We start from the raw sequence: 57,221 nt of genomic DNA, 5'->3' as shown, positions 1-57,221 counted from the left end.
ACACGACCGCGCCCCCTCCGTCCGGGTCGCGGCTTTAGGCCACCGGCTCCTCGACGCGGACCACCTTGGTGATCACGGCCACCAGATCGGCTGGTGTCTTCAACTTGGCGTAGTCAAGGCCCTTCAGGCTGATGCTGAGAGCCTTCTCAATCTCCACGATAATCCCGATCAGTTCCGTGGAATCGACGCCCAGGTCATCCTCCAACTGGGTGTCGGCGTTGATCGTCGCGGGATCGGCACTCAGGGACGTGGCGATGGCGTCGATCACGACGGTTTCGATGCGCTCCTGCGAGGTGGTCATGTCAGCTCTCCTTCGTGAGCAAGAGACTGCCGGCGCCGCCGCCCATGGCGCAGGCGTTGATAAGGATCCGCTCGATCGCCTGACGGGCATCCCGAGCGGTCCCGCTCCGGGCGGAGGAAAGGTCGGCGCCGTCGTCCCCGGACGGCACCGTGGGAAGGCGTTGCTGGCGGTGCAGCATGAGGCTGGCGAACACGACGTCGAGCGCCCCCTCGGCGCCGAAGGCATGGCCATACGCCCCCTTGGGCCGCAACGCCGGGACCCCCGGGCAGACCGTGTCCAGGGCCGCCTGCTCGCAGGCGTCCACGCGGGCGAGGCCGCTGGCGTCCGGCAGCACGATGTCGGCCTTCAGGTTGCCCAGCACCCGCCGCATGGTGCCCTCCAGCACTCGCGGATCGACGGCGTACTGGTCGGGGCGGCTGGGCGCGTTGCGCATGGCGAAGGACCGCAGGCCGGCATAGACGCGAGCGCCCCGCGCCCGGGCATGGCCGGCGTCCTCCAGCACCAGGAAGACGGCGCCCTCCGAAACCTGGAAGCCGCTTTCGGCGGGATCGGGCTCGCCGTTGGCGGCGGCGATCCGTTCCAGGGCCGCGCGGACGAAGTCCGTGTTGGTGCTTTCCGCGCCCCCGGCGATGGCCACGTCGAGTTGCCCCCGCCGGATGAGGCTGGCGGCGGAGGCGACACTCACCAGGCTGCTCATGCGGTCGGCCATGTAGGTTTTGCTGAACCCCTTGAGGCCGTGCACGATGGTGATCTGGCCTTGCGGCGCGGCCGGGAACCAGCTCGTCGCCTGAAACGGGCTCACGGCGCGCGGACCGATCCCATGCAGATGGCGCAGTTCACGTTCCGTGAACCGCCAGCCGCCGAAGCAGTTGCCGACGAAGGCACCGCAGCGCTCGCGGTCGATGCCGTCCAGGGCCAGCGCCGCGTCCTCGATCGCCGACTGCGTGGCGATCAGGGCATACCGGGTGAACGCGTCGAGCTTCCTCGACAGCCGCGGCGGCAGGGCCTCGGCGATGGCGCTCTCGTCGATCCGGCTGCCGGCGATGCGCGACGACAGGCGCTCGACATGGGGGCCGGGAGTGCCGACGTGGTGCCACAGCGCGTCGAGGGACCGGGTCTTCGGCAGGACCACGCCCATGCCGGTGATGACGACGTCTCGGGTCATGCCAGTCGAGCCTCCTCGGAGTGAGACGCGGTCGGATCGTAGCGGGCGACGATCAACGCGCTGTGGATGCCGGAAAACCCGCTGGCGTCCTTCATGGCGAAATCGATGCGGGTCTTGCGCGGGCCGTCGGCGACGTAGTCCAGGTCGCAGGCCGGATCCGGGGTCACCAGGTTGGCGGTGGGCGGTGTCTCCTGATGCAGGATGGTCTGCACCAGCGAGACCAGCTCCACCGTGTTGGCGCCCGCCAGGGCGTGCCCGACGATGGACTTCAGCGAGCACACCGGGATTTCGTGGGCGCGCGCGCCCAGCGTGCGCTTGACGGCATTGGTTTCGTTGACGTCGTTCTGGGGCGTCGAGCTGCCATGCGCGTTGACGTAGTCGATGCGCCCGGGGTCGAGCCCGGCGTCGGCCAGTGCCAGCACCATGGCCCGGTGCAGGTCGATTCCCTCGGGCTGGAGATCGGTCATGTGGTAGGCGTTGCAGGTGGAGCCGAAGCCCCGCAACTCGGCCAGGATGGGCGCGCCGCGCCGCCGCGCGTGGTCGAGGTCCTCCAGCACGAGGATGCCGCAGCCCTCCGCCAGCACGAACCCGGATCGCGACACGTCATAGGGCCGCGACGCGGTGTCGGGCCTGTGGTTGCGGTCGTCGGGAAGCGCGCCGATGATGTCGAAGGCCCCCAGGGCGATCGGCGTGAGCGGCGCCTCGGCGGCCCCGGCGATGACGATGTCCGCCTCGCCGGCGCGGATCATCTCCATGGCCTCGCCGACCGCATCCAGGCCGGCCGTGCATCCGGTCGCCAGCGTATGCACCGGGCCACGGGCCCCGTACTTGCGGGCGATCTCCGACGAGGCGATGTGAAAGCACGTGTTGGGCAGCAGGTCCGGGCTGGCCAGCGCGGCATCCAGCGGCGCGGACCCGCCCTGGGTGAGGCGAAGGAACTCCTCCTCCATGTACTTGGTGCCGGCGATGGCCGTGGCGATGCTGACGGCGAGCCGGTCGGGGTCGTAGTCCCCCTCCCGCAGGCCCGCGTTGCGCATGGCTTCCTCGGCGGCGGCGAGGGCGAACAGGGCGAACCGGTCAAGGCCGTGCTTCTGGTCGTCGTCGATGTCGTAGTCGTCGGGCGAGAAGTCCTGGACGATTCCGGCGATCCGGGACTGGAACGCGTCCACGTCGAAGGTCTCGATCCGGGCGATGCCGCTCTTTCCGACCCTCATGTTTTTCCAGAATTCATCCACATTCGTGCCGTTGGGCGCGATCACGCCGAGCCCCGTGACGGCGACTCTCTTCTTGTCCATGCCTGCAAACTCCCGATACGGGCCGGCGATGCCGAGGAAAGGGGGCGCGGGTCAGTAGTTGCCCAGCCCGCCGCAGACGTTCATGGCCTGGGCGGTGACGCCGCGGGCCTGGGTGGACGCCAGGTACGAGACCATGGCGGCCACCTCGATCGGCTCGATGTACCGGCCGATCGGCACCCGCGCCTCGATGCGCGACTTGGCGACCTCGGGCGTGACCTCCCAGATTTTCGCGTAGTTCCTGCGGACCTGCGCGGCCATCTCGGTCTCCACGAAGCCCGGGCAGACGGCGTTGACCGTGATGTCCGAGCCGTCGCGGGCCAGTTCCAGGCCCAGGGCCTTGGTGAAGCCGACCACGCCATGCTTGGAGGCGCTGTACGGAGCGCCATGGATGACCCCCTGCTTGCCGCCGGTGCTGGCGATGTTGATGACCGCGCCGCCGGCGCCCATGGCCTGCGAGCGCAGCACCTCCTTGGTGACGTAGAACACCGAGTTGAGGTTGGTGTTGATGACATCGCGCCAGAGTTCGTCGGCCAGGTCCTTCGTGACCCCGCCGCCGCTGCGCCCGGCGCAGTTCACCAGCACGTCGATGGAGCCGAGCGCGGCGCGCGCGCTCTCGATCATCGCCGTGACCTGCTCGGGCTGGGTCACGTCGCAGGCGATGCCCACGACCGTCACGGCCGGCGACGACAGGTCGTCGACGGCGGCGTCGAGCGTGGCCTGATCCCGCCCCACCAGCACGCAGTTCAGGCCATCGGCCACCAGCCGGGCGGCGATCGCCTTGCCGATGCCCCGGGTTCCCCCCGTGATGAGCGCGTTACGCATGGTTCGATCCCTCCAGTTTGGCGACGATCGCCTGCATGGTGCCGAGGCTGTTGCGGTTGATGGCCGCCTCGACGTGCTGCTTGGCGGCCTCGCGCTCTTTCTTGTCGGCCCAGAAGGCGGGGTTGAGCACCACGTCGTGCCAGGACACGACCTCCACGCCGTCCGGACCCTCGGTCAGGGTCCAGCGGCCCCGGTGTTCGCGCAGCGCGGGCGGCGGGGCGGGCTGGAAGTACTCGATGCGGTCGGGGGCCAGCACGCGCACGCTGCGGATCCGCTCTTCGACATCGCCGACCTGGACGACCATGACGAACTCCTGATAGCGCCCGTCGTCGTAGATCACCTGCACATCGGTGCAGTGGGGCAGCAGCCAGGGCCAGCTCGCGGCATCGCGCAGCAGGCGGGAGATCAGCGCGATCGGCTGGCGGATGACCAGGGACTCCTCGAAGACGTGACGCCACCGCTCACGCTCCAGGCGCTCGGCGACCGCCGACAGCTCCTTGCGGCTGTTGGTCTCGATGGAGTCCAGCATGAACTTGGCCGCGTCCTCGCGCGTGCTCACCCCGTCCACGACACCGGAGACCCGGTCGGCGACCTCGAAATCGTGCGTGAGGGTGATGACGCAGCCGGCATCCTTGGGCTCGAAGCGCCAGGTCCCGTTCATGAACCGCACCAGCGGCGAGGGCTTGCTCTGCGAGAAGGAGATCTGACGGCGCTCGCGGTCGATGGCCCGTTCCGATTCCCAGCTGAAGATCGTGTCGTTGGCGCGGGCCGTCAGGGCGATCTTCTGGCGGTCCTCGGTCTCTTCCAGAACCTTGGCGGCGAGGCAGGGCGGGAAGATCTCCGGCCAGTGGGCCACCTCAAGACCGACACGGAACGCCGGATCGGCGGGGCACGCGACTTCGATGGAATGGTCTGTCTTCATGGCTGCCTCTTTGACGAGTGTGGTCCTCGAACCCAGGTCGGACACCGCGCGGCGCGGTCGGGCGGGCACGCCCCGCGTCTGGGCAGCGGGACCTTGACAGGGGCCGGACGCATGGACCGCGTCCGGTGGCAACGATCGCGCCGGACCACCTGCGGCCGCGCCGGATCGTGGAACCCTCTCGGTTGATGGACGGACCGGACCCGTCACTTTCCGAGGGACCGCGTGTTCCCGGGACCGTCGCGACGCCCCGCGACACCGGGACCACACCTAAACCCTATAGCGTGCGATACATATTAAACAATTAAAGATCTATGTCGCTGTCAACAAGAAATATTTCCGGACCTGATTCAAGAAATCAATTTGCATATTATTAAAATGCATTTTATTTTTTAGTTTTTCTGAAATATCATGAGTCACACTAACTGGAGAACGCATCTCTGTTTGCTCCATTTTTTTTGCCTTTTTGCGGAAATTGGAAATTTTTTCATCAATCCGGTAATCGATTACCGATTAATGACAACTCTTTTCCGTTACGACAACGAATTACCATAAGGGAGTTGCGCGTGCAACTAGAAACTATGTCGCTTCTAAATCCAAGAGAGCGCCCAAAATGCGCCAACGCCGGACGTTCGGAGCATCGAATGAGGTCATTTCGGCCCCGGTCGACGCCGTGCATGCACACGCGTAAAAGTGTGCATCCCGTATATCGAAGGGAGCCGACCGCCCCCATACCCCCGCGTGAGGCGCATGGCGCCGGTGTCCTGAAACGCACGTGAACGGACCTGAAACCGCGCCTGGCGCGAGCCTCCACACCTTGATTAAGGACACTCTGCCGCCCTCGACCCGCCCTGGACGGCTCGGAGTTTGCGCCTTTATCGAGCAGATTAGTTATATTGCTCCCATTGGATATAGCGCCGCTCGATTCAATCAAAAGGTTTAACACCGCACAAATGGATATCTATGAGTACCGCAGGTCGTCCCTGCCATCGCGCCCGCATGCGGCGCCCGCCGGACAGGCGTGGCCAGTGGTCGATCGCCGGGGCCATCCGCGCACCGTCAGGGGACCAAGGCGACGTTATGGGCCCCGCGACCCAGATCGAGGCGCCGGACTCGAGGCCACGCGCCCCCGACTCGACCGCGACTCGGGCAGGCGATCACCGGGGCCGGGCCAACACCACGGGGGAGGCGGAGCGCCGCCGCCGGCCTCAGCGCAGCACGAAGCGGATCGTCACCCGTGCCGTTCCCGACACCGGCACCCCGGCGCGGGTCGCCGGCTGGAAGCGCCAGCCCCGCACCGCCCGGCGCGCCGCACGGTCGAGGCTGCCATGTCCGCTGGACCGCGCGACCGAGACACCGAGCACCCGGCCCTCGGCACTGACCCGCGCGGTCAGGAGCACGGTGCCCTCGTGACCCCGTCGACGGGCCTGCTCCGGGTAGGGCGGCGCCGGGTTGCGCGCGCTGCCAAGCACATAACCGGGCGCCCGAGTCGACCCGCTCCCGCTCCCGCCCCGGGCGCCCGCCACCGCATCGCCGATGGCCCCATGGGTGCGCCCGCCAGGGGATGCCGCCGTCCTCACGGGATGCGCCGGGTCGGGGGTGGCGACGCGTGCCGGTCGAACCGGACGGGGGCGGACCGGGCGCGCAGGCGCACGCGGCTTGACCGCCGGCGGCATCACGGCAACCACCGAGGAGGCGACCGCGTCAGGTTCCGGTTCGGGGACCCGCGCGGTCACCGGCTCAGGCTCAGGGAGCGACTCGGGAACCGCCTCGGCCGTCTTGACATCACGCCCCGCGCGGGACGCCGGCGGGGCCGCGTCCGCCTGGACTCCGGCGGGCGCCAGCATGACGGCGATCACGGTCGGGCTGACGTCCAGCGGCTGAGGCGGCACGGTGTCCTGGGCGACCGCCAGGGCCAGGACCAGGACGCCGTGCAGGGCGACGGAGGCCAGCAGCGGGATCGCATGGCCAAGCCCGCGCGCGACGGGTGCCGGCGAGCCCGGGCGCGACTCAGGCGCCGCCCGCATCGCGGTCGATCCAGCCGCCACCACCACCGCCGGACGGCGGACGGATCACCGGCGTCACCACCGGCATGGCGTCGACATGCCCCCGGCTGAAGGCGACGCCATACACCCGCTCCAGGTCGGTGGCCCCCAGGACGGTCTCCGCCGCCCCGGCGCGAATCACCCGCCCGGCCTCCATCAGCACCAGCCGGTCACAGACGCGCGCGGCCAGCGACAGGTCGTGGAGCACCACCACGATAACCCGCTGGTTGGTGTCCGCCTCCTCCCGCAGCACGGTCATCACCCCCACCTGATGGGCGGGATCCAGCGCGGCGGCGGGCTCGTCGGCGAGCAGGACGGGCGTTCGGGTGGCCAGGACCCGGGCCAGCATGGCCCGCGCGCGCTCGCCGCCGGACAGGGTGGGCACCGCCGCGTCGGCCAGGCCGGCGCTATCGGTGCGGGCCAGGGCGGCCTCGACGATCTCGGTGTCCGCCCCCGACAACGACCGCCAGGGACCGAGATGCGGCAGCCGCCCCAGTTCCACCATGCGGCGCACCGACACCGGCCAGTGCACGCCGTGATCCTGGGGCAGGTAGCCGATCAGGCGGGCGCGGGCGCGGCCCCCCGGGCGCGGCAGGGGCACGCCGTCCAGGCGGAGGGTGCCGGTGTGCGGCACCACCCCCGCGACCGCGCGCAGGAGAGTCGATTTGCCGGCGCCGTTGGGACCGATCACGCCGGTGATCATGCCCCGGCGCGCCTCCAGGCTGGCCGCGTCCACCAGGCGGCGCGCGCCGATCCGGACGCTCAGGGAGGTGATCTCCAGTCCGCTCATGGTGTCATCCTCCGCGATCGCAGCACCAGGCCCAGGAAGAACGGCGCGCCCAGCAGCGCCGTGACCACCCCGACCATGACCTCCTGGTTGGTGGGCAGCACCCGCGCCACGGTGTCGGCCACCACCACCAGCGCCGCCCCGGCCAGCGCGCTCGGCAGCAGCAGGCGGCTCGGCTGATGGCCGACGAACGGCCGCAGCATGTGCGGCACCACCAGCCCGACGAAGCCGATGGCGCCGGACACCGACACCGCCGCCCCCACCACCAAGGCGATGCCGGTAACCACGCCGACGCGCTGACGAAGCAGGTGCACGCCCAGGCTCTGCGCCGTCTCCTCGCCCAGGGTGAGGGCGTCCAGCCCGCGCGCCATGGCCAACAGGATGCCGCCGCCGACCAGCAGGAAGGGCAGCGCCAGGACCACATGGTCCATGGACCGGTCCTTCAGCGACCCCATCAGCCACAGCACCATCTCGTTCAGGGCGAAGGGGTTGGGCGCCAGGTTGAGCGCCAGGGAGGTGAGGGCTCCGGCCAGGCTGGACACGGCGATGCCGGTGAGGATCAAGGGCAGCGTCCCGGGCAGGCGCCGCCCGATCAGCAGCAGGATCAACGTCGTCACGGCCGCACCAGCGATGGCCGTCGCCGGCAGGGCCCAGTCCGCCCAGGCCATGAGGCCGAAGTGAAAGGCGACCACCGCCCCCAGCGCGGCGCTGGACGACACGCCGATCAGGCCCGGCTCGGCCAGTGGGTTGCGCAGCAGTCCCTGAAGGGCCGCCCCGGCGATCCCCAGCGCGGCGCCCACCTCCAGCGCCAGCAGGGTGCGCGGCAGGCGCACCTCGCGCACGATCGCGGTCACCACCGGGTCACCGATCCCCAAGAGCCCGGACACCACCGCGCCCGGGCCGTACGGGACATAGCCGATCATCAGGCCCGACAAGGCGCCGGCCAGCGCCAGGCCGGCCAGGATCAGCGGCAGGACGACAAAGGGGCGGGTCATGGATGGGCCTCGCGGGCGTTCAGCGCCTCAAGCCCCTCGGTCAGGGCCTCGACGGCCTCGGCCAGGATCCAGCCGCCGCAGACCCAGGCCGCGCCGGGGACCTCGATCCGGTCGATGGTCGCGGCCCGCGTCGTGAACGCCGGATGATCGCCGAATGCCTGGCCCATGCCAGCGTGCGGGCTGTCGAAAAAGCTGGTCACCAGCAGGTCCGGCGGATCGGCGATGACCTGCTCCAGCGACCACGACGACCAGCCGGACAGGCCGGCCTCGGTGGCCTGGTTGCGCAGCCCGACGGCGTCCATCAGGGTGGCGACATAGGCGCCCTCGGCCGCCGTCCCGCCCCCCGGCCGCAGATAGAGCGCCACGCGATCGCGCCCGGGCGCGGCGGCCCGCGCGGCCGCGATGCGCGCCAGCAGGGTGTCGGCCAGGGCGTCGCCGCGCGCCGGGTGGCCGAGGGCGCGGCCGATGTCACGGGTCAGGGCGGCGATCCGGTCGATGTCGTCCTCCAGGGGAATGCGCGCCACGGTCACGCCGAAGCGCTCCAGCAGCGCGGCCGTCGCGTGGTCCGTCCAGGCGTTGGTGATCACCATGTCCACGCCTGCGTGAAGGTAGCCCTCGGCGCTGGGGCGCAGGCGCGGATAGGTCGCCGCCTGGTCGGCCAGCAGGGACAGCCAGGGCTTGGTGGCGTGCGGCGACAGCGCGACGATCTGCTCCGGGTCGGCCAGGGCGAGGACGTACTGGTCCCCGCACAGGGTGGCGGAGGCCACGCGCGGCAACGGACGTCCGTCCGCCGCCCCCACCCCCGCCCCCGCCACGGCGGCGGTCCAGGGGGTCACCAACCCGGCCACCAGTCCGCCCGCCAGCATGGTCGCGTGGATGGGCCGGCGACGGCGCGTGATCATCCGCCCGCGCATGGGCTGCCGTGGGCGGTCCGGTCCAGGGGATCGGGATCGAGCCCCAGGTACCGCTTGCGAATGGCGTCCCACATCTCCAGGCGCGACCAGTCGGGCGTGTCGGTCACCACCTCGCCCCGCTCCAGGAACGGATGCGGCAGAAACACCGTGAGCTGGTTCTCGCCCTTGCCGTTGAACAGGCGCAGTTGCCAGCTTCGCGGCGTGCCGTCCGGACGGATCATGCGCGCCAGCTCGGCCCGGCCGGGGCGCCGGATGGCGGCCAGATCCGGGTTGGTGGGCAGGTGCGGCAGCCCCTTGTTCTCGCCGATGCAGATGTGAAAGTGCCAGGTGTCGAACTCGACGGTCAGGTAGCCGTCGAGCCGGTTGATCCGCTTGGGCGGGGCCTGCACCTGGATCTCGTAGGCGGCGCCCTGGATCAGGGTGCCGAACACGATCTGGTCCCACCAGGTCTCGAACACGTCCCGCAACAGCGTGTCCAGCGCGGCTTCGTCGGTGGGCAGGGGGAAGATTTCCACCCGGCCCGCGCCCAGTTCATCCACGATATACGAGGGTGCGGGCGCGGCGGTCTGGTCCATCATGGGCACGGCCTCCTTTTCCGAATGATATGAAGGGAGCGTCGGCATCCGGCGCGGCGCCGTCAGAACCGCACCGTGACGCCGCCATGGAACGACTGGCCCGGCGTGCCGTATCCGGGAATCTCCTCATAGTCGGCGTCGAACAGGTTCTCGACGCGGCCGTGCAGGGTGACGCGCTCGGTGACGTCGTAGGCAAGCCGCAGATCGGCGGTCCAGAACGCGTCGCTCTCGCCGCCGAAGTCGGTGGTGCGGTCACGGTACCGCAGGCCGACGTTGGCCAGGGCGGCGGGCAGGAACCGCCAGGTGACCGAGGCGGTGCCCTGGTTGACCGGACGCTTGTCGAGACGCTTGCCGGTCTGGTCGTCGATGGCGTTCTGCCACGTGTAGGACACCACCACGTCCACGTCGTCGTGCGGGCGCACGGTCAGCGCCATCTCGACGCCCTGGGCGAAGGTCTTGTTGATGTTCTGGTAGCCGCCCCCCAGGCACAGGGAATTGGTGGGCGGGGACCACACCCAGTCGATCTCGTCCTTGGTGGTGGTCTCGAAGTAGGTCACGCTGCCGACGAGGCGCTCGTCCCACAGCCGCTGATCGACGCCGACGTCCCACCCCCAGCTGCTTTCCGGGTCCAGATCGGCGTTGCCCGCGCAGGGGTCGTATTGCTCGTAAAGAGAGGGGGTCTGCCAGGCGGTCGCATAACTGCCACGCAGCGTGGTTCCGGTCGGATCGATGGTGTAGGCGCCGGACAGGCGATAGGTCACCTCGTCGCCGAAGGTCTCGTGCGTGTCCACGCGCACGCTGCCGGCCAGATCCAGATTGTCCACCGGCGTGACGCCCAGGGTCAGGAAAGCGCCGCCGCGCCACAGGTCGGCGTCCATGTCGGGCGTCAGCGGGGCGAAGCCGGGGGTGTGCTGCTCCATGCTTTCGTTGATGACGTCGCCGCCGGCCTCCAGCGAGATCCGGTCGCTGGCCGCCCAGGCCGCCACGTAGTCAAGGCGTGTCTTGCCGCCGTCGAAGGTATCGCCCTTGGTGCCCTCGCCCCAGTACTGCCGGGTGGTCCAGGTATCGGACAGGCCAAGCGTATGCACCAGGGTGTCGTTCAGGGTTTCCAGGGTCACTTGCCCCCGGATGAAGCGCTCGGACTCGTCGCGGTTCCACGAGGTGTCGCGGTCGTTGGCGTCGTAGTTCAACTCCTCGCGCAGGTAACGCCCCGTGACGTCCACGCGCAGATCGTCGGTCAGCGCCAGGCCCAGGGTTCCCCCAACGGTCCAGGACCAGAACGGATCCTCCGGCCGGCCGCCCCGTTCGTCGCTGAAGTCGGAGAACCCGTCGCTGGTGGTGCCGGCGGCGGACAGCCGGAAATCGACCGGTCCCTGGAGGCCATGCACCAAGCCGCGCAGGCGCGTGGTGTTGTAGCTGCCGTACTCGACGCTGGCCTCGCCGCCGAAGGGTTCGGTGGGGCGCCTGGTGATGATGTTGACGACACCGCCCGCCGTGTCCGCGCCGAAGCGGCCGGGCCGGGCGCCGCGCAGGACCTCGACACGCTCGACATCGGACAGGTTGTGGTCGCTGATCTCGTACTTAGACTGGGCGCTGCTGGGGTCGCTGACCTCGATGCCGTCGATGAACACGCGGGTGTTGCGCGGTCCCAGCCCACGAAGGCCGATGCTCTGCGGCTGCCCCAGGCCCCGTTGGCCGCTGAGCGTCAGGCCGGGAACCAGGTCCAGCGCATCCTCCAGGCGGCGGATCTGCTGGTCCTCGATGTCCTGGGCGGTGACGGTGGTCTCCGCCCCGGCGACCCGCGCCTGGGGCACGCCCTGCGGACGCGGCGCGGACACGGTCATGTCGGTGGCGGGCAGGCTTTCGGATTCGGATTCGGTTTCGGTTCCCGTCTCGGCGTCCGGCGCGGTGGCCTCGGCGGCCAGGACGGCGCCCGGGGCGGCCAGCGACAGGGCCAGAGCCAGGGCCAGCGCGAGACCGCGGTGGGGCGGGGGTGACAGGGAGAACACGGACATGGGGCACACACTCCATCGCCGAGGCGGCCCATGGACGCACGCGGGGCGCCTTCCGGCACCACCCCCCTTCCGCGCCACGCCGCCCCCCATTGGGTTGACGACGGACGTCCCCATGACGAACGACCCGACCGGCCGCGCATCAACGCGACCAGAATCGTTCTGTAACTCGGCTTGCGTGCATGAGAAGGTGCGACAAGGCGCCTGTCACGGATCAAGCCACGGCGACGTCCAGACGGCGCGTCACCGCAACGGCTTGCCCGCACCCCCGGCACACCCCGACCGTGGGTAGAGTGACGCTGTCAGCGGCAGGTCTCCTGGCTCGCGGGTCTCGGATCCGTGCCACCTTCCCCGCGCCCCAGGGGGCCCGAGTGGTCTGTCGGCACGAGTCTCGTCGCTCACAGTTGCGGGGACAGCCACGGCTTGAGGTCCTGCTGGAGTCGGCCTCTTCCGTCGTTCCCTTTTCATCCTCCGGCATGATGCCGTCCGAGGAACCGCTGACGGACGCAGGGTAGGAAGGCGGAGCCTGGGTTGTCAAGGGACACGCGATAAACGCGAACGGATATGTCCCGCGTGAACACTGGGGACAATGCCCGGCCTCGGGCGATCCACGCGGCGCCCACGGCTCACGGACTGGATGTCGGCGCGGGGCGCGTGCCGGGGGAGAATCCCTTGCCGGGGAACGGGCGAACGACGGCGGCTTCCCGCAAGACGTCGTTTTCGGTATAGCATGCGCGGACAAGGCGGACGCCGCCCCCCCGCGTGGGGATGCCGGATCCCGGGGGACAAGCCTGGTGATAGGGAAGGCGATGAAAATCCTGATCGTCGATGACGACGAAATCATCAGAAAAATCGTGCAACTTCGTGTCAAGAAACTGGGGCACGACGTCTGGGTGGCCGAGAATGGGGATCAGGCTCTCAGTACGATTCAGGAGACGCCATCGATCGACTTGGTGATCAGCGACTGGATGATGCCCCACATGTCAGGAGTCCAGCTGTGCCGCGCCATTCGCGCGTCACCCGAGACTCAGCATATGTTTGTTCTTCTGCTGACCGCCAAGGAAACCCGGGAAGACTACCTGGAGGCCATGGACGCCGGCGCCGACGACTTCCTTGTCAAACCGTTTGATCCGGAGTTGATCGCCGCCAAACTGCGGGCCGCCGACCGCATTCTGACTCTTCAGGCCGAACTGAGAAAGAACAACGACCTATTGAGGCGCGTCAACAAGAAGCTCGAAGTCGCGTACGACCGACTCAAAAGGGATGTTCAGGCCGCCGGGAAAATGCAGGAAAGCCTGCTCCCGAAGAAGACCATGGACATGGGACGGTATCATATCGCGACGGCGCTCATTCCATCGTCGTCCGTCTCCGGAGATATATACAACTACTTCGATCTGGGAGACGGCAACCTCGCGCTCTATGCCGTTGACGTCGCGGGGCATGGCGCGCGGGCGGCGATGATGTCGTTCACCTTGTCGCGTGTGATCACGGCGGACCGCTTCCGCGCCAAGGACGGCGGCATGCGCGGCCCTCGGGACCTGGTGTCGGACCTGAACGCCGAGTTCCAGGTCAGTCCGCCGAACCTCGACTATTTCACGCTTCTGGTGGCGACCGTGGACGCCGCCGGGACCATGCGGCTGTGTCAGGCGGGGCATCCCCATCCGGTGGCGATCCCGCGCAATGGCGCGTCGCCCACCGTCCTCGGGGGCGGGGGGTTCCCCGTGGGGCTGATGGCACGCACGCACTTCGAGGAGACGGTCGTGGACCTGACGCCGATCCAGCGCGTGGCCTTCTACTCCGACGGCGTGATCGAGTGCGCCAGCCCCACCGGTGAACTGTTCGGCATGGATCGCTTCCAGGCCCTGTTGCACAACCTGCGCGACCTGCCGCTGCCACGGGTTCCGGCGGAAATCCGCCGGCGGCTGGCCGAGTGGCGGGGTTCGGACTCCTTCGACGATGATGTGTCCCTCATTCTGCTGGAAACACGGAACGGGATCGGCGTCGCTGGATGACGCGGGAGGCGAACCAAACCCCGGGCCCCCACCCCGCGTACACCAGGCGTCAGGCCCCAGGCCGGACCCACCAGGGAGGCAACCGATGATCCAGGTGGAGCAGGACGACACCGTGCTTGTCGTGACGGTGCACGAGACCCGCCTGGACGCGGAGTCGGCCATGGCCTTCCTTCAGGACGCGACCGACGCGGTGAAGACCCGGCCCCGGGTCGTCTTCGACCTCTCGGCGGTGGGCTTCATGGACTCCACGGGCATCGGCGCCCTGGTGGGGGTGACCCAGAGCATGGAGACCGGGGGCGGCGTCGCCGTCTTCGGTCTGACCCCGGCGGTGGAGATGGTGTTCACGCTGCTCCGGATGGACATGCTGTTCGCCATCGCGCCCGACCGGACCAGCGCCCTTGCCCAGGTGCGAGACGCATGAGGCGCACGCCCCAGCGGCGGTGCGTCAACGGCCCGCTGCCTCGGTCACGGCGCGCATGCTCCGCAGCAGCGCGTCGATGGCATCGTCGAGCGCCGTGGTGTCCTCGGGTGGGGCCTGCCGGGCGGATTCCGCCATCCGTTCCACCACGCGGGCGCGGTTGGTGATCTCGTCGTGCCCCAGAGTGGTCCCAAGCCCCGTCAGGCGGTGACTGAGAAACGCGAGGTCCGTATACACCTGCCGCGGGACGCCCGCCGGCTGGCGGATCCGCGTCCGCGTCTCCTCGATCACGCGCCCGTCGGTCACCAGGCGATCCACGAAGGCACGCCGAATCTCGGCAAAGACATCGACATCGTCCGCGTCGTCGATCATGCGCCGTCCCCCTCCGCCCAGAGAGTCCGGAGCTGATTGCCGAGGTCCTGCGGCTCGTAGGGCTTGGTCAGCACCCCCATGACCCCCAGGGCCTTGAACCGCGCCACCTCGTCGGGGTGCGCCTTGGCGGTGATGAACACGATGGGAATCTGGCAGACCTCGGGCATGGCCCGGAGCCGTTCGACCGTGCTGGGGCCGTCCATGCCGGGCATCATGACGTCGAGCAGGATCAGATCGGGATTGTAGACCGGCGCCCGCTGGAGGGCTTCCTCTCCCGAGCCAACGACCTCGACCTCGAAGCCGCCGAACTTCTCCAACGCCACGCGACCGACCTTTTGAAGCATGACCTCATCGTCCACGTAGAGGACCCGTTTCAGTTCGCGTGACATGCGGCGCTTCCTTCCTCGGCGGGAACGACCGGGAACAACCGGTCAATGATCGCGCAGATCTTGTCAACGGTGGCTCGCTCGCTTTCCCGCGTCTTGACGAGAACCGCCGCGACCGAGGGCGCGTCGGGGGGAAGCTCCTCATGACCGGACAGGATGATCAGCGCCGGCCGGTCGCCCTGGTCGTTCTTCAGGTAGTCCACGACCTCCAGCCCGTTCCCGTCCGGAAGCCCCATGTCGAGGATGGCGAGGTCAAAGGCGTGCTTCTCGGCCAGACTGATCCCCGCCGCCACGCTCTCGGCGCCGGTGATCCGGGCCCGCTCCGACAGCATGTGCGAAATGATCAGGCGGACGCCCTCATCATCCTCCAGATGCAGGATGTGGAGGCTCCGCCGGTCGGCGGACGGTTCCTCGCTTTTGCGCATGATGGGCAGATCCACATAGAAGGTCGTGCCCTCGCCCGGCTGGCTTTCGAAGCCGACGCTGCCGCCCATCTGTTCGGCGAGCCCCTTGGTGATGCTCAACCCGAGGCCGGTGCCCCCCTTGGCCCGTTTGTCCGAGGCGTCGGCCTGCGCGAACTTCTCGAAAATCTGGTCGTGGAACTCCACCGCGATGCCCGGCCCCTTGTCCACCACCAGCAGGCGCACCCACCCGTCCGCGGAGCACTCGGCCACGAGCCGGACGGTCTCCCCTTTCGGCGAGAACTTCACGGCATTGGACAGCAGATTGAGGATGATCTGTTGCAGCCGATCAAAATCGGCCCAGACCGTGTAATCCTCGGTCATCTCGGTCACGACCGAAACGCCGTACTGTTCGGCGTAGGACTCAATATCCTGCAAGGATCGGTCCATGGATTGCCGGATGGAGACCGCCTCGTACTTGAGGGTCAGCTTGCCGGAGCCGATTTTCTCCACGTCCAGGATATCGTTGATGAGGCGGATCAGGCGCTCCGTGCTCTGCTCGGCGATCTGCGTCAGTTCCTTGATCTCGGCGTCCAGGGGGCCGAGGACCTCGCTGTTGACGATGTTCAGGGCGCCGCGCATCGCCGTCAGCGGCGTCCGCAGTTCGTGGCTGACGATCGACACGAACTCGGACTTCAGGCGCTCGACCTTCTTGGTCTCGCTAAGATCGCGGACGACCCCCACGAACATGGTGCGCCCGGCGAAGTCCACACGCGACACGGCCAGATCCAGCGGAAACACGCTGCCGTCCTTGCGCCGCCCGGGCACCTCCCGGCCCCGGCCGATGATGCGCGGGTCGCCCATCTGCATGTAGCGGCGGACGTAGCCGTCGTGGCGGCCGCGATGGGCGTCGTCCATGAGGACGCTGATGTTGCGCCCCAGGATCTCCTGCCCTTCGTACCCGAAGATCCGCTCCGCCGCCGGGTTCATCGACGACACGATGCCGTTGATGTTGATCGTGAAAATGCCGTCGACGATGTTGTCCAGGATGGCGCGCTGCCTCTGTTCGCTGAAGCGCAGGGCGCGTTCGGCGCTCTTCTGGGCCGACTGGTCCCGCGCGATGACCACATAGCCGACGCTGACGTCCGCATCCGTGCGCAGCTTCGACACCGACAGGGCCACCGGGATAATGGAGCCGTCCTTGCGTCTGTAGATGCTGTCGATGTCGCCCTGACGGCTGCTCAGGTCGTCCAGGTCGAGGGTCCGGCACGGGGTGTTCGCGTCGGCGTCGTCGCCGTGCTTGTCGTCCTCGCAGAAAACAGGCGTGATCGGATCGGCGATCTCGGACAGGTTGAGGGTGTCGACAGCCTCATCCGAGGTGTATCCAAGGGAAACCTCGGCGGCCCGGTTGAAGAAGACAACATCGCCGTTGGTGTCGCAGACAATGATGGGTAACCGCGCGTTTTCCAGGATGGTTTCCCGGAAATAGGAAAGCTTCTGATACTCTTGCTTCAGTTTTTCTTCTCTGGAGAGCCCACGAAAGACAACGTATCCAAACCCACCAATGACGCCGAGCAGAATCACCAGAATGGCGGTGGCGACAATAAGAGAGGGAAAGACCTCCTCCTGGATCACGCTCATGGGGATCGATGCCGATATCAGAATGGCGTATTCCTCGCTCATGCGCAGAGCGAAAACCCCGTCCTCGCTCCCGAAGACGGATCCCCTCATGATCTTCCGCTGTTGAGTTCCATAATTGTCCCGAAAGGCGATGCTCTTCGATAGATTCATGCCCACCGAGGAGTCGACCCCGCTTTTGACCAGGACGTCGCCACTACGCGAAATAAGGGCTATGGACTCCAGATCACTCGTGGATTCCCGCAGGAAGAAGTCTCTAAAGTAATCGCTGCGCAAGCCCATGACAGCGACCCCCAGGAAGCGCCCGGTGTTGTCGATGATGGACCGGCTGATCGTGAACAGTTCTACATTGTCGATGCGGGAACGGATGGCCGCGCCAATATGGAATTGCTCGCCCCTGATCTTGTGGGCCGCGAAATACGGACGATCCGATATATCCAGGTTCATGTTCTTGAGTCCCGTGGAGTTGTAGCGAATCACTCCATCGGAATCGGCGACCACGAATATATAGACCTGCGGCAGCGAGACATCCATCGTCTCTATTTGTCTCCAGTCGGCCGGCCGCATGAGGGCGACGTCAATTCCGCCACTCTCGATCACCAACTCGGACACTTGCTTCAGGATAAGCGCGGGACCGTCGAGGGAGCGTTCCAGATGCTCCTCAACAAAAGAAACAGCGATACGAAGTTCCTGTTCCCGCTTCTCAACGGCATTGGTGTACATCAGCCAGCATAATGTGGCCCAGGTAATGATCGCGAGCCCTGCCATCCCCCCGACGGCGGACAGGAATATGAAACGGTTTGACGAGAGGCCGAAGACTGTATTTTTAGATTTTACAGCCATGGCAAGGTCCTTCCGGCATATACGGCCCTATCGCGGAATAGGCTTGTCCCCTTGTTTCCGGTTGGCACATTACGGAGCGCGGCCCGCGCCCAGGGGACACCATCATCATGTGGTCGCCGGAACCAGGGGCATAAGACGGTCGCGGACGCCTCCCCGCGGGCGCGAACCGTCCGACCCGCGCGGCGACACGACCGTCGCAACACTCGCACAGCCAACCTTAGCCGGTTGGAAGATGTTATGGGAGCATAAAAAGTATTGCCCGGGGCTTGGCGCCAGAAAAGCGAGCACAGAACACCGAGGTCGCGCCTGGCGACAGACGACCGTCTCCCCCCGGCGCGATCGACGTCGCCTCGGCCACGATGCGGGCGTCGGCATCCGTCTCCAGGTCCGTGACAAGCGACTGATCCAGCTTCAGCTCCGACAGCGGCATCTGTGTGGATCTCGACCATCGACGAATAGCCGGCGCCGACATCGTCCAGCGAGACGGCGATGTCCTTGAGCCGCAACCGGGTCGTTGGACGCCGTCGCCCCAGGGCGCCATCGCGGCCGGGGGGCCCCAAGGCCATTAACCGTATGTTAGACCGAACAGGGGCACACTCTAACTGTGTACAACCCCATCGTGACGTCTTATGGGGGGATACCCTGTGTCACCGGACTTCGGTCTCCCGCGACCATCATGGATGGAGCGCGCGCCGTGGATGTCGCGACAGGTCATCGTCGCCACTCCTCGAACGCGGATCGTCCACGGCGTGCCAGGTGAACCATGGTTTCTCTGAACGCTCGGAGTCTCGGTCTGGCGGGCGCGGTCGTGGCGATCGCGATCGGAGTCGCGGTCATCCTCGCACGCGGGGTGTTCGACGCCGGCGTGACACCTCCCCCCACCTTGGCCCCGCTGACCATCGGCGCCACCCAGGGTGAGACGGCCTCTCTGATCTTGGTGGCGGAGCAGCGGGGCTACTTCTCCGACGCCAGCCTTGACGTCACCATCATGCCCCAGCCGTACGGACGGATCGCGGCGGAGAACCTGTTCTCGGGCACCGTCGATCTCGCCACCTTCACGGATTTCGTTTTCGCGCGGAACAGCCGCCATCATGCCGATCTGAGACTCCTGGCGTCGCTGGTTCAGGCGTACACCACGCACGTCGTAGCGCGCCGCGATCACGGCATCACCCAGCCGGACGACCTTCGGGGACGCCGGGTCGGCGTCACGGCTGGCACCTCGGGTGAGTTCTTCCTGGCGCGCTTCCTGCTGTTCCATCGTCTGCCGGCGGACGCCATCAACACGGTCAACCTGACCCCCGCGGCCATCATCAAGGCCCTGGCGGCCGGCACGATCGATGCGGCGGTCACCTGGCAGCCTCACGTCCACGCCGTCCGCCAACGCCTTGGGGACGAGATGGTCACGCTGACCGAAAGCTTCGAGACCCCCTACTACATGCTGCTCGTCACCACCGAGCCCTGGTTGACCGGCCATCGGGAGGAGGCCACGCGCTTCATGCGGGCCCTGGCGCGCGCCCAGTCTTACATCCGGGACAATCCGGACGAGTTGAAGCGCCTGTTCAAGGACCACATGAACCGCGACCCGGCATACATCGCGGCCACATGGGATGGCTGGCGGATTCGCCTGTCTCTCAGCCAGGATGTGTTGACCGCGCTCGAGGACCAGGGAGACTGGATGGTCGAAAACAGCCTGATGTCGCCGGCAGAGGTACCGCGCTACCTGGACATGATCGACAGCGATGCGCTGTCGGCGGTCTATCCAGATGCCATCACGCTCATCCAATGATAGGATCTGTCGGAAACTTCGTTATCGACAGGCGCACCGCGACCCGACGCCCCTGGCGGAGCGGGCATCTCCCAGGCATGGCATGGCCCCGCCCCCCCGAACCCGATGCTAGCCGCGCCGACCACTCCGCCCCGCCCCTCAGGCGACACTACTCACGAGCCGTTGCATGCGCATCCGCACCCTTCTCGTCGTCAGCACCGTCGTCCTGGTCGTGTCGGGCTCGGCAGCCCTGCTCGCCTTGTCCTGGGCGGCCGATCAGGTCGCCCAGGCTCGCGTCGGCAGTCGCATCGCGGGCGAGATCGTCACGGCGGTCTTTGAACTGAACGCCCTGGCCAGCGAGTATCTTGAAACGGAGGACGAGCGCCCGCGTCGTCAATGGCGGACGAGACATGAGTCCCTGCTCGCCCTGCTGGACTCGCTGCCGGAGGCCATTCGACGGGAGCGGCCCGAGCCACGGCAGGTGCGGGACGATGTGGAGCAGGTGGGACACACGTTCGCCCAACTCTCGCAAGCCATCGGAGAAGACGGCACCACAGTGCCCCACGTGCAAATCGAAACCATGTGGCGCAAACGGCAGATCGCGGAAATTCGGAGGCTTTCACAAACCATTGTCGAGACGTCTGCCGCAATGGACCAAGACTTAACAAATAAAACAGAAAAAATAGAAAAAATATATTTAATAACAACATTTTCCTTTATAACTGGCGCGGTGATTCTTTTTTTGTCTATATGGCTCTTGATATCCAGGCGAGTCCTGGGGCAAATGCGCGTGTTGCAGAAAGGGATTCTGGCGCTGGAGGCTGGTCGACTGGACTATCGCATCCGCCTGGACGGCACCGACGAGATTAGCGAGGTCGCCACCGCCTTCGACGGCATGGCCGCCGAACTGGAACGGTCCCACAAGGAACTGGCGCAGTTCGCCTACGTGGCGTCCCATGACCTTCAGGAACCGCTGCGCATGGTGGCGAGCTACACGGCGCTGCTTTCCAAACGCTACGGCGGCCAGCTCGACGCGCGGGCCGACAAGTACATCGGTTATGCCGTGGCCGGGGCCAAGCGGATGCAGGACTTGCTCAACGACCTGCTGGCCTTCTCCCGAGTCGGCACGCGTGGCCGGCCGTTCGAACCCACGGACTGCGGGGCGGTCGTCACCGAGGCCATGGAAAACCTGCGGCAAGCGATCGACGAGTCCGGGGCACGGGTCACGCGCGGCCCCTTGCCGACCGTGTCCGCCGATGGCCGCCAACTGGTCCAGGTTTTCCAGAACCTGATCGCCAACGCCATTCGCTACCGCCGGGAGGACGCGCCCAAGATCGACATCGCCGCCGAGCGGCACGATGACCTTTGGACGTTTTCGGTTCGCGACAACGGCATTGGCATTGAACCCGAGTTCGTGGATCGCATATTTATGATATTTCAAAGGTTGCACCCACGCTCGGAGAGCGATGGCAACGGGATAGGTCTGGCCATCGTCAAGAAAGTGATCGAGCGTCACGGGGGAAGCATCTGGGTCGAGTCCCAACCAGGCCAAGGGAGCACCTTTTTCTTTACACTGGGCGGCGGTTCGCAGAACAGGGAACAAAACTCATGAAAGCTATCGATATTCTTTTGGTAGAGGACAATCCCGCCGACGCGGACCTGACTCGCGAGTACTTCGAGGACGCGCGGATCCTGAACCGCCTGCACGTCGTCGCCGATGGCATCGAGGCCATGGACTTTCTGAAGCGGCGTGGCCGGTTCGCGGATGCCCCGGTCCCGGACTTGATGCTGCTCGACCTCAACCTGCCGAAAATGGATGGCCGCCAGGTTCTCGCCGAGATCAAGCAGGATCCGGCGTTGATGAAGATTCCCGTCGTCGTCCTCAGCGCCTCGAAAGCCGAGGCCGACATCATCCGAACCTACGAACTGCACGCCAACGCCTACGTCACCAAGCCCGTCGACCTGGAGCAGTTCGCCGAGATCGTCCAGTCGATCGAGGGGTTCTGGCTGTCCATTGTCAAACTGCCGTCACGGAATGACTGATCTCACCAAACGCATCCTGGTCGTCGAGGACAATCCCGGCGACGTCGACCTGATCCGGGAATACCTGGACGAGGCCGACTTCGATCACGTCGTCGACCATGCGCCGCGCCTCGCCGACGCCATCATCGAACTCAGGAGCGACGTGCCGCCCGGGGCGGTGCTCCTGGACCTGGGCCTGCCCGACGGCATGGGCATCGACACCCTGCGCCGCATCCTGGACGCGGCGGGCGACGTGCCGATCCTGGTGCTGACCGGCCGGGACGACCGCGAACTGGCGGTCAGAACCATGCAGGAAGGCGCGCAGGACTACCTGGTGAAGGACGGCCTGACACCGGACGGGCTGACCCGCGCCCTCAGGCGAGCCATGGAGCGGGTCGCGCAGGACCGCTTGCACCGCCAGACGGAAGAGGCGCTGCGCCAGAGCGAGGATCGTTTCCGGTCCGCCTTCCTGACGGCGCCCTATGGCATGGCCCTGGTGGCGCCCGACGGCCGGTTCATGCGGGTCAATCACGCGCTCTGCGACCTGTTGGGCTACACCGAGCCCGAGGTGCTGGCCGGCGATGTCCAGACGTTCACCCACCCCGAGGATTGCGACGCCGACGGCGCGCACATCGCGGGCATCCTGGCGGGGGACGCCGTGTCCTATGCGCTGGAAAAGCGTTTTGTCCGCAAGGGCGGCCAAGTGGTGTGGGTGCATGTCTCGGTGTCCCTGGTCCGGTCCTGGGATGGGAGCCCGGTCCACTTCGTCATGCAGGTCCTCGACCTGTCCCAGCGCAAGGACCTGGAGCAACGCCTGTTACAGGCGCAGAAGATGGAGGCGGTCGGCCAACTCACCGGCGGCCTGGCGCACGACTTCAACAATCTGCTGGGGGTGATCACCGGCAATCTGGAGCTGCTGCTGCGGTCGGTGCGCAAGGACGATCGCGCGTTCCGGCGCGCCCAGGCCGCCTATCACGCCGCGTTGCGCGGCGCCGATCTGACCCGGCAGATGCTGGCGTTCTCGCGGCGTCAGATCCTCGAGGTCAAGGACATCGATGCCCGCGCCCTGCTGGAGGGCCTCGTCGGCCTGCTGCGGCGCACCCTGGGCGAGGCCGTCGAACTGCGCCTGAAACAGGCGAACAGCCTGTGGAGCATCCGCACCGACGGCAGCCAGTTGGAGTCGGCCATCCTGAACCTCGCGCTCAACGCGCGCGACGCCATGCCCCAGGGCGGCCACCTGACGATCGAAACCATGAACGTGCATCTGGACGCGGAGTATGCCGCGCGCGACCACGACGTCGTGCCGGGCGATTACGTGCTGGTCGCCGTGTCCGACACCGGAACGGGCATCCCGGCCGAGATCATCGATCGTGTGTTCGAGCCGTTCTTCACCACCAAGGAGGTCGGCAAGGGCACGGGGCTCGGCCTCAGCATGGTGTTCGGCTTCGCCAAGCAGTCCGGCGGCCACATCAAGGTCTACAGCGAGGGTGGACGCGGCACGGTGGTCAAGCTGTTCCTGCCCCGCAGCAAGGGCACCGTCGGCGACGCGGCCGCCACGGCCGACGAGCCGGACGATGACGGGGCGCCCTTCCCGGCGACCGTCCTGGTCGTCGACGATCGGGAAGACCTGCGCATGGTCGCGGCGGAAATGCTGGAGGATCTGGGCTACACCGTCATGGTGGCCGAGAGCGGCCCCGCGGCCCTGCTGATGCTCGCCAGGAACCGCGCCATCGACCTGCTGCTCACCGACATCGTCATGCCCGGCGGCATGTCGGGGCCGCAACTGGCCCAGGCGGCGCGGGACCGCTGGCCCCGCCTGCCCATCCTGTTCATGTCCGGCTATGCCGAGGGGGCGATCCTGCGCGAAGGCCAGATCGGCACCGAACACGACCTGATCAGCAAGCCGTTCCGGCGCGCGGATCTCGCCCGCAAGGTCCGCGCCGCCCTCCTCAACGGCCCGGGCGCCGGCACGTCGTAGTCGTGCGCGGACATCATGGACGGGGACCGCCCTCCCGGGAGGCCGGGCCGTCCATCCGCGCCAGGGTGTCGGCGAACGCCTCCGCCGTGGCGTACGACGTCTGGGTTCCCGGCCGGGTGATGGAATCGGCGGCATAGCGCACCGCCATCCGCAGCGCCTGATCAAGATCGCCGGACTCCACCAGATAGCGCGCGAAACTACCGATGAAGGCATCGCCCGCGCCGGTGGTGTCCACCGGCGTGACCGCCACCGCGTCGATCAGCCGGACCTCCGATCCGGTGACCAGCAAGGCCCCCTTGGCCCCCAGCGTCACGATGACCGTCTGGATCCCCTTGGCGATGAGCACGCGCGCGGCGGCCTCGGCCTCGTCGGCGGTGGTCACCGGCAGGCCGGTCAACAGCGCCAGTTCGCTCTCGTTCGGCACCAGATAGGTGGCCTCGGTGATGCGATCCAGGGCCAGATCGGGTTGCGCGGGCGCCGTGTTCAGCAGGGTCGGGATGCCGTGCCGGGCGCCGAAGGCGATGGTGTGATAGACCGTCTCCAGCGGCACTTCCAGTTGCAGGACGATCAGGGCGCAGCGCTTCAGATCCTCGGCCGCCCGGTTCACGTCGGCGGGCTTCAGGTCCGCGTTGGCGCCCTTGATGATGAGGATGCTGTTCTCGCCCGATGGCTCCACGAAGATCGGCGCGACGCCGCTGGGCATGCCGGGCACCGTCGCCACATGGCGGGTGTCGATGCCCGCGTCGGCGAAGTTGCGCAGGGTGTTGTCGGCGAAGATGTCGTCGCCGACCTTGGTGACCATCATGACGTCGGCACCCAGCCGGGCCGCCGCCACGGCCTGATTGGCGCCCTTGCCGCCACAGCCGATGCGGAAAGTCGGGGCCTCGATGGTCTCGCCCTTGTCGGGCATGCGGGTGACGTAGGTGATCAGATCGACCATGTTGCTGCCGACGACGGCGATTTTTCCGGGCATGGCGGGGTCCCTCGAAGTCCGTGTTGGTCTTGACCGCGCGGCGCCGGTCACAGGGCGCGGATGTGGGTCGCGGCGGCCTCGGCGGCCTGGGCATCCAGATAGCCCAGCCGCACCGCGAAGGCGGCGGTTCCGCCGGCGGGCAGCGTCCGCACATACCCCTTCTCGCGCTCCGCCAGATAGCCCTCGGGCTCACAGGTGGAGGGCAGCGCGAAGGCACAGACCTTCTGATCCCGGTTGACCAGGACCCAGCGCACGGTGTGCGGGAAGGTGGCGGTGTCGTAGGCGATGTGGAAGGCGTCGCCCTCGCGGCGGCGCATCATCAGGGCCGTGCGGCCGTCGGCGCCGGTGCCCGGGTCGCGGATGTAGAACACCTGTTCCGGGGTGTAGCGCGCGGGCTCGTCCAGGACCTCCATGGCGCCGGGGTCCCGGGCCAGGCGATCGATGAACGACAGGTACTCGGGCGTGGTCCGCACATGGCCCGGCACGGCGGTGCGCACCACCGTGTGACGCGCGTCGAAGGGCGCCGGCTGGATGATCCGCGCCCCCTCGCAGAAGGCGAAGTTCACATGACACATGTACATCAGGTCCATGGGATCGCCCGACAGGTTCTCCACGGACATCATGATGTCGAACAGGGTGCTCCCGGGGCGCAGGACCACGCGCGGGCGGGCCATGTAGTGGGCGCCGAAGCCCATCACGTATTCCCGGTGCCCGGTCACCGCCATGTACGGCCCCTCGGCGTCCTCGCCGCAGGCCAGGCCGGCCGCGTCCAGGGGCGCGCAGGGCATCTCGCCGTGCAGGGGGTGGTCGTCCTCGGGAGACGGGCAGCCGTTGCGCAGCAGGCCGGAGTGGAAGGCGAAGCACCCGTAGGTGCCGACGATCACGTCGGCCGGCCGGGGCATGGAGAACATGTTGTCCATGGTCAGGTCGACGCCGTCGAACACCGCGTCCCAGATCATCTGACCGAAGAACGGCAGGATCACCAGGTGGCCGCGCGGGGTGGTCAGGCGCACCGCCTCGATGCCGCTGTCATAGACGAAGGTCGAGGCCGTCATGCCGGCGAAGGTGGCCACCGTCCGCTCCCGCGGACGGAACGCGTGTTTCTCAAGGGCGATGGCAACGGGGGTCATGGCTCGCTCCTTCCGCGCCGCGCGGGCGCGGGTCTTGCCCGGGCGCCCGGCGCTAGCGGGCACGGTTCTTGTAAGCGTTCAGCGCGATCACGAGAAGCAGGAACGCGCCCCAGATGAAGTCGATCAGGTGATTGCTGAAGCGCAGGATCTGGAAGCCGCTCGACAGCAGCATCAGGGCGACGACGGCGATGCCGACGCCGATGACCGTGCCCCGGCCGCCCGCCGGGTTGGTGCCGCCCAGCACGGCGATCAGCACGGCCTGTAGCAGATACGACGTGCCGTAGTCCGACTTCGCCGCGTTGGTGCGCCCCGACAGGATGATTCCGGCGGCGCTGGCCAGGACCCCGGTCATCATATAGCTGTAGAAGATCATGCGGCTCTTCTGGATGCCCGCGAACACGGCGGCCCGGGGGTTGGAGCCGATCAGCATCAGGTTGACGCCCAGGGTGGTGCGGCTCAGCACGAAGGTCATGAGCCCGGCGATCAGCAGGAACAGGACGAACGGAACCGCCACGCCCAGGATCTTGCCGTTGCCGATGAAGGCCCAGGTCTCCGGGAAGCCGACGATCGCCGGTCCGCCCGTCAGCACCAGCGCCAGCCCCACGAACACCTGTCCGGTGCCCAGGGTGGCCAGGATCGGGGTTATTCGGAAGCGGGTGATCAGGAACCCGTTCAGGGCGCCGGCGACCGCCCCGACGGACAACGCCAGGACCACCCCCAGGCCGACGACCATGACGCCGCCCTCGACCCCCGCGTCCTTCAGGACCGCGTGGAAGAAGACCCCGGCCATGATGCCCGACAGGTTGGCGATGCCCACCACCGACAGGTCGATTCCGCCGGTCAGCATGGCGATCATCATGGCGATCGACAGCAGGCCGAGTTCGGGGAAGATGTAGGTGATGGACTCGAAGTTGTAGTATCGCAGGAACTTGTCCGGGCTGAGCGCCGCCATGACGATGAAGATCACCACCGTCATGACGATCAACTGGGCGATGTTGTTGTCCCGGTTGATCAGGCTGCGAAAATCCACGGCGAACCTCATGGCACTCTCCCGTCACACGCGGCGCTTGCGGTCGCGCCAGGCGGTGGCCGCCGTGGCGATGACGATGACGATCCCGACAACGACCCGCTGCCACGTCGTGTCCACGTGCATGATGATGAGACTGTTCTTGACCATCACCAGCATGAAGACACCCAGCATCGTGCCCACCACGCTGCCCCGTCCGCCGAAGATGCTGGCGCCCCCCAGGACCACGGCGGCGATCACGTCCAGTTCCAGGCCCACGAAGTCGCGCGGATTGGCCAGCCAGATCATGCCGCTGTGCAGCAGCCCGGCGAACCCGGCCAGCATGCCGGCGACGCAGTAGACGAAGAAGATCGTCTTGCGGGTATCGAAGCCCACGCGGGCCGCCGCCTCCGGCGCGCCGCCCAGGGCATAGACGCTGCGTCCGATCATGGTGTGGCGCAGCACCAAGTGCAGCGCGATCGCCAGCCCGACGTAGATCAGGATCATGGCGGTCAAGCCGAAGGTGGTGCCGTCGGCCTTGGTCAGGCTGATGATCTCCAGCTTGCCGAAGTCGATCAGCGCATCGGGCATCTTGTTGATGTTGATCATGCTGGTGCCGACCACGCCCAGCAGGAAGCCGCGCACCATGCTGCCCGTGCCCAGCGTCACGATCAGCGGGATCATCCGGAACGTGTAGACGAAAAAGGCGTTCAGGCAGCCGAACAGCACCCCCATGGTGGCGGCGGCGGCGAACGGCAGGATGACGCCGTCATGCCCGAAGAAGATCATGCCCTTGACGGTCAGGTACATCGCCGCCACCGCGAAGGCGGGGAACGACACGTCGATGCCGCCGGAGATCATGACCAGCAGCACGCCCAGGGCCATGATGCCGATGATCACGTTGCTGCGCAGCAGGCTGAACAGGTTGTCGAGTTGCCAGAACGCGGGGTTGATCAACCCGATCACGATCATCGCGATCAAGAGAATCACCGCGATAATCACTTCCGATTTGCGAAACAGGGCCATCGCGGGGTCCTCACGTCAACGTCTTGAGCGTCTCGCTGATGACACGCTCGCTGGCGGCGTCCCCGTCCCACTCGTCGACGAAGCGGCCCCGGTGCATCAGGACAACACGGTTGCAGTTCTGCGCCAGCTCCAGCACGTCATCGGAGATCATCAGAACCCCCAGGCCACGCGACAGCGCCAGCTCGCGGATTTTCTGGTGAATCTCGGCCTTCGACCCGACATCGACGCCCACCGTCGGCCCGTTGAGGATCAGCACCTTGGCGTTGGTCAGCAACCACCGCCCCAACACCACGCGCTGCTGGTTGCCCCCCGACAGCTCGCCCGCGATCTTTTCCGGCGTCGGCGTGGCGATCTGCATGGCGGCGACCGTCTCGCGGGCCATGCGGTCGCCCTGGGCCAGATCGAGAACGGTCCAGCGGGACATGGCGTCCAGGGAGGTGACCAGGATGTTGCGCTTGATGGACTGGGTCAGGAACAGGCCCTCGCTCAGCCGGTCCTCCGGCACGTAGGCGACGCCCGCGTCGATGGCGTCCCGCACGCTGCCGAGCGTCACCGGCCGGCCATCGATGAGGATCGTGCCGGCGGCCGGCGGCTGCATGCCGAACAGCGCCAGCGCCAGTTCGGTCCGGCCGGATCCCAGCAGGCCCGACAGGCCGACGATCTCGCCCGGCCCGATGGTCATGGACAGGTCGTCGTAGTGCCCCGGGCGGCTCAGGCCCCGAACCTCCAGGCGCGGCGCCGGCGCCGCGCCGTCCGGCGGTGACCAGCGGTAGGGCTCGGCGACGATGTCCTGCCCGGTCATGTGGCGGATCACGGCGCCCTCGTCGAAATCGGACGTCGGTCCCTCGACCACCTTGCGGCCATTGCGGATGACCGTCAGGCGTTCGCTGATGTCCAGCATCTCGCGCATCTTGTGGCTGACGAACAGCACCGCGATGCCCCGCGCCTGGATGTCGCGGACGATGCGGAACAGCGTCTCGACCTCCTTGCCGGTCAGCGCCGTGGTCGGCTCGTCCATGATGATCAGGCGGGCGTCCGACATCAGCGCGCGGGCGATGGCCACAAGCTGCTTGCCGGACGTGGGCAGCGTCTCCAGTTCGGCGGTGAGGTCGATCTCGACGCCCAGCCGATCCAGGGCCTCGCGCGCCAGGGCATGCACGGCGCGCCAGTTGACGGTCTTGCGCTTGGCCCGCAAGGCCGTGTTCAGGGCCAGGTTCTCGGCGACCGTCAGGTTCCCGAACAGGGAGAAGTCCTGATAGATCACCTGGATCGCGTGGCGCACGGACTCGATGGGCGTCAGGTGACGCACCGTCTTGCCATCGATGAGGATCTCGCCCGCGTCCGGCTGGTAGACCCCGGCGATCACCTTGATCAGGGTCGACTTTCCCGACCCGTTCTCGCCGGCGAGGCAGTGAATCTCGCCCTTGTTGATGGTCAGGGAGACGTCGTCCAAGGCATGCACCCCGGAGAACCGCTTCCCGATGTTGCGCAGCTCTATGAACGCTTCTGACATGATCAGGCCAATCCATCGGTCAGGACGGAACGGGGGGTGACAGGCGACGGGGGCGCCGCATCCGGCGCCCCCGATCACACAAGGTCCTAGAAGTTGTACTCGCCCATGTTGTCCTTGGTCACGCCGACCCAGCCCGCGCCATACAGCAGGGTCGGGTTGTCCTCGACGGGCGTGATCAGGTCGGTGTAGCCGGGCAGGCCCAGGTCCAGGCCGGCGGCGATCTCGGCGCCCTTCCCTTCCAGCGCCATGACGGCGAGGATGTTCATGGCGTAGCCGGCGACCGCCGGATCCCAGAACTGGATGTACTGGATGTCGCCGTTCTCCAGGTATTCGCCGGCGACCGAGACCAGGCCGGTCCCGGAGAAGAACAGCTTGTCCTTCAGGCCCCGCTCGGCGATCAGGCGGCCGGCGCCCGCCGAGGTCGGCATGGGACCGCCGACGATGCCCTTGAGGTCGGGATAGGTGGTCAGCACTTCCTTGAGCTTGTTGTAGTCGGTGTTGGCGTCGTCGTAGGTCTCCAACCGCTCGGTGACCAGCGACATGTTCGGGAAGTTCTCTTCCTGGTAGGCGATGGCGCCGTCGATCCATTCGTTCTGCGACTTCGACGTCAGGCTGCCGACGGTGGCGACGTAGCTGCCCTCACCGCCCATGTAGCCGCCCAGGACCTCCATCAGCTTGGCGCCGTAGGCGTGGTTGTCGAAGGCTTCCAGGATGAAGTCGGCGTTCTGGATGTTCGATGCCTCGTGCGCGATGACGACGATGCCGCGATCCCGGGCCTTCTTGAGCACGGGCTCCAGCGCCTCGACCGAGAACGGCACGATGGTGATGGCGTCCACGCCCTGGGCGATCAGGTTCTCGACAAGCTGCACCTGCGCGGCGGCGTCGGCCTGGCTCGGCCCCACCATCCAGGTGTCATGGCCGGTCTCGGCGCCGAACTGCTTGACGCCGTCCCGCATGCGGTCGAACCAGGCGATGCCGTCGACCTTGACGACGGTGGCGATGGAATAGGCCTTCTCGGTCGCGTCGGCGGCGATGTCGTCACGGACATTCGAGGTATCGACAGGACCGTCACTCGCGAACGCGGGGCCCACCGCCAGCGTGGCGGCGAGAACAACCGAGGAAAACAGCGATTTCATGATGCTCCTCCCTTTGGGGGTCTTCGGGTCACCGTGTCCCCGCCACCCGGCGGCCGACATCGCGGACCACCCGGGCGGCCTCTCCGCGCGAGACGCCGCCCGCACGCCATCTCACGTGTTCGTGACGATGGCGATACTCGCGCTGGCGCCGATCCGCGAGGCGCCGGCCTGAATCATCCGCACGGCGTCGGCGTAAGTGCGCACGCCGCCCGAGGCCTTGACACCCATGCTGTCGCCGACCGTGCGCCGCATCAAGGCAACATCCTCCGCCGTCGCGCCACCCCCCAGGAACCCGGTGGAGGTCTTGACGAAGTCGGCCCCCGCCTCCCGCGACAGCAGGCAGGCGGCGACCTTCTCGGCGTCCGACAGCAGGCCGTTTTCCAGAATCACCTTGAGCACCGCCGCCCCACAGGCGGCCTTGACGCGGCGAATGTCGTCCAGGACGGCGGCATGATCGCCATCCTTCATCTGTCCGATCGACAGGACCATGTCCACTTCCTGGGCGCCGTGCGCGACCACCCAGCGGGCCTCGGCCTCCTTCATGTCGGTCGGAGTCGCGCCGAACGGGAACCCGATCACCGAACAGGTGAGCACGGCGCTGCCGGCCAGGGCGGCGGCGACCGCCGGCACGTGGAGCGGATTGACGCAGACGGAGCGGAACCCGTGGGCGCGTGCCTCGTCGCAGAGTCGCGCCACGGCGGCGGCCTGGGCATCGGGGGCCAGGATCGTGTGGTCGATGAAAGCGGCGAGGTCGGCGGGCTTCAGGGCGACGGCGTCGGACGGCATCAGCGGAACACTCCTTCGGCACGGCGACCGCATTTGTTAACTTTGTAACATTTTATGACATGATCCTTGCATATATGTCCGTTTTGTGTCAACATGAAATCATCAAAGGTGCCTTGAAAGCATCGTCACGTCCCCGCGCGGGACGGGAAAAGGGTAAAGCCGGACTGAGGTATTCGCCCAAGCGTTGACGGGCCCATGTTTGGCTGCCCATTCTTGGCGCGGGTCACGCCAGTCACCGGCGCGCGGGACTCATCCCGGCCGCGCCGCCCTGGTGCTGTGATACCAACGGCGGATGAGTGTGACTCATCCGCCGAGCGGCACCGGCCACGGACTGCAACGGTCAGTCTCAATGACCGTTGGTATGATGCGCCATTCGCTCCGACCGACGGGTCTCGCCGGTGGGATCTGGTTCACGGACAACGAACGCGAACGGACGACGGATGAGGACTCGGCGGCAGCATCGGCTGGAGACCCTGGCCGCGACCCTGGATACGGCGGGGTCCCTCCACCTCAAGAAAGCGGCCTGCCTGCTCCAGGTCTCCGAGATGACGGTTCGCCGCGACATCGCGGCCAGCGGCGGCCGGTTCTCCTACCTCGGCGGGCATATCATCAGCGCCTCGGACACGGCCGGCGGCCGGGGCTACTTCTTCGACAAGGAGTCCGAGACCAACACCGTGGCGAAACGGGCGGCGTGCCAGGTCGCCGCGTCGCTGATCGACAACGAGGACACGGTGTTCATCGACTGCGGCACCACCATGCCGCACCTGGCCCATGCCCTGCCGTCGTCGATGTCCCTGACGGTGGTGTGCTATGCCGTGAACGTGGCCGAGATCGTGTGCAAGAGACCCAACCTGAAGGTAATCTTGCTGGGTGGCCTGTACTATCCCTCGTCGGCATCCTTCGCGAGTCGGGAGGCGCTGGACACGTTGCGCCGGATCGGCATCAACAAGGCGTTCCTGTCCGCCGGCGGCGTGCATGTCACCAACGGCATCAGTTGCTCGAACTTCCACGAGGTCGGCATCAAGCAACTGGCCATGGAACGCGCCCTGCGCACCATCGTCATCGCGGACTCGTCGAAGTTCGGCAAGGTGAAGCCGGCCTATTTCGCGGCCCTCGACGACGTGCAGGCCGTCGTCACGGACACCGGCCTCGCCGCGCCCGAGCGCGCGGCCCTGTCGGACCGGGGGATCGCGCTGCACCTGCCGGACTGAGCCGGCCCGGCGACACAAGCCCCGGCCGCGCCTTGCGTCTGGCCGCGCGCCACGCGCCGTGGCACTCTGACCTCTCGGTCGGATTTCGAGGCCCCACCGCGATGTCGAGGCGCGCCACCCTCAGCGATCAGATCTATGACGAGATGGTCGGCCGGATCGTTTCCGGTCAGTACGAGGTCGGCCAGCGCCTGCCCAGCGAGGCGACCTTGTGCACCTCCTACGCCGTGTCCCGCACGGTGGTGCGGGAGGTGCTGTTCCGGCTGCGCGAGAAGGGCTACGTCACCTCGCGCCGGGGCGCCGGCAGTTTCGTGCAGCGGGCCGGGGGCGTGCCGGATCCGTCGTTCGGGGCCGTGTCGTCGATCGCCGATCTCAACCGCTGTTTCGAGTTCCGCATTTCCATGGAGGGCGAGGCCGCCTTCCTGGCCGCCGAGCGTCGCGACTCCACCACGCTGCCCACCGTGCGGCACGCCCACCGCGCCTATCGCGACGCGGTCGCCCTGGAGGCCACGGGCGGCGAGGAGGACATCGCCTTCCATCAGGCGGTCGCCGCCGCCGCCCGCAACCAGTTCTTCGGCGGCATGCTGCGCGCCATCCAGGTGCATGTGCTGTTCGGCATCAACCTCAGCCGCAACCTGGCGCCCGCCTTCGCCGAGGACCACTTGACCCACTGCGTCGAGGAACACGGCCGCATTCTTGAGGCGATCGAGGCCGGCGACGCGGCCACGGCGCGCGCCGGCATGCGCGCCCACCTGATGAATGCCCGTCACCGCATCTTCGGATCCGGGGGCGCCGGCTGACCGGACTCGCGAGGCGGAAGGTCTCATACTTAAGGACAACTTTCTAACAACCTGTCCTTCGCCGAGATACGCGCCAAGGGTGAGATCATCGTTCTGGTGGTGTCGGGCGGGAGGGCGAACGGGCCGGACCGCGGACGCAGTGTCTGCTTGTCATACAGGTCGTGCGGTTGTCACGTCCTCGCCGGCGGGCCTAGCATCGTCGATCCGTCCTGACCGGCGGCCAACCGCCCGGCCGGGCAGGGCAGCAACGGAGGAAGCCTCATGTCCGGCGATACTCGTCATTCGACCCCCGCCCGCCCGGCCGACGATCGCACCGCATCGCGCCGTCGTTTCCTGTCGTCCGCCGCTGTCGGCGGCGCGGCGGCGGCTGGCGCGCTGGCCATGCCCAGCCTGGCGACCGCCGCGGGCCAGACCCGCACCATCCGCATCCAGACGTCCTGGCAGCCCGGCACCACGGGCTACAAGATCTTCGAGACCTGGTGCGCCAGCGTCCAGGAGGTCTCCGGCGGCGAACTGGCGTTCCAGCCGTTCCCGGCCGGCGCCGTCTCGGGCGACTTCCAGCTGTTCGACGCGGTGCGCAACGGCGTCCTCGACGCCATGAACCTGTTCTATACCTACTGGGTCAGCCGCCTCCCGGCCGCCGTGTTCCTGACCGGCTTCCCGATGGGTCCGCCCCACCCGCACCACTGGGACATGCTGTTCCATTCGTACGGCGTCGCCGACATCGCGCGCGAGCTGTACCACCAGCAGGGCCTGGAGTGGGTCGGCCTCGTCCATCACGATATGAACCTGATTCACTCCAAGAAGCCGATCAACTCGCTGGCCGACTTCGAGGGACTGAAGATCCGCATGCCCGGCGGCATCATCGCCGAGTGCTTCGCCGCCATCGGCGCGCGCACCACCCTGTTGCCCGGCTCCGAGGTCTATCCGGCGCTGGAAAAGGGCACCATCGACGCCGCCGACTATGTCGGCCCGGCCGTGAACTACGACCTCGGCTTCCAGCAGGTCACCAACTACATCGTCATGGGGCCGAGTTCCTCGCCCTGCATGCACCAGGCGGCCGACCCGATGGACGTGGCCTTCAGCCGCCGCGTCTGGGATTCCCTCAGCCCGCGGATGCAGGGGCTGATCACCGACATGGTCAACGCCTACTCCCGCACCCACTACACCGCCATCCAGGAGGCCAACGCCGCCGCCTGGCCCAAGTACGCCGAGGCCGGCACCACCGTGACCCGCCTGTCCGAGGACGACGCCAAGGCGTTCCGCACGGCGTCCATTCCGCTGTGGTTCAAGTGGGCCAACGCCGACCCGATGGCCGCGCGCATCTTCGAAAAGCACCTGCAACTGATGCAGGACCCGACGGTCGCCCTGATCGATCCCTCCGACATCGAGGGGCATGAGCTGAAGCTCTGATGTTCCCCTCGCACCGCCGCCGGCCGGAGCCCCTCTCCCTTCGTGTTCCCTCTCTGGACCGGCGGCGCTTTTTTTCATCCTCGGATCGCGGAGGCGATCATGGTGCAATCCGGCTTTGTGTTGCCGCATTGGCTCTACTGGGGCCTGCTGGTGGCCTTCCCGCTGGTGTTCATGGCGGCGGTCGCCCTGTTTCCCGGGCGTGACCACGGCACGGTCATGCCGGCCGCCGCCACCGGCCACTGGACACCCCCCGGCACCCGCTTCACCCGGATCGCCGACGCCATCTCTCACGCCTCCGGGGTCTTCGTCAGCTACTGGACCGTGATCGCGGTCGTCTACTACGTGTTCGAGGTGACGGCGCGCTACTTCTTCAACGCCCCCACCAACTGGGCGCACGAGGCCTCGTTCCTGATCTTCGGCATGATGTACGTGATGGCCGGCGCCTATGGGCTGCTGCGCCATGCCCACGTGCGGGTGGACGTGATCTACGTCAATCTCAAACCGCAGACACAGGCGGCGATCGATGTCGTGACCTCGGTCCTGTTCGTGTTCTACATGGTGGTCTTCCTGCTCACCGCCTGGACCTTCTTCGCGCAGTCCGTTGACCAGCAGATGTTCTTCTTCGGTCAGGGCTATGGCAACGACATGTCGTCCAGCGAATGGCGGGTCGACTACGCCCCCGTCAAGCTGATGATGGTGATCGGCGCGATCCTGCTGCTGATCCAGGGCGCCGCCCAGATCGTCAAGGACGTGCAGAAGCTGTTCCACGTCGAGCCCCTGCCGGAGACCCGCCATGACTGACGCGATGGCCCCCAGCGCGCCCGGCGGCGCGCGCCGGTCGACGGCCGTCCCCTCCCGGCCCACGTCCTCGCGCCGGTTCGCCTGGCTGGTGGTCCTCGGCACGCTGATCCTGGCGGTGCCGGTGGTGGTCGAACTGATCAACATCGCCTTCCTGGACCCGTACCAGGACGAACCCTTCCTGTGGACCCTGCAATCCAGCCTCCAGGGCGTCGACATCTCCGTCCTGTCGGTGCTGATGTTCGGCTCGCTGCTGCTGTTCCTGATGATCGGCATGCCGCTGGCCTTCGTCACCGGCAGCCTGGCCGTGGTGTTCATCTACCTGGTCGGCGACCAGTACATGCTGAACATCATCCCGGCCCGCATCTTCCCGATGATGACCAACTACCAGCTCTCGGCCATCCCGCTGTTCATCTTCATGGCCTCGATGCTGGAGCGCGCCGGCCTGATCGACGAGCTGTTCGACGTCATCTACAAGTGGCTGGGCGGCATCCACGGCGGGCTGGCGGCGGCGGCCATCGTCGCCTCCACCATCCTGGCCGCCATGGTCGGCATCATCGCCGCCGCCGTGGTGACCATGGGCCTGATCGCCCTGCCGGCCATGCTGAAGCGCGCCTACGACCACAAGATCGCGCTGGGCTCGATCATGGCCGGCGGCACCCTGGGCATCCTGATCCCGCCCTCCATCCTGGCCATCATCTATGCCGTGGTGGCCCAGGAGTCCGTGGGCGAGTTGTACGCCGGCTCGGTCATGCCCGGCCTGCTGTTGTCCGGCTTCTACGTGCTGTATGTCACCATCCGTTGCTGGCTGAACCCCGACCTGGGGCCGGCCCTGCCCGAGAGCGAGCGGGTCTCCTGGAGCGAGAAGCTGCGGCTGCTGCGCAAGATGCTGGCCCCCATCCTGCTGATCGCCACCGTGCTGGGCGTCATCTTCACCGGCCTGGCCACGCCCGTGGAGGCCGCCGGCGTGGGTAGCCTCGGCGCCATCCTCGTCGCCGCCATCCACCGCCGCCTGACCCTGGCCGGCATCAGCGGCGCCTGTGTCAGCACCATGAAGTCGGTGGCCATGGTCCTGTGGATCATGTTCGGCGCCACCATCTTCGTCGGCTTCTACGTGCTTCAGGGCGGCCAGCAATTCGTGTCCGACCTGATCCTCGGCACCGGCCTTGGCCCCTACACCATCCTGGTCATCATGATGGTGATCCTGGTGGTGCTGGGCATGTTCCTCGACTGGGTCGGCATTCTGCTGCTGGCGGTGCCCATCTTCCTGCCGATCATCACCGCGTTGGAGTTCAACGGCGTGTTCGGCCTGCCCGGGGTGCCGGCGGCGTCGGTGGCGCTGTGGTTCGGCGTCATCTATCTGGTCAACATGCAGATGAGCTTCCTGTCGCCGCCGTTCGGCTACGCCATCTTCTTCCTGCGCGGGGTGACCCCGGAGGATATCCCCACCGCCACCATCCTGAAGTCCACCCTGCCGTTCCTGGGCCTTCAGGTGGTGGTTCTGACCCTGTGCGTCATGTTCCCGCGCCTGGTGCTGTGGCTGCCCGACCTGGCCTACGGCGGCGGCGGGTGAGGCGCGCGACAACGCGGACATCATGGATGAAGGTGGTCTCATGAAAGTGATCCTGGCTCCCAACGCCCTCAAGGAAAGCCTGAGCGCCGCGCAGGCGGCGGCGGCCATGGCCGAGGGCGTGCGCCGGGCGATGCCCACGGCCGAGACCGTCGCCCTGCCCATCGCCGACGGCGGCGACGGGCTGGCGGAGGTGGCGCGCGAGGCCATGGGGGGGCGCCTGGAGACCGTGACCGTGCCCGGCCCGCTGGGCGATCCGGTCCAGGCCGCCTACTGCCTGGTGCCCGACCGCCGGCTGGCGGTGGTGGAGATGGCCGCCGCCAGCGGTCTCGCCCTGGTGCCGCCGGACCGGCGCGACCCCATGCGCACCTCGACGCGAGGCACCGGGGCGCTGATCGCCGCCGCGCTGGACCACGACATCGCCCATCTGGTGGTCGGCATCGGCGGCAGCGCGACCAACGAGGGCGGTATCGGCATGGCCAGCGCCCTCGGGGTTCGCTTCCTGGACGCCGCCGGTCACCCGGTCGCGCCGGTGGGCGCCAGCCTGTCGAGCATCCACGCGGTGGATGTCTCGGAACTCGACCCGCGCCTGCGGGACCTGCGGATCGAGGTGGTCTGCGACGTGGACAACCCCCTGCTGGGACCCACGGGGGCGTCGGCGATCTACGGACCGCAAAAGGGCGCCGACGCGGCCACGGTCAAGACGCTCGACGCCGGCCTCGCCCATCTGGCGGATGTCGTCGCCCGCGACCTGGGGGTGGACGTGCGCGACGAACCAGGCGCCGGCGCGGCCGGTGGCCTGGGCGCGGGCCTGCGGTGCTTCCTGGGGGCGACGCTGAAGCCCGGGGCGGAGCTTGTCCTGGATCTGGTCGGGTTCGACGCCGCGCTGGAGGGGGCCGGTCTGGTGCTGACCGCCGAGGGCCGCGTCGATGGCTCCACCGCCCACGCCAAGGCCCCGGCCGCCGCCGCCCGGCGGGCGCGGGCGCGGGGCATCCCCTGCCTCTGTCTGGCGGGCAGCCGGGCCGAGGACCTGTCGGCCGTGCACGCCGCCGGCATCGACGCCGTGTTCCCTATCGTCGCCGGTCCGACCACGCTGGACGACGCCATGGCCCAGGCCGGCCCGCTCATGGCGAACACGGTGGACCAGCTCCTGCGCGCCCTGGCCATCGCGCCGCGCGCCGGCATCGGCTGAGCGCGTCCGTCATCGGAGGGTTTCTTATGCGTGTCGACCTGCTGTACGGCAAGGGAACCCTGCCGCTGGACCTGCCCGACGCCTGGGACGTGACGGTGATCGAGAAGGCGGCCATGCCCACGCTGTCCGATCCGGCCGGCGCGGTGACCGAGGCCCTGGCCCGGCCCATCGGCGCGCCCCCCCTGGCGGACAGCGCCGTCGGCGCGAAGACCGCCTGTATCCTGATTTGCGACGTGACCCGGCCGGTGCCCAACGGCCTGCTGCTGCCGCCGCTGGTGCGGACGCTGCTGGACGCGGGCGTTCCGGCCGAGGGCATCACGGTGTTGATCGCCACCGGGCTGCATCGCCCCAACCTGGGCGAGGAGCGGGTCGAGGTGGTGGGCGACCGCTGGGTCCTGGACACCGTGCGGGTGGAAAACCACGATGCCCTGGACGACGACGCCCACGTCGACCTGGGGCCGACCGCCACCGGCACGCCGGTGCGCCTGGACCGCCGTTTCGTCGAGGCCGACATCCGCATCGCCACCGGGCTGGTGGAACCGCACTTCATGGCCGGCTGGTCGGGGGGGCGCAAGGTGATCGCCCCGGGCGTGGCCCACAAGGACACCATCACCACCTTCCACAACCACCGCTTCATGTCGCATCCCCGCGCCGTCAACTGCGTGCTCGACGGGAACCCCCTGCACCGGGAGCAACTGGCCATCGTCGAGAAGGTGGGCGGCGCCCTGGCGCTCAACGTGGTCATCGACGACCGGCGCCGGCCCTGCGCCGTCACCTATGGCGAGATCGTCGCAAGCCACCTGGCGGCGGTGGATTTCGTGCGCGACTATGCCACCGTGCCGGTGCCCCGGCGCTTCCGCACCGTGGTGACCTCGGCGGCGGGCTATCCGCTGGACAAGACCTACTACCAGACCGTCAAGGGCATGGTCGGGCCGCTGGATATCCTCGAGAACGGCGGCGACCTGATCATCGCCTCGGAGTGCAGCGAGGGCATGGGCTCGCCGGCCTATGTGGAGGCCCAGCGGCGGCTGCTGTCCAAGGGGGTCGACGGCTTTCTGGAGGACATCGCCCGTAAGGACTTCGCGGACATCGACGAATGGCAGACGCAGATGCAGACCCGCACCATGCGCCGGGGCAGGATTCACCTGCACGCGCCGGCGTTGAGGGACGGCCTCGCCCTGACGGGGGTGGCGCGCGCCCCCGACCTGGCCGCCGCCGTGCGCGCCAGCGTGGCCCGAAGCGGCGATCGTGCCGTCGCGGTGGTGCCCGAGGGGCCCTACGTCATCCCGGTGCTGGCGGAGGACGCCGCATGAGGCCGGGCACGGTGCATATCCACGTCGATCCCGTGGGGGGCGTGGCCGGCGACATGCTGATCGCCGCGTTGCTGGATGCCTTTCCCCGGCACGAGGCGGCGGTGCGCGGGGCCGTGGCCGCCTGCGGCCTGCCGGAGGGCTGGTCCCTGCGGATCGAGCCGCACGACGACGGATGCCTGACCGGGCGGCGATTCCAGGTGCGCGGGCCGCATGACGCGCATCACCATGGGCATGCCCACGGTCACGGTCACGATCATGATCACCATCACCACCATGGCCATGACCACCACCATCATCATCATCACGACGCCCCCGCGCACGACCACGCCACCGGACGGTGGCGCGACCTGCGCGCGCGCCTGGCCGCCGCGCCGCTGGCACCGGGCGTCCGAGACCGGGCGCTGGCGATCTTCGGCGATCTGGCGGCGGCCGAGGGGCGCGTGCACGGCAAGGCGCCCGACGACGTGACCTTCCACGAGGTGGCGGACTGGGACTCCGTGGCCGACGTGGTCGGCGCGGCGGCGCTGATCGAGGCCATCGGTCCGGCCACCTGGTCCACCGCGCCCCTGCCGCTGGGGTGCGGACTGGTGGAGACCGCCCATGGATCGCTACCGGTCCCGGCGCCGGCCACGGCGCTGCTGCTGGCGGGGCTGCCGGTGATCGATGACGGCATCGGCGGCGAGCGCGTGACGCCCACGGGGGCCGCCCTGCTGCGCCACCTGAAGCCGGCGCTGGCGCGCCCGGCAGACCCCCATGCCATCGCCGCCGTCGGCATGGGCTTCGGCACCCGCCGCCTGCCGGGGCGTAGCAACGTCCTGCGCGTTCTGGTGCTGGAGGCCGTCGCCGCGTCCTCGGCCGAGGGCCTGGGCGCCGGGGGTTTGGGCACCGACAGGGTGGCGGTGCTGACCTTCGAGGTGGACGACCAGACCCCCGAGGATCTGGCCGCCGGGCTGGCGCACCTGCGCGGCGCCGCGGGCGTGCTGGATGTCCTGCAAGCCCCCGTGTTCGCCAAGAAGGGCCGCATGGCCACGCAGGTCCAGGTTCTGTGCCGGCCGGAGCGGGCCGACGCGGTCGCCGCCGCCTGCCTGGAGGAAACCACCACCCTTGGCGTGCGCCACCAGAGTGTGTCGCGGAGTATTCTGCCGCGCCGGCTGTGCCAGACCCCGGCCGGACCGGTCAAGGTGGCCACGCGCCCGGGCGGCCGCCGCACGGCCAAGCTGGAGGCCGACGCGCAAACCGCGATCCCGGGGGCGGCCCCTCGCGCCCGACACCGCCACGCGGCCGTCGTGGACGCCCTCGCCCTGCCGGAGGACCCGGAATGACGCACCCCAGGTCCCTCGTCCCCACCGTTCCGGCGGGGCTCGCCGTCGCGCTGGCCGAGGAATCCCCCTATGCCGTGGCGGTCAGCGGCGGCGTGGACAGCCTGACGCTGGCGGCGGCCGTCGGCGCGCTGGGGGCCGACCTGTTGTGCGTCCACGCCACCTCGCCCGCCGTGCCCGCCGAGGCGACCGCCCGCACCCGCCTGCTGGCCTCGGCGCGGGGTTGGCCGCTGCGGGTCGTGGATGCCGGCGAGTTCGCCGATCCCCGCTATCGCGCCAACGGCCTGGACCGCTGCTATCACTGCAAGAGCCACCTGTACGACGCCGTGGCCCGGGTCGCGCCGGGCCGGGTCATCCTGTCGGGCACCAACCGCGACGACCTGTGCGACGTGCGCCCCGGCCTGCGGGCCGCCGGCGAACGCGGCGTGCGCCATCCCTTCGTCGAGGCCGGACTGGACAAGGCCGCCGTGCGCGCGCTGGCGGCGGCCCTGGGGCTGGGGGCGGTGGCGACGCTGCCGGCGGCGCCCTGCCTGTCCAGCCGCGTCGAGATCGGCTTGCGGGTAGACGCCGCCGACCTGGCCCTGGCACACACCATCGAGCGGATGGTGCGCGCGCGACTCACACCGCGCACCGTGCGCTGCCGGGTCCGGCGGACGGGTTTGGTGGTGGAACTCGACACCGCGACCCTGGATGCCCTCGACGCCGATGCCCGCCGGGCGCTGATCGCGGCCGTGAGGATGCGCGCGCCCGGCCGGCCGGTGGCGCTGGCCCCCTACATCATGGGCGGCGCCGTCCTGACACGGCAGATGGCGGCCGAATGACGCCCACGGTGCGCTTCGACGCCGACCGGGCGCGGCGGATCGGCCTGCCCGAGGCGGTGTTCTGCGCCGGCAAGACCGCCGAACAGATCGCCATCGCCGCCGAGGCGGGACGCACCGCCCATGGGCGGTGCCTGCTCACCCGCCTGGACACCGCGATGCTGGCGGCGCTGCCGTCCGGCCTGCGAACCGCGCTGGACCATGACCCGCTGTCGCGCACGGCGGTCCTCGGGGACTGGCCGGCCGTGCGCGACGAAGGTTCGGTCGCCGTGGTCACGGGCGGGACCGCCGACCTGCCCGTTGCCGGCGAGGTCGCGCGCACCCTGCGCTTCGCCGGTTGCGCGGCGACAGTGTTCGCCGACGTGGGCGTGGCGGGCCTCTGGCGGCTGCTGGAGATCCAGGAGCGGTTGGCGGCCTTTCCGGTCGTGATCCTGGTCGCCGGCATGGAGGGGGCGTTGTTCACCGTCGCCGGGGGATTGCTGCCGGGTTTGCTGATCGCGGTGCCGACCGCCGTGGGCTATGGAATCGCCACTGGCGGACACACCGCCCTGAACGCCGCCCTGGCGAGTTGCGCGCCCGGCCTGCTGGTAACCAACATCGACAACGGCTATGGCGCCGCCTGCGCCGCGCTTCGGGCGCTGGCCCTGCCAGCCGACGCCGGGCGGGAGTCACCAGCCCCGCAGACCTAACCGGGCGGCGCGGCCAGATCCACCACATGCACGACATGCCCAAGGCTGTCGAGGAAGCGGCGCAGGTCGGCGGTGCGAATCGCGGTCGTCGCCGTGTTCACCAGCGGATGATAGTTGGCCACCTCGGCGGCCATCATCTCGGCGTCCAGAACCACGGTCACGCGCCGGTCGCGGTCGTTGATCAGCGCCAGGGGCGTGACCGAGCCGGGCTCCACCCCCAGCACCTCCATAAGCAGGTCGGCCTTGCCGAACGACAGCCGCTTGGCGCCCACCGCCGGTCCCAGGCGCCGGTGCAGGCGATTGACGTCCAGCACCCGGTCATGGGGGCAGACCACCAGGACCACGGCCCCCTTGGCATCCTTCAGGAACAGGTTCTTGCAGTGCACCCCGGGAAGGAGGGTGTAGGTCGCGCGCGCCTCCCCCACCGTCCGCACGGGCGGGTGAGTCGTCGTTGTGGTGGCGATGCCCAGCCGCTCCAGGTGGGCGAACAGGGGCGCGCAGGCGTCGGGCAGAGACATGACCCCGGACCTCGGATCAGGAGAGGCGGGCCGCACGAGACCGCCGAAGCAGCAAGGAACTGGTGACCACGCTGACGCTCGACAGCGCCATGGCCGCCCCGGCGATGGCCGGCGTCAGCAGTCCCAGCGCGGCGGCCGGCACGGCCGCCACGTTGTAGACGAAGGCCCAGAGCAGGTTCAACCGAATGCGGTCATAGGTCGCGCGCGACAGGCCCAGCGCCACCGGCAGCAACGTCGGGTCGCCGCGCATCAGGGTGATCCCGGCGGTATGCATGGCCACGTCGGTGCCCGTGCCCATGGCCACGCCCACGTCGGCGACGGCCAGGGCCGGCGCGTCGTTCAGACCGTCGCCCACCATGGCCACCACCCGACCCTCGGCGCGCAGGCCGTCGATCACGCGCGCCTTGTCCTCGGGCAGAACCTCGGCGTGCACGTCCTCCATGCCCAGGCGCACGGCCACCGAGCGGGCCACGGCCCAGGAGTCGCCGGTCAGCAGCACGCTCCGCATGCCCAGATCCTTCAGCCGCGCCACCGCGTCGGCGGCGCCGGCCCTGACGGGATCGGACAGAGCCAAAAGCCCCATCACCGGCCCGTCGGGGTCGGCCACCCAGACCACGGTGTGGCCACTCCGCTCCAGGACGGCCGCGCGGCGATCGATGGGATCGCCGTCGCGCGCCCGTCCGGTCTCCAGCATCAGCCGGCGCGAGCCGATCAGCAGCAGGCGGCCGTCCACCATGGCCACCAGCCCCCGACCCGGCCGGGCCTGAAACTCCGACACCGGATGCAGCGGCAGGTCGCCCGCGGCGGCGGCCGCCAGCAACGCCCGGGCCAGCACGTGTTCGCTGCCCTGCTGGGCACTGGCGACCAGACTCACCAGGCGGTCCGCGTCGAGATCCGGGTCCAGCACGATCACCTCGTCGAGCGCCGGCCGCCCCTCGGTCAGCGTGCCGGTCTTGTCGAACACCACGGTATCGGTGTGGTGCGCCCGCTCCAGCGCGGCGGCATCCTTGATGAGCACGCCCCGCCGCGCCGCGAGCCCGGTGCCTACCATGATCGCCGTCGGCGTCGCCAGTCCCAGGGCGCAGGGACAGGCGACCACCAGCACCGACACGGCGGCGACAAAGCCGGCCTCGGCATCCCCGGCCAGGCCCCACCACAGCGCGAACGTCAGCGCGGACACGGCGACGATGATGGGCACGAACACGGCCGCCACCCGGTCGACCAGCCGCTGCACCGGCGCCTTGCTGGCCTGGGCGTCCTCCACCAGGCGGATGATCCGGGTCAAGGTGCCCTCTCCGCCCGGACTGGTGGCCCGCACGCGCAACAGACCGTCGCCGTTGATGGCGCCGCCCAGGACCGCGTCGCCGGGACCGCGCGCCACGGGCAGGCTCTCGCCGGTCACCAGGCTTTCGTCGATCTGGCTGTCGCCGTCGACGATCTCGCCGTCGACGGGCATCCGTTCCCCGGGGCGCACCAGCACCAGCGTGCCCACGCCGACCCGGGACAGGGCAATCTCCTCGGTCGTGCCGTCCTCCCGCTCCACTCGGGCCACGTCGGGACGCAGCCTCATCAGGCCACGGATGGCCGCCGCCGCCGAGCCCCTGGCCCGACCCTCCAGCACCTTACCCAACAACACCAGGGTAATGACCACGGCCGCGCCCTCGAAGTAGAGCCCCTGGTCGGCCTGGCCCTGAAGCACGCGCCCGGCGCTGAACAGGTAGGCGGCCCAGGTCCCCAGGGCGACCAGAACGTCCATGGTGCCGGCGCCGGCGCGCAGGCTCTTCCAGGCCCCGACCACGAAGCGGCGACCGGCGATCACCTGCACCGGCGTGGCCAGCGCCAGCGCCAGCCAGGGGGACAGGGACCACGGCAGGCCGGCCCACATGGCGACCATCTCGGCCAGCAACGGCAGCGTGAACACGAGGGCCACCGCCATGTCTATGCCGTCGCGGCGGTCGCCCCACCACGGAGCGTCCGGGCGGTCGGCGGTGCCGGACTCGGGGACGCATTCGCGGGCATCGAACCCGGCCTTGCGCACCGCAGCGATCAGGTCGTCCGGGGTGGCCGTGTCCTCCTCCAGTTCGATCCGCGCGCGCGCGGTCGCCAGGTTGACGCGCGCCGTATGCACGCCGGACGGCCGCGCGAGCACGCGCTCCACCCGGCCGGAGCAGGCCGCGCAGGTCATGCCGAGGATGTCGAGGTCAATGACTCTCGTGGGCGCCCCCTCGGGTGGACTCACATCGGGAGACCTGGGATCCATGACCTCTCCTGGCGATGACAAGGGCCTTCGGGGCGTCGCCGGACGTGCCCCGCCCGGCCCCCGCCTGAGAACACATCCTGCATAAACACATGGGGCAATCCGGCGCCCCCGTCCAGCACATCCCCGTGCACGCCGGCCACGGTCTCCCACCCCACGGGGTCCGAGTCCAGGTCGTCCCCTCCCCCCGACCATACCCGACGGTTATGGAATGCATGGCCGAACGGCATTTTATCCGACTCTTTTTCTCAGACATAGTGGGTTGCAACGGGGATGCGCATCAAGCCTCGTCGCCGGTCATCGTCACCGGGGCGCCCCGTCGCCACCCTGGAAAGGTCCAGTCCGGATCCCAACCCCTATCCGTCACGATTCCCATCGGTCCAGGAGACACGCCCCATGAAGAGCACCGAGACCCTGACCATCGCCGCCGCCGCCCTGGCCGCCGCCGTCGCCCTGTCCGCGCCGACCGGCGCCGCCGCCGCCGACATGGAAAAGTGCTACGGCGTCGCCAAGGCCGGCCATAACGACTGCGCCACCGCAAGCTCGTCCTGTGCCGGCACCTCCAAGACCGACGGTCAGGGCGACGCCTTCGTCGCCGTGCTCGCCGGCACCTGCGACAAGCTGGTGAACGGCAGCACCGAACCCCACTCCGGCTAACGCGCCACCGGACGGCCCGGCGGGGCGTGGACCCGGACCCTGGGTCCCGCCCCTCCGGTGCCTGACGGGACACAACGCCCCGACCGCCGGACGTCATCGCCATGACCCATCTTCCCGCCCGCGCGCAGGCCGTCGCCGCCGCCCGCCCCGAGGGCACGCCGCCGTCCGACGCACTCCCCGCCCGCGCCGTCGGTGTCGGCCTGAAACCCGCGCACATGGCCGACCTGCGGGCGGACCCGGGTCCGGTGTCCTGGGTGGAGGTGCACGCGGAGAACGCCATGCAGGCCGGCGGCCCGCGCCGGCATGCGCTGGAGGCCGTGCGTCGCGACCATCCCCTGTCGATTCACGGGGTGGGTCTGTCCCTGGGTGGCGCCGAGGGCCTGGACCGCGCCCATCTGGCACGGCTGCGTCGGGTGGTGGATCGCTACCAGCCCGCCCTGGTTTCCGAACACCTGGCGTGGTGCGCCAGCGGCGGCACCTTTCTCAACGACCTGCTGCCGCTGCCCTACACCGACGAGGCGCTGGACCTGGTCACGCGACACGTGGACCAGACCCAGGAGGCCCTCGGCCGGCCGATCCTGGTGGAGAACCCGTCGCGATACCTGGCCTTCGACCCCGGCCGGCCGGGAGACGATCGCGAGGAGCCCGAATTCCTGACCGCCCTGGTCAGACGCACCGGGTGCGGCCTGCTGCTGGACGTCAACAACATCGTCGTCAGCGCCGGCAATCTGGGTTTCGATCCGCTGGCCTACCTGGACGGCGCGCCGCTGGACGCGGTGGGCGAGATCCATGTCGCCGGGCACGCGGTCCGCCGCATCGACGGCGTGGACATCCGCATCGACGATCATGGCTCGCCGGCGCCCGAGGCGGTGCTGGCCCTGTACGTCGAGACCCTGCGCCGCACCGGGCCGCGCCCGACCCTGCTGGAGCGCGACACCAACGTGCCGCCCTGGGCGGCGCTGGCGGCCGAGGCCGGGCGCCTGGACGACCTGTTGCAGGCGGCGGCCGACCACCCCCAGCCGATGCCCACGCCGGAGACCCGTCGATGAGCGCGCCGGGTGCCGCGCCATCCCTCGCCGTCCGGCAGGCCGCGATCCGCGACGTGGTGCTGGGGTCCGATGACCCCGCCGTCGCGGCCGCGGCGGGCATTGCCGGCCACGGCCTGACCCCGGCGCAGCGGCTCGCCATCCACCGCAACACCACGCACATCACCCTGATCGAGGCGTTGGGCGAAAACCTGCCCGTGGTCAAGACACTGGTGGGCGAGGCGTTTTTCGCCCAGGCGGCGCGCGCCTTCCTGCGGGGGCATCCGCCCACCTCGCCGATCCTGGCCTACTGGGGCGAGGGCTTCGCCGATTTCCTGGCCACCTACGCGCCCGCCGCCAGCCTGCCCTATCTCCCGGACGTGGCACGCCTGGAACAGGCCCGGCTGAGCGCGCTGGATGCCGCCGACGCGACGCCCCTGCCCCCCGACGCCCTGGCGCGCGTGCCCGCGCCCCTGCTGCCCCTGTGCCGGTGCGCCGTGCATCCGGCGTTTCGCTTCGTGGTGTCGGCCTGGCCCGTGGACCGCATCTGGGCCATGCATCAGCCGGACTGGCCCGCCGACGACACGGTATCGCTGGACGACGGGGGCGCCACGGTGCTAATCGGGCGTCCCCACGAAACCCTCTTGATGGTTCGCGCGGATCACGGCACGCTTTCGTTGCTGCTTGCCCTGGGCATGGGCCAGACGCTGGAAACGGCCATCCAGGCGGCCACCCGCACCGACGTGGCCTTCGACCTCACCCGGGCGTTGACCCGTGTCCTGTCGCTTGGGCTGCTGACCGAGGTTCTGCCCCCCGGTGACCACGACGGGGAGGCCCCCCGTCCCCCCGCGTCCCGTTCGGAGGATCGCCCCTGATGACCACCGAAACGACCCACAACGACCGTCCGTCGTCCACGAGCGGCGCCGGGGGGCCGTTGGGCTGGATCACCGGCCCGTTGACCTGCGTGCCCCTGTGGGTGGTGGCCCTGTTCGCCCGCGTGGGACTCGCCGGGGTCTTTTTCCGCTCCGGACAGAGCAAGGTGGCCGGGTGGGAGATCACCCCCGCCACCTACTTCCTGTTCCAGGAGGAATACAAGGTGCCGCTGCTGCCGCCGGATCTGGCGGCGCAGACCGCGACGCTGGCCGAGCACGTGTTTCCGGTGCTGCTGGTGCTGGGGCTGGCGACCCGCCTGTCGGCGCTGGGGCTGCTGGGGATGACGGTCGTCATCCAGATCTTCGTCTATCCGAACAGCTGGCCCGACCACGCCCTGTGGGCGACGGCCGCGTTGCTGCTGGTGTTGCGCGGCGCCGGTCCGGTGTCGCTGGACCACCTGCTGGGCCGACAGTTGGCGCGGCGGGGATAGGCCCCCGCCCCCACCCGACTCCGTGGGCCGTGGTCGGCGCGGCCACACGGACGGGGCGGGTCCCCATCCGTCGGGACCCGCCCCTCGGTTCGCGTATCATACCAACGGTCATTGAGAATGACCGTTGCAGTCCGTGGCCGGCCCGCTCCCCCTCCCGGCCACCCCCCACTTTTCCTTGGGGCAGTATACTTGGGGTGGCCGGGAGGGGGAACGGGCCGGTGCCGCCCTGGCACCGCTTCGCGGTGCCAAGATCTGGAACATCCGGGCGCCTGCAAGGCGCCCGGGGGCGGATGAGTCACACTCATCCGCCACTGGTATCAGATGCCCTGACGCGTCAGGGCGGCGCCGACGGTCGCCGGCCTCGCCCCGACCCGGTCAAAAACCGGCGTGCGTCAGGCGGCCACGGTCTCGGAATGCTCCAGGGCGCTGGCGCCGGTCGCTCCGGCGATGGCGATCTTGCGCGGCTTCTTCTCTTCCGGCACGACGCGCTCCAGGTTCACATGCAGCAGGCCGTTTTCCAGGCTGGCGCCCTGCACCTTGATGTGGTCGGCCAGTTCGAACTTGCGCTCGAAGGCCCGGCCGGCGATGCCCCGGTGCAGAATCTGGGCGGCGGGCTGTTCGCGCTCCATGCGGCCGGAGATCACCAGCGTGGAGTCATGCAAGGTGACGTCCAGGTCCTCGGGCGCGAAACCGGCCACGGCCATGGTGATGCGATAGCCGTCGTCCGACACCTTCTCGATGTTGTAGGGCGGATAGGCGGTGGCCTGGTCATCCAGGCGGCTGGCGGCATCCATGAGCCGGCTGACGTTGTCGAAGCCGATGGCGAAACGATGCAGCGGGCTGAGGTCGAAGGTACGCATGGTCAAAGTCCTCCTTGAGAAGCGACTTCAGGTCGATCGGGGCGCATCCGCTGGATCGCGCCCCCGCGTGGACCGGACCACCGGGACGGGGCCGTCACGGGTGTCGTGACGCGGCCCCCCGGGTCCGGGGAGACGTCCGATCCCCGTTCGGGCAACCGGACGACGACGATGTGGGTTGGCGGCGGACCGCTCGCAACAAAAAAAATGCGTCGCGGGTCCCTACTGTCAACGGGCCCTAATCCCCGCACACGCGGTTGCGGCCGGTCGCCTTGGCGGCATAAAGGGCGGCGTCGGCGCGGGCGATCCAGTCGGCGACGGACTCGCCCGACAGATAGGCCGCCACCCCCTGGCTGAGGGTGATCGTTCCGGCATCGCGAAACGGCTCGTGGGCTACCGCGCCGCGCAGCGTCTCGGCCAGTTGGCGCGCGCCCGGCGCGTCGGTGCCCGGCAGCACGATCAGGAACTCCTCGCCGCCCCACCGGGCCAGCACGTCGGTCTCGCGGATGCGGCCGGACAGGCGGGCCACCACCTCGCACAGGACCCGATCGCCGGTCAGGTGACCGAAGTGGTCGTTGACGGCCTTGAAGTGATCCAGGTCGACGAGGATCAGCGACAAAGGCGTCCGCAGGCGTTCAGCGCGGCGAATTTCCTGGTCCAGCACCCGATCGGCCACCTGACGGTTGTAGGCGCCGGTCAGGGGATCGTGGGTGGCCTTGTGCTCCAGTTCGTCCATCAGCGCGCGCTGCCGGGTCACGTCGGTGATCATGGTCAGCAGGTAGCGATGGCTGCCACTGGAGATCATGCGCCCGGAGACCTGCCCCACCACGAGGTGGCCGTCGCGGCCGATGACGCTCACCTCGCAGGGCTGACCCTCACCGGCGTCGAGAATGGCCTTGATCAGTTCTCCACGCGCCTCGGCGTCCTTGACGAAGCCCAGCGCCACGGTGGTCTGGCCGATCACCTCCGCCTCCGACAGACCCAGCGTGGCCAGGAAGGCATGGTTGGCATCGACCACCCGGCCGGTGTCGGGTTCGGTGATCAGCATCAACGTGGCGTTGTCGCGGAACGTGGTCTCGAACATCTGTCGCGACAGGGCGAGGTCGGAGATGTCCCGGCTGGTGCTGAAGACGGCGGGCCGGTCGTCCCAGGTGCCGTGCACCACCGTCGTTTCCACGGGGACGTAATCGCCGTCGCGGGTCAGAAGCGGTAACGTGCTGCTTTTGGTGGCGCCAGCCACCAGATCCCGGGTGCAGCGGATCGCGTCGGCGCGCAGGGGCCTCGGATGCAGGGTGAAGACCGGCTGGCCGACGAGCACCTGCTCGCTCCAGCCCAGCCGCGTCTCCAGGGTGCGATTGACGGCGACGATGCTCCCGTCCTCGTCGAACACGGTCAGGAAGTCGCGCGACGAATCGAAGAAGGCATGCAGGTTGGCCAGGCTCCGCGCCACCGACGCCTCGGCGGCCCGTTGCTCGGTGACATCCCGTCCGACCTCCACCACCCCCCGCAGGTGACCGCGATCATCGAAGACGGGATGGGCCTGGAGGGACCAGACCCGGCCGTCCGGCGTGCTTCGCGTGCACTCCGCCGGGGATTGGGTGTCGAAGCTTTCCAGAACCGGACACTCCGGGCAGGGGGCGTCCCTGTCCGACCAGTGATGATAACACGAGGTCCCGATCAGCGTCGCGGTGTCGGCCCCCACACTTTCGGCGGACGCCCGGTTGCACCAGTGAATCCGCAGGTCCGAGGACTCGTAGAAGACAACGGATTCGGTCACGCTTCCGAGTATCAAGGCCTTTTCCCGTTCGCTCGCCCGCAACGCCGCCTCGACCCGGGTGCGCTCCGTGACGTCATGGATGATGCAGAACAGCATCGCGCGGCCGTCGAGATCCAGGGGCGTCGCATTGACCTCCACATCATGGATCGTGCCATCGGCAAGACGGTGCCGGGCCTGAAACAGGCTGCGCCGGCGTCGTCGCGCCTGCTGGCACAGATCCCACACCGCCGGCTCCGACAGCACGTTGATGTCCTGGATGGACATGGTGCCCAGGGTGGCGGCATCGTATCCATAATAGTTCATGGCCGCCTCGTTCGCCTTCAGGATGCGGCCATCATCCGGATCGATCAGCAGCATGACGGCGGAGGACGCGTCGAACAGCCCCTGATACAGGGATCGGGCGCGGCGCATCTCCTCGTCCCGGCGCACCCGGTCGGTGACCTCGCCCAGGGTCAGGATCAGGGCGTCGATCATCCCGGCCGCGTCGCGCACCGGCTGCACGGACACGTCCCAATAGGTGATATCCCCGGTGGACCGGCCGCCGGGCCACAACGGATGCGCGCAGTCGGTGACGGTCTGGCCCGTGTCCAGCACCTGTTGAAGCAGCGGGCGCAGGTCGAACCCCGGAAGCCGCGCGTCACAGGCGCGCCCCGCGAAGTCCTCCGGACGACCGCCCCCGATGCGGGCAAACGCGTCATTGACCCGCAGCACCGCAAAGGCACGATCCAGATAGGCGACCGCGACCGTCCCCTGGTTGAAGAAGCGATCAATAAGATCGTCGTTCCCATGCAGGCGCCGTTCGGTCCCTGCGGGCGCCGAGATGTCGCGCATCACCGTGATCACGCCGGCCGGACGACCCTCCACCATCATCGGGTCGGTACGGATGCTGACCCACGTCAGGCCACCACCGACGGCCGTCAGCGGCAGATCGCGGGTCATACCCCGGCCGGTGTCCAGGACGACGCGATCGTCCCGGGTCACCTGGTCGGCCATGTCGTCCGGGAACAGATCCCAGGCTCCCTTGCCGAGGATCGCCTCGGCGGGGCGCCCCACGGCCCGGCACAGGGCCTGGTTCACGAACCGGAAGCGCAGGTCCGCGTCCTTGATCGCCATCGCGTCGCCAGCGGCGTTCAGGGCGACCCCCAGGATTGTCTCCGACACCGCGTCCCGGGCCGTCACGGGGGGACCGGCATGGCCGGACGGCTCGTGATGGTCTCGATGACGGGCTCCGTTTCGATCAGACATGGACCGGATCCTCGGCCACACGACTCATGCATCCCTTGCCTTTCGCGTCCCCGGCCGCGCGGATCGACACCCGGGCCGGAGGACATCCCGTCTGTGCCCACGGGGCGTGATGGGGCGTGGCGGCGGCCCCGAGGGTCACCGGATCCGGGCCTCGCAGGCCGGGCCTTCGGGGACCCGGCCTCGGTGCGGCGCGGGCCCGGGCATGCAGGCGGCACGACATCGGTCGCGCCGGGGCCGCGCATCCAGGCTGGAACCACGGATCGCGCCGGCCGGACAGCGGCGGTCCCCTTTCGGCCTCCGCGCGTCACGCGGGTCTGGACGACCGGCCGGCGCCTGGTATCCGTCCGGTCTATCCCCCTGGCTCCGGCGACCACACGAGGGTGAGGGTCGGGTGATGCGCACGGCGCTCCATCATGGACCAGCCCGAAACAAGGGGATCGGCCTTCTATCCGTCTTGTCCCGCGTCAGTGTTTCGTCATCGCCCTATGTCATCGTACTGTAACTCAAGGCTGACACGGCGTCATCTCGTCGTCCGGCTATCTCCCGGCGTCAAAAGATACGGCGCAAGTTATATGACCCCGCGTTTCAAACGACACCGTCCGGGATGGACTCAACTTCCCGGACCGTCCGTTGTGCACAAAAAAGCGCGCACGAATTGTCACGCGGATCATGAAGCGTGCGTGACGAAGCAACCGCTACCGCCGGTCATGACGGACCGCCCGCGGCCGTCGCGCGCGAACCACCGCACCGGAACGAAGCGTGCACGGACGCGGAAAAAGCAGACGGACGATGACATCCGTGGAGACATCGCCCGTCGCGCGAAACCGCCGAGGGATGGCGTCACTCGTCCCCACCGCCGACATCGAAGGGGCCGGACCGCCCGCCGGCCTTGTGGACCAGGTGGATGTCGGTGATGCGCATGCCCCGGTCCACGGCCTTGCACATGTCGTAGACCGTCAGCGCGGCCACGGACACGGCGGTCAGGGCCTCCATCTCCACCCCGGTGCGGCCCGTGACCCGGCAGGTGGCGGTGATGGCCACGGCCGCCGCCGCCTCGTCCACCGCCAGATCCACCGTGACCTTGGTCAACGCCAGGGGGTGGCACAGCGGGATCAGGTCGGCGGTGCGCTTGGCCCCCATGATGCCGGCCAACTGGGCCACCGACAGCACGTCCCCCTTGCCCAGGCCCCGGTCGCGGATCAGCGCCACGGTTTCCGGGGCGGCGGTCACGCGCCCCCGGGCGACGGCGACACGCGCCGTCTCCGCCTTGTCGGAGACGTCGACCATCACGGCGTTGCCCTGGTCGTCGAAGTGGGTCAGGGCCATGGCGGGCTATCCTGTCGCAAGGAAGGGACCGGGCGGATCCAGGCCACGGTAGGGACGCACCGCCGCCCGGTCAACGCGGCCGGGCCGGAACGTCCGTGGCTGCTGACGAACGGCACCGCCTCCGCCCTCCTGGCCGACCGGCCGCCGGGCCCGCCTGGAAGGGCCGCTGGACTGGGGGCCGACGCCCGAGGCCGGCTTCAGCCCGGAGACCCGCGCCCTGGCCGGTGTTCTGGGGTATCGCTGAGCGGGCCGGGGCGTTCGAAGCGCTGCTCGCGCACGCCGCCGCCCCACTGGTCCACGGCGGACGTGGAGACGAGCGTGAAGCCGACGCTTTCGTAAAGATGGCGGGCGGCGTCCAGACCGGCGAAGGTGGTCAGGTAGCTCCGCGCCACGCCCCGCCGGTCGCAGAACGCGACCGCCTGGTCCAGAAGACGGCGGCCGAGGCCGGTGCCCCGGCAGGCGTCGCCGATGATGAACCAGCGCAGATGGGCGGCCTCGGTACCCGAAACGGCGCCGTCCACCGAGATCGACCCGAGCACCCGGCCGTCCCCGTCGCGAGCCACCAGGAACAGGTCGCGGGCGGGCTCCAGGCGTTCCAGGAAGGCCGCCATCTCGCCGGCCACCTTGGCCTCGAACGGCAGCCCGAAGCCCCATCGCGGCCCGTAGTAGTCCATGTGCAGCCCGATCACGGCCGCCAGCGCGCCGGGGACATACCCCTCGGCGACGACAAGGCCATCGGGCCGGGCTGGGGGCGTCGGGCGGGCCATGGCGTCCTCTCGTGCGCGTCCGTGCGGACGGTGGGCGCGATCTCGCGTGTCCGCCGCCGGGCACGCCCCGGCGGTCCGCCCGGTGTAGCCAACCCGTCCGGCGGTGACAAGGGGCGCCCCCGGGCCCCCACCCTATCCCACCGCCAGTCCCTTCAACCGGTACAGCGCCTCCAGCGCCGCGCGCGGCGTCAGGTCGTCGGGATCGATCGCCGCCAGCGCAGCCTCGACGGGGGAGGGGCCAGGGGGCGCCGCCGCCGCCTCGGAGTCCGATGGCGGCGTCTGGCCCGGCGCCTTGGCGGCGGCGAACAGCGGCAGGTCGTCGGCCAGCGCCTGGGCGGAGACGCTCCCGGCCTCGCCGCCGGCCTCCAGCCGCTCCAGCACCGCCTGCGCGCGACCGATCACCGCCTCCGGCAGCCCGGCCAGACGCGCCACGTGGATCCCGTAGGAGCGATCCGCCACCCCCGGCGCCACCTCGTGCAGGAACACGATCTCGTCCCGCCACTCGCGCACCCGCATGGTGTGGCAGGCCAGCCGCTCCAGCCGCCCGGCGAGCGCCGTCAGTTCGTGGTAGTGGGTGGCGAACAGCGCGCGACAGCCGTTGACGCCGTGCAGATGCTCCAGGGTGGCCCAGGCGATGGACAGGCCGTCGTAGGTGGCGGTGCCGCGCCCGATCTCGTCCAGGATCACCAGCGAGCGGTCGGTCGCCTGATTGAGGATGACCGCCGTCTCCACCATCTCCACCATGAAGGTGGAGCGCCCGCGCGCCAGGTCGTCGGCGGCGCCGACGCGGCTGAACAGGCGATCGACGATGCCCACATGGGCCGACTCGGCGGGCACGAAGCCGCCCATCTGCGCGAGAAGCACGATCAGCGCATTCTGCCGCAGGAAGGTGGACTTGCCGGCCATGTTGGGACCGGTGACCAGCCACAGGCGCCGCTCCGGCCCCAGGTCGCAGGCGTTGCCGACAAAGGCGCCCCCGCCCCCCGAGGCCGTCCCGGCCTCCAGCGCCGCCTCGACCACCGGGTGGCGTCCGCCGCCGACGGCGAAGGCGGTGGAGTCGTCCACCCGGGGCCGCGTGAACCGCCGCGCCACCGCCAGATCCGCCAGGCCGGCCAGCACGTCCAGCGTCGCCAGCGCCCGCGCCGCGAGCGCGATGGGGTCGGCCCGGGCCGTCACCTCGGCCACCAGGTCGGCGAACAGGTGCAGTTCCAGCGCGAGGGCCCGGTCGCCGGCCCCCCGCATGCTGCGTTCCAGCTCCGACAGCTCGACGGTGGTGAAGCGCGCGGCGTTGGCCATGGTCTGGCGATGGATGTAGCCGCTGTCCGGCGCCATCAGCCGGTCGGCGTGGCGGGACGGCACCTCCACGTAGTAGCCGATCACGTTGTTGTGACGGATCTTGAGGGCGCCGATCCCGGTCTCCTCGGCCAGCCGGGCTTGCAGGGTGGCGATCAGACGCCGGCTTTCGTCGCGCAACGCCCGCGCCTCGTCCAGGCCCGGGTGATAGCCCGGGGCGATGAAGCCACCGTCGCGAGCGAGAAAGGGCGGTTCGGCCGTCAGGGCGCGGTGCAGGCGGTCCGCCAGGGTGTCGTGCACGCCCAGGTCGCGCGCCTGCTCCGCCAGCAGCCCCGGCATCCCGCCCCCGTCGAGGCTGGCCCCCAGCCCCTCGCCCAGCCCCGTCCGCAGCCCGGGGATCTGCGCGAGCGCGTCGCGCAGCATGGCCAGGTCCCGCGGTCCCCCCCGTCCCAGCGCCAGCCGCGACAACGCGCGCTCCACGTCCGGCACCTGGCGCAGCCCCGCGCGCAGGCGGTCGCGCGCCGCCGCGCCCTCCACCAGGGCCTCGACGGCATCCAGCCGCGCGGTGATGGCCACCGGGTCGGTCAGAGGCGCCGACAGCCAGCGTTCCAGCAGCCGCGCCCCGGCGCCGGTGACGGTACGGTCGATCACCGCCAGCAGCGAGCCCTTGCGCTCGCCGGTCAGGGTGCGGGTCAGTTCCAGGTTGCGGCGGGTGGCGGCGTCGATCTCCAGGTGGGCGCCCTCGGCCAGCCGGCGGGGCGGATCCAGGCGCGGCAGCCGGCCCTTCTGGGTAGACTCCACGTAGTCCACCAGCGCCCCGGCGGCGGCCAGTTCGGCGCGGCCGAAGGCCCCGAAGGCATCCAGCGCCGCCACACCGAAGGCCGCCTTCAGACGCGCCTCGCCGGCAACGGACTGGAAGCGCGCGGCCGGCAGCGGCGACAACACCGCCTTCCAGTCACCCCACAGCTCGAACAGGTCCGGACGCTCGATCAGCCGGTCGGCCAGCAGGATTTCCCCCGGCGCCACCTCCGCCAGGGCCGCGCCCAGGCGCCGCGCGTCCACCGGCCGCACGGCGAAGGCGCCGGTGGAGATTTCCACCCAGGCCAGGGCCAAGGCGCCGCCCGCCTCGGCCACGCAGGCCAGGTGGTTGTGAGCGCGCGGGTCGAGCAAGCCGTCCTCGGTGATGGTGCCCGGGGTGACCACGCGGATCACGTCGCGCCGCACCACCGCCTTGGCGCCGCGCTTCCTGGCCTCGGCCGGGTCCTCCATCTGCTCGCAGATGGCCACCTTGCGGCCGGTGCGGATCAGCTTGGACAGATAGGCTTCGTGGGAATGGACCGGCACCCCGCACATGGGGATGTCGTCGCCCAAGTGCTTGCCCCGCTTGGTCAGCGCGATATCCAGGATCTCGGCGGCGGCGGCGGCGTCGTCGAAGAACAACTCGTAGAAATCGCCCATCCGGTAGAACAGCAGGCAATCGGGATGGGCCGCCTTGATCTCCAGGAACTGGGCCATCATGGGGGTCACGCCGGCGGCATCGCCCGACGCGGGAGGCGGCGCGGCGGCGGCGGGCGTGTCAGCGGTGGAAGCGGCGATCTCGGCCATGACCCTTGGGCGCGACGGGAGGGAACGGAGCCGCCCACTCTAGCCATCCCGGCCCCGAGGGCAAGCTGGCCGGACAAACGCCAGCAGTTCTCAGGATGGGGTTGGAGTGTGTCGCAACCGGGTCTGGTGATTGAAGGGACAGGTGAGGAGGGGCGGGCTCAGGGTGGTTGCGGTGG

The 57,221-nt window shown here is 69.0% G+C and carries 49 protein-coding genes and 1 riboswitch; of the genes, 20 read left to right on the top strand and 29 right to left on the bottom strand.

Annotation, left to right across the window (positions count from 1 at the left end; translation table 11 throughout):
* Window positions 1-34: 34 nt before the first annotated feature.
* The 11 genes from GGD89_RS10620 to GGD89_RS10570 form a co-directional block, all read right to left on the bottom strand.
* Window positions 35-301, bottom strand: a complete 267-nt coding sequence (locus tag GGD89_RS10620) for an acyl carrier protein (protein WP_184045014.1) — start codon at window positions 299-301, stop codon at window positions 35-37.
* A gap of 1 nt (window position 302) precedes the next feature.
* Window positions 303-1,466 carry a beta-ketoacyl synthase N-terminal-like domain-containing protein gene (locus tag GGD89_RS10615; protein WP_184045012.1) on the bottom strand — a complete coding sequence of 388 codons (1,164 nt, stop codon included), beginning with the start codon at window positions 1,464-1,466 and terminating at the stop codon, window positions 303-305.
* On the bottom strand, window positions 1,463-2,761 hold the full coding sequence (locus tag GGD89_RS10610) for a beta-ketoacyl-[acyl-carrier-protein] synthase family protein (protein ID WP_184045010.1): 1,299 nt from the start codon (window positions 2,759-2,761) through the stop codon (window positions 1,463-1,465). Before GGD89_RS10610 ends, GGD89_RS10615 begins: the two co-directional genes overlap by 4 nt.
* A gap of 51 nt (window positions 2,762-2,812) precedes the next feature.
* Window positions 2,813-3,583 carry an SDR family NAD(P)-dependent oxidoreductase gene (locus GGD89_RS10605; protein WP_184045008.1) on the bottom strand — a complete coding sequence of 257 codons (771 nt, stop codon included), beginning with the start codon at window positions 3,581-3,583 and terminating at the stop codon, window positions 2,813-2,815.
* Window positions 3,576-4,505: an aromatase/cyclase gene (locus GGD89_RS10600; protein WP_184045006.1), complete on the bottom strand. Its 930-nt coding sequence runs from the start codon at window positions 4,503-4,505 to the stop codon at window positions 3,576-3,578. The genes GGD89_RS10605 and GGD89_RS10600 overlap by 8 nt, the downstream gene beginning before the upstream one ends.
* Window positions 4,506-5,710: 1,205 nt before the next feature.
* Window positions 5,711-6,529 (bottom strand): energy transducer TonB, encoded by an 819-nt coding sequence (locus GGD89_RS10595; protein WP_184045004.1) that lies wholly within the window; start codon window positions 6,527-6,529, stop codon window positions 5,711-5,713.
* Window positions 6,513-7,337, bottom strand: coding sequence for an ABC transporter ATP-binding protein (locus GGD89_RS10590; protein WP_184045002.1), 825 nt, complete (start codon window positions 7,335-7,337; stop codon window positions 6,513-6,515). Before GGD89_RS10590 ends, GGD89_RS10595 begins: the two co-directional genes overlap by 17 nt.
* On the bottom strand, window positions 7,334-8,329 hold the full coding sequence (locus GGD89_RS10585; protein ID WP_184045000.1) for a FecCD family ABC transporter permease: 996 nt from the start codon (window positions 8,327-8,329) through the stop codon (window positions 7,334-7,336). The genes GGD89_RS10590 and GGD89_RS10585 overlap by 4 nt, the downstream gene beginning before the upstream one ends.
* Complete coding sequence (locus tag GGD89_RS10580) at window positions 8,326-9,231, bottom strand: ABC transporter substrate-binding protein (RefSeq protein ID WP_246423036.1); 906 nt, start codon at window positions 9,229-9,231, stop codon at window positions 8,326-8,328. Before GGD89_RS10580 ends, GGD89_RS10585 begins: the two co-directional genes overlap by 4 nt.
* Entirely contained in the window at window positions 9,228-9,821 is a 594-nt protein-coding gene (locus tag GGD89_RS10575; protein ID WP_246423035.1) for a DUF7676 family protein, read from the bottom strand. The genes GGD89_RS10580 and GGD89_RS10575 overlap by 4 nt, the downstream gene beginning before the upstream one ends.
* Window positions 9,822-9,880: 59 nt before the next feature.
* A complete protein-coding gene (locus GGD89_RS10570; RefSeq protein ID WP_184044998.1) occupies window positions 9,881-11,833 on the bottom strand; it encodes a TonB-dependent receptor plug domain-containing protein in 1,953 nt (650 codons plus the stop codon).
* Window positions 11,834-12,120: 287 nt separating this feature from the next.
* Window positions 12,121-12,344: riboswitch (cobalamin riboswitch) on the bottom strand.
* Window positions 12,345-12,639: 295 nt separating this feature from the next.
* Here GGD89_RS10570 and GGD89_RS10565 point away from each other — a divergent pair.
* Window positions 12,640-13,842, top strand: a complete 1,203-nt coding sequence (locus GGD89_RS10565) for a PP2C family protein-serine/threonine phosphatase (protein WP_184044996.1) — start codon at window positions 12,640-12,642, stop codon at window positions 13,840-13,842.
* A gap of 85 nt (window positions 13,843-13,927) precedes the next feature.
* Window positions 13,928-14,263 (top strand): STAS domain-containing protein, encoded by a 336-nt coding sequence (locus GGD89_RS10560; protein ID WP_184044994.1) that lies wholly within the window; start codon window positions 13,928-13,930, stop codon window positions 14,261-14,263.
* Between the two features lie 24 nt (window positions 14,264-14,287).
* Here the strand turns inward: GGD89_RS10560 and GGD89_RS10555 are convergent, their stop codons facing one another.
* From GGD89_RS10555 to GGD89_RS10540, 4 genes are all read right to left on the bottom strand, one after another.
* Complete coding sequence (locus GGD89_RS10555) at window positions 14,288-14,632, bottom strand: Hpt domain-containing protein (RefSeq protein ID WP_184044992.1); 345 nt, start codon at window positions 14,630-14,632, stop codon at window positions 14,288-14,290.
* Window positions 14,629-15,021, bottom strand: a complete 393-nt coding sequence (locus GGD89_RS10550; protein ID WP_184044990.1) for a response regulator — start codon at window positions 15,019-15,021, stop codon at window positions 14,629-14,631. The genes GGD89_RS10555 and GGD89_RS10550 overlap by 4 nt, the downstream gene beginning before the upstream one ends.
* Window positions 15,006-17,825, bottom strand: a complete 2,820-nt coding sequence (locus GGD89_RS10545; RefSeq protein ID WP_184044987.1) for a PAS domain S-box protein — start codon at window positions 17,823-17,825, stop codon at window positions 15,006-15,008. The genes GGD89_RS10550 and GGD89_RS10545 overlap by 16 nt, the downstream gene beginning before the upstream one ends.
* A gap of 310 nt (window positions 17,826-18,135) precedes the next feature.
* Window positions 18,136-18,330: a hypothetical protein gene (locus GGD89_RS10540; RefSeq protein WP_184044985.1), complete on the bottom strand. Its 195-nt coding sequence runs from the start codon at window positions 18,328-18,330 to the stop codon at window positions 18,136-18,138.
* 333 nt (window positions 18,331-18,663) lie between these two features.
* Here GGD89_RS10540 and GGD89_RS10535 point away from each other — a divergent pair, with 333 nt between their 5' ends.
* From GGD89_RS10535 to GGD89_RS10520, 4 genes are all read left to right on the top strand, one after another.
* A complete protein-coding gene (locus GGD89_RS10535; protein ID WP_184044983.1) occupies window positions 18,664-19,686 on the top strand; it encodes an ABC transporter substrate-binding protein in 1,023 nt (340 codons plus the stop codon).
* 166 nt (window positions 19,687-19,852) lie between these two features.
* On the top strand, window positions 19,853-21,277 hold the full coding sequence (locus GGD89_RS10530; protein ID WP_184044981.1) for a sensor histidine kinase: 1,425 nt from the start codon (window positions 19,853-19,855) through the stop codon (window positions 21,275-21,277).
* Window positions 21,274-21,708, top strand: a complete 435-nt coding sequence (locus GGD89_RS10525) for a response regulator (protein WP_184044979.1) — start codon at window positions 21,274-21,276, stop codon at window positions 21,706-21,708. The genes GGD89_RS10530 and GGD89_RS10525 overlap by 4 nt, the downstream gene beginning before the upstream one ends.
* Entirely contained in the window at window positions 21,701-23,665 is a 1,965-nt protein-coding gene (locus tag GGD89_RS10520) for a hybrid sensor histidine kinase/response regulator (RefSeq protein WP_184044976.1), read from the top strand. The genes GGD89_RS10525 and GGD89_RS10520 overlap by 8 nt, the downstream gene beginning before the upstream one ends.
* A 13-nt stretch (window positions 23,666-23,678) precedes the next feature.
* Here the strand turns inward: GGD89_RS10520 and rbsK are convergent, their stop codons facing one another.
* The 7 genes from rbsK to deoC form a co-directional block, all read right to left on the bottom strand.
* A complete protein-coding gene (rbsK, locus tag GGD89_RS10515; protein ID WP_184044974.1) occupies window positions 23,679-24,638 on the bottom strand; it encodes a ribokinase in 960 nt (319 codons plus the stop codon).
* Between the two features lie 47 nt (window positions 24,639-24,685).
* The gene (locus GGD89_RS10510; RefSeq protein WP_184044972.1) at window positions 24,686-25,768 is read right to left on the bottom strand and encodes an aldose 1-epimerase family protein; all 1,083 of its coding nucleotides are present in this window, start codon (window positions 25,766-25,768) and stop codon (window positions 24,686-24,688) included.
* Between the two features lie 52 nt (window positions 25,769-25,820).
* Window positions 25,821-26,810 (bottom strand): ABC transporter permease, encoded by a 990-nt coding sequence (locus GGD89_RS10505; protein WP_184044970.1) that lies wholly within the window; start codon window positions 26,808-26,810, stop codon window positions 25,821-25,823.
* 12 nt (window positions 26,811-26,822) lie between these two features.
* Window positions 26,823-27,800, bottom strand: a complete 978-nt coding sequence (locus GGD89_RS10500; RefSeq protein ID WP_184044968.1) for an ABC transporter permease — start codon at window positions 27,798-27,800, stop codon at window positions 26,823-26,825.
* Window positions 27,801-27,810: 10 nt separating this feature from the next.
* The gene (locus GGD89_RS10495) at window positions 27,811-29,313 is read right to left on the bottom strand and encodes a sugar ABC transporter ATP-binding protein (RefSeq protein ID WP_184044966.1); all 1,503 of its coding nucleotides are present in this window, start codon (window positions 29,311-29,313) and stop codon (window positions 27,811-27,813) included.
* Between the two features lie 86 nt (window positions 29,314-29,399).
* Window positions 29,400-30,449, bottom strand: coding sequence for an autoinducer 2 ABC transporter substrate-binding protein (locus GGD89_RS10490; RefSeq protein ID WP_184044965.1), 1,050 nt, complete (start codon window positions 30,447-30,449; stop codon window positions 29,400-29,402).
* Between the two features lie 111 nt (window positions 30,450-30,560).
* Window positions 30,561-31,235, bottom strand: coding sequence for a deoxyribose-phosphate aldolase (gene deoC, locus GGD89_RS10485; RefSeq protein WP_184044963.1), 675 nt, complete (start codon window positions 31,233-31,235; stop codon window positions 30,561-30,563).
* A 440-nt stretch (window positions 31,236-31,675) separates the two neighbouring features.
* Here deoC and GGD89_RS10480 point away from each other — a divergent pair, with 440 nt between their 5' ends.
* From GGD89_RS10480 to larB, 10 genes are all read left to right on the top strand, one after another.
* Window positions 31,676-32,446: a DeoR/GlpR family DNA-binding transcription regulator gene (locus tag GGD89_RS10480; protein WP_184044961.1), complete on the top strand. Its 771-nt coding sequence runs from the start codon at window positions 31,676-31,678 to the stop codon at window positions 32,444-32,446.
* A gap of 101 nt (window positions 32,447-32,547) precedes the next feature.
* A complete protein-coding gene (locus tag GGD89_RS10475) occupies window positions 32,548-33,243 on the top strand; it encodes a FadR/GntR family transcriptional regulator (protein WP_184044959.1) in 696 nt (231 codons plus the stop codon).
* A gap of 261 nt (window positions 33,244-33,504) precedes the next feature.
* Window positions 33,505-34,656 carry a TRAP transporter substrate-binding protein DctP gene (gene dctP, locus GGD89_RS10470; RefSeq protein WP_184044957.1) on the top strand — a complete coding sequence of 384 codons (1,152 nt, stop codon included), beginning with the start codon at window positions 33,505-33,507 and terminating at the stop codon, window positions 34,654-34,656.
* A gap of 99 nt (window positions 34,657-34,755) precedes the next feature.
* A complete protein-coding gene (locus GGD89_RS10465) occupies window positions 34,756-35,457 on the top strand; it encodes a TRAP transporter small permease subunit (RefSeq protein WP_184044955.1) in 702 nt (233 codons plus the stop codon).
* The gene (locus tag GGD89_RS10460) at window positions 35,450-37,027 is read left to right on the top strand and encodes a TRAP transporter large permease (protein WP_221238415.1); all 1,578 of its coding nucleotides are present in this window, start codon (window positions 35,450-35,452) and stop codon (window positions 37,025-37,027) included. Before GGD89_RS10465 ends, GGD89_RS10460 begins: the two co-directional genes overlap by 8 nt.
* A 40-nt stretch (window positions 37,028-37,067) precedes the next feature.
* Window positions 37,068-38,216, top strand: a complete 1,149-nt coding sequence (locus GGD89_RS10455) for a glycerate kinase (RefSeq protein WP_184044953.1) — start codon at window positions 37,068-37,070, stop codon at window positions 38,214-38,216.
* 26 nt (window positions 38,217-38,242) lie between these two features.
* Window positions 38,243-39,529 (top strand): nickel-dependent lactate racemase family protein, encoded by a 1,287-nt coding sequence (locus GGD89_RS10450; protein WP_184044951.1) that lies wholly within the window; start codon window positions 38,243-38,245, stop codon window positions 39,527-39,529.
* Window positions 39,526-40,851, top strand: a complete 1,326-nt coding sequence (gene larC / locus GGD89_RS10445; RefSeq protein WP_184044949.1) for a nickel pincer cofactor biosynthesis protein LarC — start codon at window positions 39,526-39,528, stop codon at window positions 40,849-40,851. The genes GGD89_RS10450 and larC overlap by 4 nt, the downstream gene beginning before the upstream one ends.
* The gene (larE, locus tag GGD89_RS10440; protein WP_184044947.1) at window positions 40,848-41,669 is read left to right on the top strand and encodes an ATP-dependent sacrificial sulfur transferase LarE; all 822 of its coding nucleotides are present in this window, start codon (window positions 40,848-40,850) and stop codon (window positions 41,667-41,669) included. The genes larC and larE overlap by 4 nt, the downstream gene beginning before the upstream one ends.
* Window positions 41,666-42,355, top strand: a complete 690-nt coding sequence (gene larB / locus GGD89_RS10435) for a nickel pincer cofactor biosynthesis protein LarB (RefSeq protein WP_184044945.1) — start codon at window positions 41,666-41,668, stop codon at window positions 42,353-42,355. Before larE ends, larB begins: the two co-directional genes overlap by 4 nt.
* Here larB and GGD89_RS10430 read toward each other — a convergent pair.
* Window positions 42,352-42,873: a prolyl-tRNA synthetase associated domain-containing protein gene (locus GGD89_RS10430; protein ID WP_184044943.1), complete on the bottom strand. Its 522-nt coding sequence runs from the start codon at window positions 42,871-42,873 to the stop codon at window positions 42,352-42,354. The genes larB and GGD89_RS10430 overlap by 4 nt on opposite strands.
* Before the next feature lie 16 nt (window positions 42,874-42,889).
* The gene (locus GGD89_RS10425; protein WP_184044941.1) at window positions 42,890-45,133 is read right to left on the bottom strand and encodes a heavy metal translocating P-type ATPase; all 2,244 of its coding nucleotides are present in this window, start codon (window positions 45,131-45,133) and stop codon (window positions 42,890-42,892) included.
* Window positions 45,134-45,526: 393 nt separating this feature from the next.
* On the opposite strand from GGD89_RS10425, the gene GGD89_RS10420 reads away from it, so the two are divergent.
* From GGD89_RS10420 to GGD89_RS10405, 4 genes are all read left to right on the top strand, one after another.
* Window positions 45,527-45,787: a BufA1 family periplasmic bufferin-type metallophore gene (locus GGD89_RS10420; RefSeq protein ID WP_184044939.1), complete on the top strand. Its 261-nt coding sequence runs from the start codon at window positions 45,527-45,529 to the stop codon at window positions 45,785-45,787.
* A gap of 101 nt (window positions 45,788-45,888) precedes the next feature.
* On the top strand, window positions 45,889-46,836 hold the full coding sequence (bufB, locus tag GGD89_RS10415; protein WP_184044937.1) for an MNIO family bufferin maturase: 948 nt from the start codon (window positions 45,889-45,891) through the stop codon (window positions 46,834-46,836).
* Window positions 46,833-47,687 (top strand): HvfC/BufC N-terminal domain-containing protein, encoded by an 855-nt coding sequence (locus GGD89_RS10410; protein ID WP_184044935.1) that lies wholly within the window; start codon window positions 46,833-46,835, stop codon window positions 47,685-47,687. The genes bufB and GGD89_RS10410 overlap by 4 nt, the downstream gene beginning before the upstream one ends.
* Complete coding sequence (locus GGD89_RS10405; protein ID WP_184044933.1) at window positions 47,687-48,175, top strand: DoxX family protein; 489 nt, start codon at window positions 47,687-47,689, stop codon at window positions 48,173-48,175. The genes GGD89_RS10410 and GGD89_RS10405 overlap by 1 nt, the downstream gene beginning before the upstream one ends.
* Window positions 48,176-48,567: 392 nt before the next feature.
* Here GGD89_RS10405 and GGD89_RS10400 read toward each other — a convergent pair whose 3' ends face one another.
* From GGD89_RS10400 to mutS, 5 genes are all read right to left on the bottom strand, one after another.
* Window positions 48,568-49,035, bottom strand: coding sequence for an Hsp20 family protein (locus GGD89_RS10400; RefSeq protein WP_184044931.1), 468 nt, complete (start codon window positions 49,033-49,035; stop codon window positions 48,568-48,570).
* Between the two features lie 235 nt (window positions 49,036-49,270).
* Window positions 49,271-52,054: a sensor domain-containing diguanylate cyclase gene (locus GGD89_RS10395; protein WP_184044929.1), complete on the bottom strand. Its 2,784-nt coding sequence runs from the start codon at window positions 52,052-52,054 to the stop codon at window positions 49,271-49,273.
* 840 nt (window positions 52,055-52,894) lie between these two features.
* A complete protein-coding gene (gene moaC / locus GGD89_RS10390) occupies window positions 52,895-53,380 on the bottom strand; it encodes a cyclic pyranopterin monophosphate synthase MoaC (protein WP_184044927.1) in 486 nt (161 codons plus the stop codon).
* A gap of 197 nt (window positions 53,381-53,577) precedes the next feature.
* Entirely contained in the window at window positions 53,578-54,147 is a 570-nt protein-coding gene (locus GGD89_RS10385; protein WP_221238414.1) for a GNAT family N-acetyltransferase, read from the bottom strand.
* A gap of 132 nt (window positions 54,148-54,279) precedes the next feature.
* Window positions 54,280-57,045: a DNA mismatch repair protein MutS gene (gene mutS, locus GGD89_RS10380; protein WP_425503031.1), complete on the bottom strand. Its 2,766-nt coding sequence runs from the start codon at window positions 57,043-57,045 to the stop codon at window positions 54,280-54,282.
* Between the last annotated feature and the right edge of the window lie 176 nt (window positions 57,046-57,221).

Origin of the sequence: Roseospira visakhapatnamensis, from assembly GCF_014197915.1 — a bacterium.
GTDB lineage: Bacteria > Pseudomonadota > Alphaproteobacteria > Rhodospirillales > Rhodospirillaceae > Rhodospira > Rhodospira visakhapatnamensis.
The sequence above is the reverse complement of the archived record's forward strand: the minus strand, read 5'-3'. Positions and strand labels throughout refer to the sequence as shown.

Excerpts from the sequence above, each read along its gene's own strand:
- GGD89_RS10620 (WP_184045014.1), bottom strand. The coding sequence starts at position 301 with ATGACCACCTCGCAGGAGCGCATCGAAACCGTCGTGATCGACGCCATC.
- GGD89_RS10615 (WP_184045012.1), bottom strand. The coding sequence starts at position 1,466 with ATGACCCGAGACGTCGTCATCACCGGCATGGGCGTGGTCCTGCCGAAG.
- GGD89_RS10610 (WP_184045010.1), bottom strand. The coding sequence starts at position 2,761 with ATGGACAAGAAGAGAGTCGCCGTCACGGGGCTCGGCGTGATCGCGCCC.
- GGD89_RS10605 (WP_184045008.1), bottom strand. The coding sequence starts at position 3,583 with ATGCGTAACGCGCTCATCACGGGGGGAACCCGGGGCATCGGCAAGGCG.
- GGD89_RS10600 (WP_184045006.1), bottom strand. The coding sequence starts at position 4,505 with ATGAAGACAGACCATTCCATCGAAGTCGCGTGCCCCGCCGATCCGGCG.
- GGD89_RS10595 (WP_184045004.1), bottom strand. The coding sequence starts at position 6,529 with ATGCGGGCGGCGCCTGAGTCGCGCCCGGGCTCGCCGGCACCCGTCGCG.
- GGD89_RS10590 (WP_184045002.1), bottom strand. The coding sequence starts at position 7,337 with ATGAGCGGACTGGAGATCACCTCCCTGAGCGTCCGGATCGGCGCGCGC.
- GGD89_RS10585 (WP_184045000.1), bottom strand. The coding sequence starts at position 8,329 with ATGACCCGCCCCTTTGTCGTCCTGCCGCTGATCCTGGCCGGCCTGGCG.
- GGD89_RS10580 (WP_246423036.1), bottom strand. The coding sequence starts at position 9,231 with ATGATCACGCGCCGTCGCCGGCCCATCCACGCGACCATGCTGGCGGGC.
- GGD89_RS10575 (WP_246423035.1), bottom strand. The coding sequence starts at position 9,821 with ATGATGGACCAGACCGCCGCGCCCGCACCCTCGTATATCGTGGATGAA.
- GGD89_RS10570 (WP_184044998.1), bottom strand. The coding sequence starts at position 11,833 with ATGTCCGTGTTCTCCCTGTCACCCCCGCCCCACCGCGGTCTCGCGCTG.
- GGD89_RS10565 (WP_184044996.1), top strand. The coding sequence starts at position 12,640 with ATGAAAATCCTGATCGTCGATGACGACGAAATCATCAGAAAAATCGTG.
- GGD89_RS10560 (WP_184044994.1), top strand. The coding sequence starts at position 13,928 with ATGATCCAGGTGGAGCAGGACGACACCGTGCTTGTCGTGACGGTGCAC.
- GGD89_RS10555 (WP_184044992.1), bottom strand. The coding sequence starts at position 14,632 with ATGATCGACGACGCGGACGATGTCGATGTCTTTGCCGAGATTCGGCGT.
- GGD89_RS10550 (WP_184044990.1), bottom strand. The coding sequence starts at position 15,021 with ATGTCACGCGAACTGAAACGGGTCCTCTACGTGGACGATGAGGTCATG.
- GGD89_RS10545 (WP_184044987.1), bottom strand. The coding sequence starts at position 17,825 with ATGGCAGGGCTCGCGATCATTACCTGGGCCACATTATGCTGGCTGATG.
- GGD89_RS10540 (WP_184044985.1), bottom strand. The coding sequence starts at position 18,330 with ATGCCGCTGTCGGAGCTGAAGCTGGATCAGTCGCTTGTCACGGACCTG.
- GGD89_RS10535 (WP_184044983.1), top strand. The coding sequence starts at position 18,664 with ATGGTTTCTCTGAACGCTCGGAGTCTCGGTCTGGCGGGCGCGGTCGTG.
- GGD89_RS10530 (WP_184044981.1), top strand. The coding sequence starts at position 19,853 with ATGCGCATCCGCACCCTTCTCGTCGTCAGCACCGTCGTCCTGGTCGTG.
- GGD89_RS10525 (WP_184044979.1), top strand. The coding sequence starts at position 21,274 with ATGAAAGCTATCGATATTCTTTTGGTAGAGGACAATCCCGCCGACGCG.
- GGD89_RS10520 (WP_184044976.1), top strand. The coding sequence starts at position 21,701 with ATGACTGATCTCACCAAACGCATCCTGGTCGTCGAGGACAATCCCGGC.
- rbsK (WP_184044974.1), bottom strand. The coding sequence starts at position 24,638 with ATGCCCGGAAAAATCGCCGTCGTCGGCAGCAACATGGTCGATCTGATC.
- GGD89_RS10510 (WP_184044972.1), bottom strand. The coding sequence starts at position 25,768 with ATGACCCCCGTTGCCATCGCCCTTGAGAAACACGCGTTCCGTCCGCGG.
- GGD89_RS10505 (WP_184044970.1), bottom strand. The coding sequence starts at position 26,810 with ATGAGGTTCGCCGTGGATTTTCGCAGCCTGATCAACCGGGACAACAAC.
- GGD89_RS10500 (WP_184044968.1), bottom strand. The coding sequence starts at position 27,800 with ATGGCCCTGTTTCGCAAATCGGAAGTGATTATCGCGGTGATTCTCTTG.
- GGD89_RS10495 (WP_184044966.1), bottom strand. The coding sequence starts at position 29,313 with ATGTCAGAAGCGTTCATAGAGCTGCGCAACATCGGGAAGCGGTTCTCC.
- GGD89_RS10490 (WP_184044965.1), bottom strand. The coding sequence starts at position 30,449 with ATGAAATCGCTGTTTTCCTCGGTTGTTCTCGCCGCCACGCTGGCGGTG.
- deoC (WP_184044963.1), bottom strand. The coding sequence starts at position 31,235 with ATGCCGTCCGACGCCGTCGCCCTGAAGCCCGCCGACCTCGCCGCTTTC.
- GGD89_RS10480 (WP_184044961.1), top strand. The coding sequence starts at position 31,676 with ATGAGGACTCGGCGGCAGCATCGGCTGGAGACCCTGGCCGCGACCCTG.
- GGD89_RS10475 (WP_184044959.1), top strand. The coding sequence starts at position 32,548 with ATGTCGAGGCGCGCCACCCTCAGCGATCAGATCTATGACGAGATGGTC.
- dctP (WP_184044957.1), top strand. The coding sequence starts at position 33,505 with ATGTCCGGCGATACTCGTCATTCGACCCCCGCCCGCCCGGCCGACGAT.
- GGD89_RS10465 (WP_184044955.1), top strand. The coding sequence starts at position 34,756 with ATGGTGCAATCCGGCTTTGTGTTGCCGCATTGGCTCTACTGGGGCCTG.
- GGD89_RS10460 (WP_221238415.1), top strand. The coding sequence starts at position 35,450 with ATGACTGACGCGATGGCCCCCAGCGCGCCCGGCGGCGCGCGCCGGTCG.
- GGD89_RS10455 (WP_184044953.1), top strand. The coding sequence starts at position 37,068 with ATGAAAGTGATCCTGGCTCCCAACGCCCTCAAGGAAAGCCTGAGCGCC.
- GGD89_RS10450 (WP_184044951.1), top strand. The coding sequence starts at position 38,243 with ATGCGTGTCGACCTGCTGTACGGCAAGGGAACCCTGCCGCTGGACCTG.
- larC (WP_184044949.1), top strand. The coding sequence starts at position 39,526 with ATGAGGCCGGGCACGGTGCATATCCACGTCGATCCCGTGGGGGGCGTG.
- larE (WP_184044947.1), top strand. The coding sequence starts at position 40,848 with ATGACGCACCCCAGGTCCCTCGTCCCCACCGTTCCGGCGGGGCTCGCC.
- larB (WP_184044945.1), top strand. The coding sequence starts at position 41,666 with ATGACGCCCACGGTGCGCTTCGACGCCGACCGGGCGCGGCGGATCGGC.
- GGD89_RS10430 (WP_184044943.1), bottom strand. The coding sequence starts at position 42,873 with ATGTCTCTGCCCGACGCCTGCGCGCCCCTGTTCGCCCACCTGGAGCGG.
- GGD89_RS10425 (WP_184044941.1), bottom strand. The coding sequence starts at position 45,133 with ATGGATCCCAGGTCTCCCGATGTGAGTCCACCCGAGGGGGCGCCCACG.
- GGD89_RS10420 (WP_184044939.1), top strand. The coding sequence starts at position 45,527 with ATGAAGAGCACCGAGACCCTGACCATCGCCGCCGCCGCCCTGGCCGCC.
- bufB (WP_184044937.1), top strand. The coding sequence starts at position 45,889 with ATGACCCATCTTCCCGCCCGCGCGCAGGCCGTCGCCGCCGCCCGCCCC.
- GGD89_RS10410 (WP_184044935.1), top strand. The coding sequence starts at position 46,833 with ATGAGCGCGCCGGGTGCCGCGCCATCCCTCGCCGTCCGGCAGGCCGCG.
- GGD89_RS10405 (WP_184044933.1), top strand. The coding sequence starts at position 47,687 with ATGACCACCGAAACGACCCACAACGACCGTCCGTCGTCCACGAGCGGC.
- GGD89_RS10400 (WP_184044931.1), bottom strand. The coding sequence starts at position 49,035 with ATGCGTACCTTCGACCTCAGCCCGCTGCATCGTTTCGCCATCGGCTTC.
- GGD89_RS10395 (WP_184044929.1), bottom strand. The coding sequence starts at position 52,054 with ATGTCTGATCGAAACGGAGCCCGTCATCGAGACCATCACGAGCCGTCC.
- moaC (WP_184044927.1), bottom strand. The coding sequence starts at position 53,380 with ATGGCCCTGACCCACTTCGACGACCAGGGCAACGCCGTGATGGTCGAC.
- GGD89_RS10385 (WP_221238414.1), bottom strand. The coding sequence starts at position 54,147 with ATGGCCCGCCCGACGCCCCCAGCCCGGCCCGATGGCCTTGTCGTCGCC.
- mutS (WP_425503031.1), bottom strand. The coding sequence starts at position 57,045 with ATGGCCGAGATCGCCGCTTCCACCGCTGACACGCCCGCCGCCGCCGCG.